Source organism: Saccharopolyspora sp. 6V, from assembly GCF_020176785.1.
GTDB classification, from domain to species: domain Bacteria; phylum Actinomycetota; class Actinomycetes; order Mycobacteriales; family Pseudonocardiaceae; genus Saccharopolyspora_C; species Saccharopolyspora_C gregorii.
Genome location: NZ_JAIUKB010000056.1, coordinates 1 through 56260, shown reverse-complemented (window position 1 = coordinate 56260; position 56260 = coordinate 1). Strand labels below are relative to the sequence as shown.

Genomic DNA, 56260 nt, shown 5'->3' with positions numbered 1-56260 from the left:
GGCCATCGACCTGTACCAGCCGTTCCGCGACTTCGAAGCGGTCCCGCGCGACGTGCTGCGCGCCAACCTGCGCCGCGCCGAGCACAAGTTCGACCTGATGGCGCGCCTCGGCGCCGACCTGGCGCTGGTGTGCTCCTCGGTGTCCCCGGAGGCCGTGGACGACGACGACCTGGCCGCCGAGCAGCTGCACGACCTCGCCGAGCTCGCCGCCGGGCGCGGCATCCGGATCTGCTACGAAGCGCTCGCCTGGGGCCGGTTCGTGGACACCTACGAGCGGGCCTGGCGCATCGTGCGCCGCGCCGACCACCCCGCGCTCGGCGTGTGCCTGGACAGCTTCCACATCCTGTCCCGCGGCGGCGACCCCACCACGATCCGCACCATCCCCGCCGAGAAGCTGTTCTTCCTGCAGCTGGCCGACGCCCCGCGGATGAACATGGACCTGCTGCAGTGGAGCAGGCACCACCGGCTGTTCCCCGGCCAGGGCGAGTTCGACCTGGCGGGCTTCCTCGGCGCGGTGCTCGCCGCCGGCTACGCGGGGCCGCTGTCCCTGGAGGTCTTCAACGACGTGTTCCGGCAGGCCGATCCGGGCCCGGCCGCGGTGGACGCGATGCGCTCGCTGCTGGCGCTGGAGGAGGCCGCGGTACCGGCGGGGCCCGTCGTCGGCGGCCGGAGCCTGCCCGAACCGCCCGAGCTGGCCGGACCGGCGTTCGTGGAGCTCGGTGCCGACGCCGGCGCGGGCGAGCGGCTGGGCTCGACGCTGGCCGCGCTCGGCTTCCGGCCGGCCGGGCGGCACCGCTCCAAACCGGTGCGCCTCTGGGAGCAGGGGGACGCGCGGATCCTGGTGAACACCGGGCCGGACCGGCCCGAGCACCGCGGCGGCGGGGCGCTCGCCGCGATCGGCGTGCACAGCGCCGACCCGCGCGCCGCCACCCGCCGCGCCGAAGGGCTGCTCGCGCCGGTGCTGCCGCGCTCCGCCCGGCCCGACGAGGCGGACCTGTCCTCGGTGGCCGCACCGGACGGCACCGCCCTGTTCTTCTGCCGCACCGGCGCGGACCGGGACGCGAGCTGGCTCGGCGACTTCGACCCCGAGCCGGGCGGCACCGCGGGCGCGGGCGTCACCGGCATCGACCACGTCGCGATGACCCAGCCGTTCGACCACTTCGACGAGGCGATCCTGTTCTACCGCTCGGTGCTGGGCCTCGACCCGGAGCCGCCGGTGGAGTTCGCCGCCCCGTTCGGGCTGGTGCGCAGCAGGCTGGTGCTGGACCCGGGCGGGACGGTGCGGCTGGCGCTGGACTCGGCGGTGCTGCGCCGCGGCTCGTGGGCGCCCGCCGTGCCGAACCCGCAGCACGTGGCGCTGAGCACCGACGACGTGTTCGCCACCGCGCGCGCGGTGCGGGAGCTGGGCGCGCCGGTGGTGGCGATCCCGGACAACTACTACGACGACCTGGACGCCCGGCTGGAGCTGGACCCGGGGCTCGCGGCGCGGCTGCGGGAGTGCTCGGTGCTCTACGACCGGGACGCGCGCGGCGAGTACCTGCACTTCTCGGTGGCGGTGCCGGGCTCGCGGGTGTTCTTCGAGGTGGTGCAGCGGGTCGGCGGCTACCGCGGCCGCGGTGAGCACAACGCCCCGGTCCGGATGGCCGCCCACCGCAGGCGCAGGCTGGCCACCGGGAGCTGATCCCGGGTCAGCCCGCCTGCGGGATCCCGGCCGGCCGGTCCGCGCCGCCGCTGCGGGAGATCCGGTGCAGCACCTCCTGGACGTCCCGCTCGCCCACGTCCCGGTGCGTCACGAACCGCACGTTCCCGTCCATCGGCACCGCGAGCACCCCGATCTCCCGCAGCCGGTCCAGGGTGAGCCGCACGTCCGGCACCGCGGCCAGCACGATGTTGGTCTGCGGGGCGGTGACGTCCCAGCCGAGCTCGGTGAGCCCGTCGGCGAGCAGCGCCGCGTGCCGGTGGTCCGCCGCCAGGTCCGCGATCCGGTCCAGCGCGACCAGCCCGGCCGCCGCGAGCACCCCGCCCTGCCGGACGCCGCCGCCGAGCATCTTGCGCACCCGCCGCGCCTCGGCGACGAAGTCGCTGGTCCCGGCCACCACCGATCCGACGGGGGCGCCGAGCCCCTTGCTCAGGCAGGCCTGCACCGTGTCGACCCCGACGGTCAGCGCGGCGGGCGGCAACCCGAGCGCGGTGGCGGCGTTCCAGATCCGCGCGCCGTCCAGGTGCACGTGCAGCCCGCGGTCGCGGGCGGCCGCGGCGAGCTGGGCGTGCTCGTGCGGCGGGATGACCGCGCCACCCGCCGCGTTGTGCGTGTTCTCCAGGCACAGCAGCGTGGTGTGCAGCGCGTCGTAGCGCCGGTCGCCGCTCGCGTGCGCACGCACCGAGTCGGCGGTGGGCCGTCCCGGACCGGCGTCCCACTCCAGCGGTTCCGGCATGCCCCCGGCGAGCCACGCGGCGGAGCCCAGCTCGTGGTGCAGCACGTGCGCGCCGCGCGGCGCGAGGAACCGGTCCCCGCGGCGCAGGTGCACCGACAGCGCGATCAGGTTGCCCATCGTGCCGCTGGGCACCCACAGCGCGGCGGCGGTGCCGAGCAGCTGGGCGGCCCGCTCCTCCAGCGCGCGCATGGTCGGGTCGTGGTCGAGCACGTCGTCGCCGACTTCGGCGTCGGCCATCGCCGCGGCCATCCGCTCGTCGGGGCGCGTGACCGTGTCGGAACGCAGGTCGATGGGGGCCGTTCGGGTCACGAACCGATCACACCACATCAGCGGGGGGTCGAGGCAACTGGTCGGAGGATTCCGCTCGGCCCGCTCGGGGCCGTGGCACCGCGCATCCGGGTGATCGCAGCGGGTGCCCGCGCGGCTGACCTGCGCGGCCCGGAACTCCACCGGTGGCGGCTCGGCCGGGCGGTCCGCCTTCACTAAGGTTCTGCACGCGCACCGTTCGTTTTTGCGGCGGCGTGCAACCACAGGTGCCGGGCGCACCGTCCCAGCAGTGCAAGCACGGACGAGCGGAGAGTTCCGCGTGGACCAGCGCGAGGAGCAGGAGTTCGCGGAGTATTTCGCGGCTCGGCGGGAGGCGGTTCGTCGGATGGCGTACATGATGTGCGGTGACTGGCACCGCGCGGACGACCTGGCCCAGACCGCGTTCATCTCCTTGCACCGGCATTGGCGCAAGGTGCGGGACAAGGGCGCGTTGGACGCGTACGTCCGCCGCACGCTCAGCCGAGCCGTGATCGACGAGTCCCGGCGGCCGTGGCGCCGCGAGAAGTTCACCGACGTGCTCCCGGACCGGCCCACCGGCGGCTCGGTCGAAGACGGCATCGCGACCCGGCAGACGCTGGTCGCCGGGCTGCGCCAGGTGCCGCCGAAGCAGCGGGCCGTGCTGGTGCTCCGATTCCTGGAGGGGCTCGACGTCGCCGGGGTCGCCGAGGTGATGAAGTGCAGCGAAGGCACCGTGAAGAGCCAGTCGGCCCGTGGGCTGGAGGCGCTGCGCGAGGCCTTGGGCGGCCAGCTCGACGATCTTCGATCGACGTCGTGAGGAGGTGCGGCAAGTGAACGAGACCGAGCTGGAACAGCTCTTCCACAACGCGGCCCGCGACGCGCCCGAGGCGTCGTTCGACGAGCAGGACGTGCTGCGCGGGTCCCGCCGGGTGACGGCGCGCCGCCGCACGGCGTTCGCCGGTGGCTCGCTGGTCGCGGCGGCCGTGCTGGTCGGCGGGGTCGGCGTGGGCACCGGGTTCTTCGGCCAGTCCGGGGAACCGGTGGCGCAGGCCCCGGCCGAGCCGACGCAGGCGCCGATGGCGCTGCCGCAGGAGCCCGCGACGCCGCGCTCCGGCCCGATCACCTTGGGCGACCCGAAGGCGGGCGCCGAGTGCGGCGCACCGGATTCGGCGTTGGCCGCGGCGTTGGCCGAGCAGCTGCCGGAGGCGGGGAGCACCCGGCCGACGGGTGCCGACGGCTCCTGCCCGATCGGGTCGCGGACCGCCGCGGTCCCGGTCCGGGAGGGCGCGGTGTCGGGGAAGGTGGCGCTGCTGCTGAGCCCGTCCGGCGCGAAACCCGCGGCCGCGGAGGGTCGGGCGCCGCACACCGAGGTGGTGGAGGTGCCGACGCGCAGCGGCCGGACGTTGACGGTGCTCAGCGAGCCGATGGGCGCGCCGACGGCGCCGTTCGCCGACCGCCTCGGTGGCATCGCGGCGGACCTGGCGCCCCGCTTCTGACCGGTCAGCCGAGCCTGCGGCGGAGGGTCCGGCGGGCCGCGCGGCGCGGCTCGGGGTCGCTCTCGATGAGCGCGTTCACCACGGTCCCGTCGACGAGCGCGATGAGCTCGTCCAGCTGCTCGCGGTCGACGGGCCTGCCGCTGCGGGCGAGGATCTCGCCGAGCAGGTCCTTCAGCTCCCCGGTGAGCTCCCGCATCAGCGGCGCCAGGTACGGCCGCCGCGGCGAGCCGACGAGCCGTTCGTAGCGCAGCAGCACCGGCTCGGTGCCGCCGATCCGGGATCCGGTGCCCAGCAGCAGGTCCAGCACCAGTTCCACGACGTCCTCGGTGGTGCGGAGCTCGTCGGCGAGCCCGTCGAGCCGGGCGCGGCCCGCGGCGCGCTCCGCGCGGCCCTCGTGCGCGACGGCGGCGGCGACGAGGTCGTCGAGCGAGGTGAAGTAGTAGGTGGTGGACGCGAGCGGCAGCCCGGCGCGTTCCGCCACGGCGCGGTGCCGCACCGCTTCGAGCCCGCCTTCGGCGAGCAGTTCCGCCGCCGCCGCGACGAGTGCGTGGCGGCGGCGTTCGCCCTTGGGGGTGGCCGCTGTCATGACGCCCGATCCTAGGAGTCAGTGCGATCCGGCGAGGTTCAGCCCGATCACCCCGGCGACGATGAGCACCAGCGACACGATCTTGAGCGCGGACACGGCGTCGCCGAGCCACACCATGCCGATCACGGCGGTGAGCGCGGCGCCGATGCCGGTCCACACCGCGTAGGCGGGGCCGGCGGGCAGCGTGCGCATGGCCCAGGCGAGGCCGCTGAAGCTGATCGCGGCCAGCACCAGGAACGACACGCTGGGCCACAGCTTGCTGAAGCCGTCGGAGAGCTTCAGCGAGATCGCCCAGCCCGCCTCGAACACGCCGGAGATCATCAGCACGATCCAAGCCATCACTACCTCCAGTTCCGGGACGACCGTACCAGAAATCCGGGACTCCGAGGTCAGGCGCTTCTCCCCGAGCCCGAGATGCGCGCCACCGTCCGCGCACCCCACTCCGGATCGTGCTCGTGTCCACGCGGCGAAGCCGCCGACCACCCGCGGGTGCTCGCGAGGACGGTGCCGTCGCCTGCGGCGGAGCCACCGGCGACAGCGGTCCCGGCGGCGACGGGCCGCCGGGGACCACCGCCCCACGGCGGGAATCAGTCCTCGCCCGCGGCGGCGCGGTGCAGGGCGGCGTAGGAGCCGTCCGCCGCCAGCAGCTCGCGGTGCGCGCCGAGCTCCACGATCCGTCCGCCGTCCACCACCGCCACCCGGTCCGCGGTGCGCGCGGTGTGCAGCCGGTGCGCGATGGCGATGACGGTGCGCCCGGCCAGCAGCCGGGACAGCGAGCGCTCCAGCTCCCGCGAGCCGTCCCCGTCCAGCAGCGAGGTCGCCTCGTCGAGCACCAACGTGTGCGGGTCGGCGAGCACCACCCGGGCCAGCGCGAGCTGCTGTGCGACCGCGGCGGGCACCGCCGCGCCGCCGGAGCCGACCACCGCGTCCAGCCCGCCCGGCAGCCGCGCGGCCCACTCGGCGGCGCCGACCACCGCCAGCGCCTCGTGCAGTTCGCGGTCGGTCCACTCCCGCGCTTCGGGCAGCGACAGGTTGTCCCGCAGGCTCGCGGTGAACACGTGCTGCTCCTGGGTGAGCAGCAGGACCTCCCGGCGGACGCGGGCGGGCGGCAACGCGGTGATCTCCACGTCGCCGAAGGCGACCGAACCGGAGTCGGGTGCGCTGACGCCCGCGATGAGCCGTCCCAGCGTGGACTTGCCCGCCCCGGACGGACCGACCACGACGAGCCGCTCCCCGGCGGGAACCCGCAGGTCGACGCCGTGCAGGACCTCGCGGCCCGCGCGGTAGGAGAACCGGACGTCGCGCAGCACCAGGTCGTGCGCGCCGGAACCGGCTCGCTCGGACGTGCCGCGGCCGGCCGCGGGACGGTGCTCGGTGCGCTCGGGTCCGGCGTCGCGGGGTGCGGTGTCCCCGAGCGCGGCGTCCCTGATCGCGGCGCGATCGGATTCGGCGTGTTCGGGCTCGGCGCGTTCGCGCTCCGGGTGATCGGGCGCAGCGTGATCGAGTTCTGGGCGTTCGGGCGCAGCGCGGTGGGGCTCCGGGCGATGGGGCGCGGAACGCTCGTGCTCGGGACGACGCTCATGCTCAGCGCGTTCGGGCTTCCCCGCCCCGCTCCCCGGCACCCCGAGGATCCGCCGCAGCGCCGCGTGCCCCAGCTGCAGCTCCTCCAGCCAGGAGAACAGCTCGGCCAGCGGTTCGGACAGCGCCGCCGCGTACAGCACCACCGTCGTCACCGTGCCCAGCTCCGCCAGCCCCGCGTGGTAGCTCCAGCCGCCGATGAGCAGGATCGCCGCGAGCGGCAGCACGTAGGACAGCTCCAGCGCGGGCAGGAAGATCGACAGCAGCCCGCGGTGCCTCTGCTCGTCGGCGACGGCCTGCGCGAGCACCCGGTCGTTGTGCTCGCGGCGCCGCGCGGCGAGCCGCAGCGAGTCGATGGTGCGGGCGCCCCGCACGGTCTCGTGGATGCCGGACTGCACCCCGGCCCAGTCCGCGAGCAGCCTGGTCAGCGTCCGCCGGGCGCGCGGGAAGTACCAGCGGCTCACCGCCACCAGCAGCGGGACCGCCACCAGCAGGCCGCAGGCGAGCAGCGGTGCGGTGGCGACCATCGCGGCCGCGGTGAACACGAGCGCCAGCGCCGCCCCGGTCAGCTCGGGTGCCGCGTCGCGGACGGTGGAGTCGAGCCGGTCCACGTCGGAGGTGGCGCGGCTGAGCAGGTCCCCGGTGCCTGCTTCCTCCACGGTGCTCAGCGGCAGCCGCAGCGCGCGGCCCACCACCCGCTCCCGGGCCTCGGCGAGCACGGCTTCGCCGAACACGGCGGCGCGCAGCCGGGCCGCGCGGGCCAGCAGCGCGTGCACCACCAGCACCGCCAGGAACCCGGCCGCCAGCAGGTCGACCTGCCGCACCGGTGCTCCGGCGACCACCGCGTCCACCAGGCGGCCGAGCAGCTGCGGGCCGATCAGGCCGACCGCGGTGGACAGCGCGAACAGCAGCACGAGCAGCGCGAACCGCTTCCGGTGGGCGGCGGCGGTGCGCCGCAGCCACCGCAGCACCTCGGTCCGCTCGGCCAGGGGCAGCGTCATGCGTGGTCCTCCGTCACGTGCACCACCCGGTCGGCGACCGCGTGCCACAGCGGGCTCTGCGTGAGCACGATCGTGGTGCGTCCTTTCCGCAGGTCGCGGACGCGGCGCACGATGCGCGCCTCGGTGTGCGCGTCCACCGCGGAGGTGGGTTCGTCCAGCACCAGCACGTCGGCGTCGCTGCACAGCGCCCGCGCCAGCAGCAGCCGCTGGCGCTGGCCGCCGGAGAGCGCGCGGCCCTGCTCGGTGAGCTCGCCGTCCGCGGGCAGCGCGGCGAGCACGTCCGCGGCGTCGGCGGCGTGCAGCGCGGCCTCCACCGGCACCGGCGAGCCCAGGTCGATCCCGGCGCGGACCGGACCGGCGAACAGCAGGTCCTGGTTGTGCGCGAGCACGATCCGCTCCCGCAGCTCGGCGATGGCGACCTCCGCGAGCGGCACGCCGCCGGCCAGCACCGGCCCGTCGTCGACGTGCCGGGCGAGGCGTTCGGCCAGCGCTTCGCCGTGCCCGGCGGCGTCGACGGCAGTGAGCTCGCCCGCGTCGGCGCGGGCCCCGGTGCGCTCGTCTGCGAGCGCGAGCGGTCCGGCGGGCAGCGTCCGCGGCACGTCCGGGTCGGCGGGTTCCGGTCGCAGCCGCAGCAGCGCGCAGGCGCGGTCCGCGGCCACGACGGCCGAGGCGAAGGTGCTCGCGGCCTCGGTGGCGGTGCGCACCGGGATGACCAGGAAGCTGGACACCCCGTAGAACGCGACGAGCTCACCGGCGCTGATCGTCCCGGCCAGCGCCATCCGCGCGCCCAGCCAGGTGACCAGCACCGTCACCAGACCGGGCAGCAGCACTTCCGCCCCGGCCAGCCACGCGGTGATCCGCCCGGCGGCGACCCCGGAGTCCTGGACGCGGCGGTTGGCCGCGACGAACCGGTCGTGGAACCGGGACTCGCCGCCGATGCCGCGCAGCACGCGCAGCCCGGACACGATGTCCGCGGCGAGCGTGTTCAGCCCGGTCAGGTTCTCCCGCTGCGCCTCCTCGCGGCGCCGCAGCGGGCCCAGCAGCGGCCCGATGCCCAGCGTCGCCAGCGGCACCCCGACCAGCGCCACCACCGCCATCAGCGGCGAGATCGTCAGCAGCGCGCCCGCGGCGGCGAGGAACGCGACGACCGCTCCGCTGAGCCGGGCGGACACCTCGAACGCCTGCCCCACCTGGTATATGTCGGCGGAGCCTGCGGACACCACCTCACCGGTGCGGACGCGCCTGGTCAGCGCGCCGCCGAGGCCCGCCACGTGGTGCAGCACCACCTTCTCGGCGGAGCTCGCGCCGTGCAGCCACAGGGTGTGCGAGGTCCAGCTCAGCGCCGCCGCGCCCAACGCCTGCACGATCCCGAGCACCAGCACCACCAGCACCCACCGCAGCAGCGCCGACCCGTCCCGGCCGGCCACGCCCGCGTCCAGCGCGCGCCCGATGACCAGCGGCAGCACCGCGGTCGGCAGCAGCCACAGCGAACCGGTGACGGGTGCCGCGGCCAGCAGCGCGGGACGGTCGCGCAGCAGCGACCACAGCAGGCGCAGCGGGCCGCGCGGATCAGGAGTCATGACGAGCCGAACCTAGCTCGCGACGGCCCGCCGCCTCGACCGATTTTCCGCGCCCGCCCACTGCCCGGTCCTGGGGTCCGCGGCCGGGAAGTATCCTGGTCAGCCGTGACGGTCAAGCCCCACCTCCCGAACGTGCTCGCCCACCGCTACGCCTCGCCGGAGCTGGTCGAGCTGTGGTCCCCGCAGCACAAGATCGTGCTGGAACGGCAGCTGTGGCTGGCCGTGCTGCGCGCCCAGGCCGACCTCGGCGTCGACGTGCCCGCGGGCGCGGTCGCCGACTACGAGCGGGTCGTCGACCAGGTCGACCTGGAATCCATCGCCGAGCGCGAGCGCCAGACCCGGCACGACGTGAAGGCCCGCATCGAGGAGTTCAACGCCCTCGCCGGGCACGAGCACGTGCACAAGGGCATGACCTCCCGCGACCTCACCGAGAACGTGGAGCAGCTGCAGGTCCGCCGCAGCCTGGAGCACGTGCGCGACCGCGTGGTCGCCGTGCTGGCCCGGCTGGCGCGGCTGGCCGCCGAGCACGGCGAGCTGGTCGTGGCGGGCCGGTCGCACAACGTGGCGGCGCAGGCCACCACGCTCGGCAAGCGGTTCGCGACGGCCGCCGACGAGCTGCTCGTCGCGTTCGGCCGGGTCGAGGACCTGCTGGCCCGCTACCCGCTGCGCGGCATCAAGGGCCCGGTCGGCACCTCGCAGGACATGCTGGACCTGCTCGGCGACGCCGGGAAGCTCGCCGACCTCGAAGGCCGCATCGCCGAGCACCTCGGGTTCGGGAAGGTGCTCACCAGCGTCGGCCAGGTGTACCCGCGCTCGCTGGACTTCGAGGTGCTCACCGCGCTGTCCCAGCTGGCCGCGGCGCCGTCCTCGGTGGCGAAGACGATCCGGCTGATGGCGGGCCACGAGCTCGTCACCGAGGGCTTCCAGCCCGGCCAGGTCGGCTCCAGCGCCATGCCGCACAAGATGAACACCCGCTCCTGCGAACGCGTCAACGGCCTGTCCGTGCTGCTGCGCGGTTACGCGTCGATGGGCGGCGAGCTGGCCGGGGACCAGTGGAACGAGGGCGACGTGTCCTGCTCGGTGGTGCGCCGCATCGCGCTGCCGGACGCGTTCTTCGCGTTCGACGGGCTGCTGGAGACGTTCCTGACGGTGCTCGACGAGTTCGGCGCCTACCCGGCCGTGGTGGCCCGCGAGCTGGACCGCTACCTGCCGTTCCTGGCCACGACGAAGGTGCTGATGGCGGCGGTGCGCGCCGGCGTCGGCCGGGAGACGGCGCACGAGGCGATCAAGGAGAACGCGGTCGCCGTGGCGCTGGCCATGCGGGAGCAGGGGATCGAGCGCAACGACCTGCTGGACCGGCTCGCCGCGGACGAGCGGCTGCCGCTGGACAAGGCGGCGCTGGAGGAGCTGCTCGCCGACCGGCTGTCCTTCACCGGCGCGGCCTCCGCCCAGGTCGCGGCCGTCGTCGCCGCGGTGGACGAGGTCGTCGCCCGCTACCCCGAGGCGGCCCGGTACACCCCGTCCCCCATCCTCTGATCCCGCAGGTGGACGGCCCGTTCGCCCAGCCGACCCGGGCGAACGGGCCGTGCACCGGAGCCTCCGGAGGGCCGCTCGGCCGGGCGGCGGTCGGCGTGGGGGAGAATCGCCGCGTGGTCGCACTCTCGGCATACCCGCTGATCGCCGCGGGCAAGGTTCGCCAGCTGCACGCCGTGGACGACGAGCACCTGCTGATGGTCGCGTCGGACCGCATCTCGGCCTACGACCACGTGCTCGACACCCCCATCCCGGACAAGGGCCGGGTGCTGACGGCGATGAGCGTGTTCTGGTTCGACCTGCTCGCCGAGCTGGTGCCGAACCACGTCGTCGCGCACGACGACCCGCGCATCCCCGCCGAGGTGCGCGGCCGCGCGCTGCTGGTGCGCAGGCTGGAGATGCTGCCGGTGGAGTGCGTGGCCCGCGGTTACCTCACCGGCTCCGGCCTCGTCGACTACCGGGCGACCGGCGCGGTGTGCGGCGTCGAACTGCCGGACGGGCTGACCGAGGCGTCCCGGCTGCCCGAGCCGATCTTCACCCCGGCCACGAAGGCGGAGCTCGGCTCGCACGACGAGAACGTCAGCTTCGACGCCGTGGCCGCCGAGGTGGGCCGGGAGCGCGCCGAGCAGCTGCGGGAGCTGACGCTGCGGGTGTACGCGCGGGCCGCCGAGCACGCGGAGAGCCGCGGCGTGGTCCTCGCCGACACCAAGTTCGAGTTCGGCCTCGACGCCGACGGCATCGTGCTGGGCGACGAGGTGCTCACCCCCGACTCCTCCCGGTTCTGGCCGGCCGACGGCTACGAGCCGGGCCGGGTGCAGCCGTCGTTCGACAAGCAGTACGTGCGGAACTGGCTGACCTCGCCGGAGTCCGGTTGGGACCGGGCCTCCGACGTGCCGCCGCCGTCGCTGCCGGACGAGGTGGTGGCCGCCACCCGCGACCGCTACGTCGAGGCCTACGAGCGCATCACCGGCCGCGACCTCGCCGACTGGCCTTCGCCCGCCTGATCCGGGGCCCGCTTGCCGCCGGTTTCGCGCCGATCGGCCGACGACCCGTTGATCACCCGGTTCGCCGACCGCCGGTTCGCCGACCCCTGGTCTGCTGATGCCCGGCTCGACGACCTCCGGTCCGCGGACGCCTGATCTGCGGGCGCCCGGTCTGCGGACAGCCTGGCTCGGGACCGCCGGTTCGGCGACCTCCGGTCTGGGGGACACCTGGCTTGCGGACGCCCGGCCTGCGGGCCTCCGGTCCGCGGACGCCGACTCGCGGACGTCCGGCCTGCTTGATCGCCCGGGCGACGTTCGCCCGATCTGCGCCGTTCGGTCACCCGGCGGTCAGGGCCGGGACACCCGGGTGCGGCCCAATGGTGAGCCGTGGGCTTTCCGCTGGTCGTCTCCCTGTCGGGGCTCGGAGACCGGGCGCTGGAGCACTGCGCCGGGTTCGCCGCCGAGCTGGATCTGCGCCGCGTCCCGCTGACGCTGCTGGTGGCGCCGCGCCCGAACGGCACCGCGCCACCGGGGCCGGACCGGCCCGCGGTGAGCTGGGTGCGGGAGCGGCGCCGCCTCGGGGACGCGGTGGCGCTGCACGGCTTCGACCACGCCCCGCACGCGCAGCGGCTGCTGCCGAGGGTGGCGTCGTCCGGTCCGACGGCCGCGGTCCGCGGTGCCGAGTTCGCCGCGCTCCCCGCGCACGAGGCCGGGCTGCGGCTGCACGCCGCGGCCGCCGCCCTGGACCGGCTGGGGCTGCGCGCCGAACTGTTCGTGCCGCCGCGCTGGCTGTCCTCGCCGGGCACGGTGACGGCGCTGCGCAGGCGGGACTTCGCGGTGTGCGCCGACGCGCTGGGCGTGCACGAGCTGCGCACCGGACGGGTGCACCGCGCCCGGGTGCACGCACTCGGGCCGGGCGCCCGGGTGGAGCACTGGTGGTGCCGGGCGCTGGTGCTGGGCGTGAGCCGGGCGGCCCGGCGCGGTCGGCCGGTGCGGCTGGCGGTGGACGCCGCCGACCTGGCGCGGTCCGGTTCGCGGCAGGCCGTGCTGGACGCGGTCGACCTCGCGCTGCACCACGGCGCGGAGCCCGCGACCTACGCCGCGTTCGCCGCCACCGCCGTCCCCCGCCGGCTGATGCCGCTGCCCGCCGCGATCCGCAACCTCGACCCGCTCTCCAGCTGAGGCGGACCGTGCGCTGCCGAGCGGGTGAAGGGGCTTTCACCTCGGGCTCAGGGTGAGCTCATCCGCGGCCGCGAAGCTCGATCTCGTCCAGGAGGAAAGCGACCGGGAGGACGAGGACGGATGCGGATCAGGAAACCGAGCAGGGCGGTGCTGGCCACCGCGGCGATCGTGGGCGTGCTGGGGGTCGGTGGCGCGGGCGTCGCGCTCGCGGGCGCGGGTACCGGCGCGGTGCCGGCGAACCCGGCCGCCGGAGCACCCGCGAGGTGGGACGACGACGGGCCGTGGGACGACGACCGCTTCGACGACGGGCCGTGGGACGACGCGGACGACCGGGCGGAAGCCGAGGCCGAGGCGCGGCTGCGGGCGGGCGCTCCGGCACCGCTGCCGCCGGGCGCGGCCGAGCGGCACGACGACCGGGACGACCGGCTCGACGACGACCGGGACGACCGGCTCGACGATCGGGATGACGACCACGACGACGACCGCTTCGACGACGACCACGACGACCACCACGACGACTGATCCACCAGCGGCCGCGGCGGTGTCCTACACGGAGGTCGCCGCGGCCCGGTCCAGCACGGCCACGTCGGTGTCCTGCGGCGCGAGCTGCTCGAACATCCGGTGGTGCATCGCGGGCGAGGCCAGCACGGCCTCGTGGATGGGCACCGCGACCCGCGGCGCGACGGCGCGCAGGAAGTCCACGGCCTCGGAGAGCTTCAGCCACGGCGCCCCGGTGGGCAGTCCCAGCACGTCGATCCGCTGTTCGGGCACGTGGAAGGAGTCACCGGGGTGGTAGAAGGCGCCGTGGTCGACGACGAGCCCGACGTTGTCGATCACCGGGATGTCCGGGTGGATCACGGCGTGCTGGCCGCCGACGACGTTCACGGCGGCCCCGCCGAGTTCGAACGCGTCCCCGGGCCGGACCGCTTCGGCCTGGAAGCCCTGGCCGGTGACGATGTCCGCGGTGGCCGGGTCGGTGATGAGCCGCGCGCCGGGGTTGGCCCCGAGCAGCCCGGGCAGCCGGTCGGCGTCGAGGTGGTCGAAGTGCTGGTGGGTGATGAGCACCGCGTCGAGGTCCCGCAGCTCCTCGAACCCCTGGGAGAACGCGCCGGGGTCGATGAGCAGCCGCGCCTGCCCGGTGTCCACCAGCACGCACGCGTGTCCGAAGTGTGTGATCTTCATCGGCTCGCCCTCCCCGGACGCATCGGTGTCGCCCTCCAGCTTCCCAGAGCGGTGCGCGAGGTCGTTTCCGGTGCGGCAGGGCGTTCGGTCCGGTTCGCCGGGAGGTGGCCGGGAAACGGGTCGCGGAATTCGAGTTCTCCCATTCGGGTGAGACCAGGAACGCATCGCGGAACTGACATGTCCGGAGCTTCCCGTTGCGCCGCTGATCGGGGGGTGTGCAGCGCAACGGGAAGCGTTCCGGGGATTCCGCTGGGGGTGGCGGAATCCCCGCCGCCCCGCGTCGCGCGAACGGTTCTCCGCGCGCCTGCGGTGGCGGTTCCACCCGGCCTGTTCGGGCTCTGCGGCCGGGGAGCTGGGGTTTCGTCGGTGTCCGGGGTGTGCGGTGCGGTCCACGCGGTGCTCGTCGTGGCCCGCCTTCCGGTGTTGCCATGAGGAAGACGTGCGAAGTCCGGTGAACGTTCCGCGAATGCGGCGGAAAGTGCCGGAGGACACAGCGTGAAAATGCTTTTCTGCGCAATGCTGCTGAATTCGGCTGAGCAGCACTGCGCGGAAAGCGGGAGTGGATTCGCGTGACCTCCCCCGGCCGGATGAACGGTGACGATTTGGTCGCGGAGCGTGGCCGGATGTGGTCCACGGCGCTTCCGGTGCACCTGTCTGCGAGGGCGAACCCGCAGCTCAGTTACCCTTTGCAGGTACTGCTGGACATCCATCCCTGTCCTGCACGGGGCAGGAGGATCTGCACGAATCCGGGAGCATCGCCCGTGGCCCGAGTCGTCGTCGACGTCATGCCCAAGCAGGAGATTCTCGACCCGCAGGGTCAGGCGGTGGCCGCTGCGCTGCCCCGGCTCGGCTTCGAGGGCATCTCCGAAGTCCGCCAGGGGAAGCGGTTCGAGCTGGAGGTCGCCGACGACGTCGACGACGCCGCGCTCGCCCAGATCGCCGAAACGCTGCTGGCCAACCCCGTGATCGAGAACTTCGTCGTCCGCAGGGTGGAAGCATGAGCGATTTCGGGCCCACTCCAGTCCTGCGTGACCGCACCTCAGGGGAACGTGACGCAAGCCGGCCACGAGGAACCACGGAACGCGAGGTTCGGCCGGGCGCAACCACCACTGCGAATCGCGGAGAGGCGGTACCGGCATGAGCCCGAAGATCGGCGTCATCACCTTCCCCGGCACCCTCGACGACGTGGACGCGCAGCGCGCGGTCCGCAAGGCGGGTGCCGAGGCGGTGCCGCTGTGGCACGCCGACGCGGACCTGCGCGGCGTGGACGCGGTGGTCGTGCCGGGCGGGTTCTCCTACGGGGACTACCTGCGCTGCGGCGCGATCGCGAAGTTCGCCCCGGTGATGGGCGAGGTGGTGCGCGCCGCCGGGCAGGGGATGCCGGTGCTGGGCATCTGCAACGGCTTCCAGATCCTGTGCGAGGCCGGGCTGCTGCCGGGTGCGCTGACCCGCAACTCGGGCTTGCACTTCGTGTGCCGCGACCAGTGGCTGAAGGTCGAGAACAACTCCTCCGCGTGGACGTCCCGCTACGACGCGGGCGCCGAGCTGCTGATCCCGCTGAAGTCCGGTGAGGGCGCCTACATGGCGGACCAGGCCGTGCTGGACGAGCTGGAGGGCGAGGGCCGGGTGCTGTTCCGGTACCTGGAGGACGACCCGAACGGTTCCCTGCGCGGCATCGCGGGCATCACCGACGCGCGCGGCCGGGTCGCCGGCCTGATGCCGCACCCGGAGCACGCGATCGACCCGCTGACCGGGCCCACCGATGACGGCCTCGGCATGTTCCTGTCCGCTCTCGACGTACTGGTGGCAGCGTGAGCAACAACGAGCACGACGCGACGGCCGCCGCGGTGGCCGCGGTCGCCGACGGCCCGGAGGCGGATCCGGTGGAGTCCCGGCCGGAGCTGGACACGGTGGGCATCGCGAAGTCCTCGCCGGACCTGGCGCAGCCGTACCGCGAGCTGGGCCTGAAGGACGACGAGTACGAGCGGATCAAGGAGATCCTGGGCCGCCGCCCCACCGACGCCGAACTGGCGATGTACTCGGTGATGTGGAGCGAGCACTGCTCGTACAAGTCCTCGAAGGTGCACCTGAAGTACTTCGGCGAGACCACGACGCCGGAGATGCGGGAGAAGATGCTCGCCGGCATCGGCGAGAACGCGGGCGTGGTGGACATCGGCGACGGCTGGGCGGTCACGTTCAAGCTGGAGTCGCACAACCACCCGTCGTACGTGGAGCCGTACCAGGGCGCGGCCACGGGTGTCGGCGGCATCGTCCGCGACATCATGGCGATGGGCGCCCGCCCGGTCGCGGTGGCGGACCCGCTGCGCTTCGGCCCGGCGGACGCGCCGGACACCCGCCGGGTGCTGCCGGGCGTGGTGGCCGGGGTCGGCGGCTACGGGAACTGCCTGGGGCTGCCGAACATCGGCGGCGAGGTCGTGTTCGACGAGTCCTACGCGGGCAACCCGCTGGTGAACGCGATGTGCGTCGGCGTGATGAAGACCGAGGACCTGCACCTCGCGCACGCCTCCGGCACCGGCAACAAGATCATCCTGTTCGGTGCCCGCACGGGCCTGGACGGCATCGGCGGTGTCTCGGTGCTGGCGTCGGAGACCTTCGACGACGCCGAGGGCGGCACGGGCCGCAAGAAGCTCCCGAGCGTGCAGGTCGGCGACCCGTTCACCGAGAAGGTGCTGATCGAGTGCTGCCTGGACCTGTACCACTCGGGTCTGGTCGTGGGCATCCAGGACCTGGGCGGCGCCGGCCTGTCCTGCGCGACCTCGGAGCTGGCCTCGGCCGGTGACGGCGGGATGCGCGTGGACCTGGACCGGGTGCCGCTGCGCGCGTCGGGCATGAACCCGGCGGAGGTCCTCTCCAGCGAATCCCAGGAGCGCATGTGCGCCGTCGTCGAACCGTCCCGCGTGGACGAGTTCATGGCGGTGTGCGCGAAGTGGGACGTGCTCGCGACGGTGATCGGCGAGGTCACCGACGGCGAGAACCTGGAGATCTACTGGCACGACGAGCTGGTCGTGGACGTGCCGCCGCGCACCGTCGCCCACCAGGGCCCGGTGTACGAGCGGCCGGTGCAGCGCCCCGGTGAGCAGGACCTGATCGCCGCGGACAACGCGAACACCCTCGCCCGCCCGTCCACCCCGGACGAGCTGCGGGAGACGCTGCTGACGATGGCGGCGTCGCCGAACCTGTGCTCCCGCGAGTGGGTCACCAGCCAGTACGACCGCTACGTGCGGGGCAACACGGTGCTGGCCCAGCCCTCGGACGGCGGCGTGCTGCGCATCGACGAGGAGACGGGCCGCGGCATCGCCGTCGCCACCGACTGCAACGCCCGCTACACGCGGCTGGACCCGTACGCGGGTGCGCAGCTGGCGCTGGCCGAGGCGTACCGCAACGTGGCCACCACGGGGGCGACCCCGATGGCGGTGACGAACTGCCTGAACTTCGGTTCGCCGGAGGACCCGGGCGTGATGTGGCAGTTCCAGCAGGCGGTGCAGGGGCTGGCGGACGGCTGCGCGGAGCTGGGCATCCCGGTGACGGGCGGCAACGTCAGCTTCTACAACCAGACCGGCAGCCAGCCGATCCTGCCGACGCCGGTGGTCGGCGTGCTCGGCACGATCGACGACGTCACCCGCCGCATCCCCACCGGCATCGGTGGCGAGGAGGGCGAGACGCTGCTGCTGCTCGGGGACACCCGCGAGGAGTTCGGCGGTTCGGAGTGGGCGCGCGTCGCCCACGACCACCTCGGCGGCACCCCGCCGAAGGTGGACCTGGCCCGGGAGAAGCTGCTGGCCGACGTGCTGCTGGCCGGTTCCCGCGACGGCATGATCTCCGCCGCGCACGACCTGTCCGAGGGCGGGCTGGCGCAGGCGCTGGTCGAGACGGCGCTGGTCGGCGAGTGCGGTGCCCGCGTGGTGCTGCCGGAGGGCGTGGACCCGTTCGTCGCGCTGTTCTCCGAGTCGGCGGGCCGCGTGCTGGTGGCGGTGCCGCGCAGCGAGGAGCTGCGGTTCACCGAGATGTGCGCGGCGCGCGAGTTGCCGTGCGCGAAGGTCGGCGTCGCCGACGCGGGCACGTCGAGCCTGGACATCCAGGACATCGCCGAGATCCCGCTCGCGGAGCTCCGCGAGGCGTGGGAGGGCACCCTCCCGGCGCTCTTCGGCTGACGTTCCCACCCGGACGGGGCGCCACCCCGACCAGGGGCGGCGGGCCGTTCCGCGTCGTGGGCGCGGCTCGTTCGCTCGGTCGGGCCGGTCGAACGGGCCGTCGGACGATCAGCGGTCGTAGCGGCCGGAGCCGATCGCGGTGAGGAACGCCGCCCAGCGGGCGGAGTCGATGCGGAGGGTCCCGCCGTCGCGGTCCTTCGTGTCCCGCACGCCCGCGATCCCCGGCGCCCCGCCGACTTCCACGCAGGTCTGCGTCGCGGAGGTCCGCGTGCTGGTGCGCCATCCGCTGATCTCGCTGGAGGTCACGATCTCTCCTCGTCCCACTTGCGTTCGTAGCTGCTCAAGACCTCGACGGATTCGTCGACGTCGAGCGCGCAGGTGAGAACGGTATCCCGCAGCGTGCGGTAAGCGGAAACATCTTCAGGTTCGTCCAGGAAGGCGCTGGAGCGGTGATGTTCCACGTGGACGATGGAAGGAGCCTTGGCGTACTCGTAGAAGACGAACGTGCCGTCGATTCCGGGATGGACGCCTAGCGGCAAGACCTGGATGGTGACGTTCGGAAGGCTCGCCATCTCGACGAGGTGGCGGAGCTGCTCGGCCATCACGTCGTGCGGTCCGACCGGCCGGAGCAGGACGACTTCGTCGATCAGCGCGACCAATTCCGCCGGAACACGTCGGCGCGTGATGACGTCCTGCCGCCCGAGCCGGACGGCGACGCGGGTTTCGGCATCGGCTTCGGACACGCCACCACCCAGCATGAGCGCCCGCGTGTACGCGGCCGTCTGCAACAAGCCCGGGACGACGGTGATGTTCAGCTCGGTGATGCGGCGGGCGTCCCGCTCGAATCCGAGAACGGCGGTGAGCTGGCTCGACAGCCCCGAGGACGTGGTTTCCCACCAACCCGGTTGGTGCAGGTCGTGCGCCATCCCCAGCAGCCGGTCGCGCTCCGTCCCGGTCACCCCGATGATCGCGAGGATGGCGGCGAGGTCCGCTTCGGTGATAGCGCGGGCGCCGCTCTCCACGCGCGACATGGTGGCCTTCGACCAGCCGAGGCGCTGCGCCACCGCTTGGGCTTCCCAGCCGGACTTCTTGCGCGCGTCGCGGATTTCGGCCGCCAGAGCACGTTGTCGCGCACCACTCGCCATGCGCCGAGCCTAGATCGGCTCGGCGATCACGAACGATGTCCCCCTATCGGATCATGGACACCAGTTTCTGAAACTGGCATTGTTTGCGGAAACCAGGAGGTGGTCCGATGGCTGTTCCGATCTGGGCCGCGTCGTGCGGGCCGGTGGATTCGCGGTGGCACGGGGTGCGGCGGTCCGATGGTGGTGCGTTGCCGGCGTGGTGCGGGGTGTTCGTGTACGGGCCGGTGCACCTGCGGCGGGGTGCGTGTCCGGACGGTGTGTTCGATCGGGACGCCTGCCGGGAGTGCGTGGCGGTGGGTGATGGTTGAGCGGCATTTCTGGCGTCCTGGTGGGGATTCCGTGCGGCATGCGTTCCGGGGTCGTCGGTGGTGCGGTGAGTCGAGTGCGGTGTCGGTGTGCGGTGCCGGGGTGGAGTTGGCTTCCGATCCGTCCGAACAGGACTGGGTGGTGGCCCCGACCTGCACCGCCTGCAACGAGGTGCTGCGCGCCGAGCTCCCGAGGCCCGAGCCGGGTCTGTTCGGCTGAACCGCTGAGATCCGAGCCGAACCTGTTCGGCCGGACTCCCCGGGGCCTGACACCGAACCTGTTCGGTCGAATTCCCGGGGCCTGGCACCGAACCTGTTCTGTTGAAGACTCCCGGGTCGGACGGGACCCCTCTCCCCGTCCCGTTCCCGTCCCGGGCAGGCCTCCCGCCGGTCGCGGCGCCGGAAACCCCGACCCGGCCCGCGCCAGGGAGGCGGGAGCGGGGGCGCACCACTCAGGTGCGCCCCCGCTCACCCCTACCGCACGGCTCGTTCGGCCGCGGGGCCACGTAGAACCCGCCCGAGGTGGCTTCGTGGAACGACTCGTCGGCGAGCGCCCGCTTGATCACCCCGAGCAGCGTAGGGCCCGCTGCGGAGTGCGTAACGGCGCGATGGTCCCGGCACGGCACTCCCCCGACTCGACGTGGGCCGCCCCCGCGGGTGGGCCCCGGTGGAACCGCGAGGCTCCTCGCGAGTCCTGCCGGTCCGCTGTCACGACCCGGCGCGCGGTGGCTGCTCGGGGGAGGCCGTCAGGTCCCAGCCGTTGAGGTGGGAGACGGGGGCGACCCGGGACTCCTCGGCGCGCAGTTCGACGGGCGGGGCGGTGCCGCCGAGGTCCAGGCCGCCGATCAGCCGCGCCGACCGCAGGTCCACCGCCCCGTCGAAGCGGGCGTCGCGCACGTACCACCGCTGCTCGCCCGTGAGCCGCTTGCAGTCCACCGATCCGCGGAACACCGACCGGGCGAAGTCGCAGGGTGCGACGGTCCGAGCGCCGCGCAGCTCCACCGGCCCCGCGAACTCGACGTCGGTGGCCCGGATCCGCCCGAGGAACACCGAGTCCCGCAGGTGCACGCCGCCGCGGAACACCGCACCGCTGAAGACCGTGGTGTGCCGGAAGCGGCAGCGGTAGGCGGCGATGCGCCCGACGATGCGGTCTTCGAGGGAGAACCGCTCCAGCCAGGCGCGGGTCAGGTCCAGGTCGTGGATCGGTGCGTCCGGGGTGTCCCGGTGCGGCAGCAGTGCGACGACGAGCCGCTGCGCGGTCTGCCGCGCGTGCCGCTCCCGCTCCAGCTCCGGTGCGATCTCGGGGAGGTCGCCGCCCGGCAGCAGTTCCGGGAGAGTCCACTTCGGATGGTCGAACGGCCTGCGCAGGTAGGAGCACAGCACGTCCAGCACGGTCTGCGCGTACTGCGGCCTGGTGCGGGCGAGAGCGGCCAGCGAGTGCATCGCGCCGACCCGGACCTGGTCGGCGTCGTGCCCGAGCAGCTCCACGGCGCGGGCGAAGCGCTCGTCGTCGGCGCGGTCCCGGTCGTGGCCGGTGCGGCGGTCCTCCAGCTCCTGCCGCCTGCGCTCCAGGTCGTAGCGCTCCCGGTCGAGCTCCTGGCGCTGCTGGTCGAGTTCCTGGCGGCGTTCCTCGACGCGGCGTCGGCGGTCGTTGAGCCAGAGGGCGTAGAGGGCGACGACGGATCCGGCGGCGAGTCCGCCGGTGCGGAGGGCGTCGGCGCCGGTGCTGCGGGGGTCGAACACCAGCAGCGCGGTGCTGACCCCGCACAGCACGAACACCGCCACGACGATCGTCCCGGCCAGTCCCGCCCGGCGCAGCCGCCGCGTCCCCCACTCGTCCACGGGGCGATCTTCGCAGCCGGCGGCTCCCGGCGGGGCCGGATCAGCCGCGAGCGATGGCTTCGAGCTGGGAGTAGGCGCCGTTGAACGCGTTCTGGTCGATCGGCGTCGAGCTGTACTGCCAGAACGTGTGGAAGCCCCAGCCGTACGGCAGCGCTCCCACGCTGCCCGCGTAGCGCGCGACCCACAGCGGGCTCGTCGAGCTGAAGTCGCCGCGCGCGCACTGGTTCCACCAGTTCGTGCTGGTGTAGATCACCGGGTACCGGCCGGTGCGGTGGAAGTACGTGTCGGAGAAGTCCTTGATCCACGCGGTCATCGAGCCCTGCGAGTGCCCGTAGCAGGTGTCGCCGTACGGGTTGTACTCCACGTCCAGCGCGCCGGGCAGCGTCTTGCCGTCGGGCGACCAGCCGCCGCCGTGGTCGACGAAGAAGTTCGCCTGCGCCGCGCCGCTGGAGACGTCCGGCAGCGCGAAGTGGTAGGCGCCGCGGATCATGCCGACGTCGTAGGACCCGTTGTACTGCTGGGCGAAGTACGGGTTCCGGTAAGTGGTGCCCTCGGTGGCCTTCACGAACGCGAACCGCTTGCCCTGGCCCCAGTACGCGGGCCAGTCCACGTTCTGCTGGTGCCCGCTGACGTCGATGCCCTCGACGGTGGCGAGCGGGGACTTGTCTGGCGCGCCGCGGGTCTCGTCGCCGCCTTCGTGCTTGCGGATCTGGGAGCCCATCGCGTGGTCGGTCGCCGGCTTGTCGGCCTGGGTGCTCATCGCTTCCTCCGATCGGAGAGGGGATGTGCCGGCGTGCGCGGGGATCGCGAGCAGCGCGCACGCCCAGGTGATCGAGAGTAGGGAGATCAGGCCGCGCCGGCGAGCGCGTCCACTCGAATGCGTCATCGAAGGTGGCCCTCTCGAAGAGTCGAAGCCGGTGTCGGGGTCGGGCGTCCGCCTAGCCCGAAAGTGTGGCGAATGTTTTTCAGCTTTCGCAGCGCGAACGTGGGTGAATGACCGGAATGGCGCAATCCGGACGCCGCGGTCACGTCGAGCGACATCTCAGCCGGAGTGAGGGGAATCCGCATGTTTTGACCGCTCCCGACCCGACCGTCGGGTGAACGGCACCTCGGCCCGGCCCGTCGCCGGGCCTGCTGGCCTGCCGGATCGACACGGATGGCTACCCTGGGTGGGCGGGAATGCGGGTTCGACCGCTCAGCGCCACCGGTCGTATGCTCCGGGGACCCGCTTCACCAGGCACAACCGGGCCACCGAAGGACGAACCGGGCACCGGGCGCAATCGGGGCACCTGACCGGCGGGCCACGGCCGAGGGGGCGAACCGACGACGCACGAGTGGAGGGGCGCCACGGGAATGACGGGGTGGACCACGCCGGTCCCGAACACCCGGGAAACGGAGCCGGCGGTGAGCAGAACGGACCGCAGGCGGTTCGCGGCGGTCTGGGCGCAGACCTTGATGGGCACCAGCTACGTGCCCATGACCAGCGCCGAAGTCGAAGGCCGCCTGCTCGGCTACACCGAGCGCCTGGTCGAATCGCTGCTCTCCGACCCGTTCGACCCGGCCGCCGCGCAGGACGTCGGCGACGACCTGGTGGCCGTGCACTTCACCAGCGCCGACTCGCTCGCCCGCACCATCGACCTGATCGGCGACCAGTTCCTCGACGTGCTGCATCTCGACGACGGGCCCGGCTGGCGGCGGCGCATCGCCGCGCTGCAGGGCTCGCTGTGCACCGGGTTCGTCCAGGCCGCCCGCAAGCGCACCCTCGACGAGCAGGAAGCCATCCGGCAGGCCGTGCTCGACGCGCGCGACGCCGTCGAACAGGCCCTGCGCACCAGCGAGGCCCGGTTCCGGGCGATCTTCGCCGAAGCCGCCATCGGCATCTGCATCGCGGACATGGCCGGGCAGGTCCTGGAGGTCAACTCCTCGCTGCGGCGCATCCTCGGGCGCCCCACCGAGGAGCTGAAGCGGATGACCACGCACGACCTGCTGCACCCCGCCGACTCCGAGGGCTTCTGGCGGCTCTACGAGGAGCTCGTCCGCGGCGAGCGCGACCAGTACCGGGTGGAGAAGCAGTTCACCCGCCCCGACGGCGGCCGCGCCTGGACCGACGTGATCGTCTCGCTGGTGCGCGGTGAGGACGGCATGCCGCTGTACCAGGTCGCGATGATCGAGGACGTCACCGACCGCAAGCTCCTCCAGGACCGGCTGCGCCACCAGGCGATGCACGACCCGCTGACCGGGCTGCCGAACCGGGCGCTGTTCATGGAGCGGCTGACCTCCGCGATGCGCACCAGGCAGGACGGCGAGCGGGTCGCGCTCTGCTACATGGACCTGGACGGGTTCAAGGTCATCAACGACAGCCTCGGCCACCACGTCGGCGACGACCTGCTCGTCGCGGTGTCCGAGCGGCTCGCGATGTCCGTGCACGGCGAGGACCGCCTGGTCGCTCGGATGGGCGGCGACGAGTTCGTCATCCTCATCGAGGACTCCGCGAGCACCGAGCAGGCCATCGAGATCGCCGACGAGATCCTCGACGCCCTCGTCGAGCCCATCCGCATCGGTGGCCACGAGCTGTCCGTCTCCGCCAGCATCGGCATCGTCGAACGCCCCGTGCACGGCCAGAGCGCCGCCGAGCTCATGCGCGACGCCGACGTCACGCTGTACTGGGCCAAGGCCGAGGGCAAAGGCCAGTGGGCGTTGTTCGACCCGGACCGCAACGCCACCGAAGTCGCCCAGTACCGGCTGTCGGCGACCATGCCCGCCGCGCTGGAGCGCGAGGAGTTCTACGTCGAGTACCAGCCGCTGGTGGGGCTGCGCGAGTACGGCGTCGTCGGCGTCGAAGCCCTCGCCCGCTGGTGGCACCCCGACCTCGGCAGGCTCGGCCCGGACCGGTTCATCGCGCTCGCCGAGGAGACCGGGCTGATCGTGCCGCTGGGCCGCTGGGTGCTGCGGCAGGCGTGCAAGCAGGCGAAGGAGTGGCAGGACGAGTTCGGCGACGCGGCCCCGTTCGTCAGCGTCAACCTCGCCGTGCGGCAGTCCCGCGACCCCAACCTCGCCTCCGACGTGGAGACGATCCTGCGCGAGACCGACCTCGACCCGTCCCGGCTGCAGCTGGAGCTCACCGAGAGCGCGGTGATGGGCACCGCCGACGAACCCATCGAAACGCTGTGGGCGCTGACGAAGATGGGCGTGCGGATCGCCATCGACGACTTCGGCACCGGTTACTCGAACCTCGCCTACCTGCGGCACCTGCCGGTGCACGAGCTGAAGATCGCCGGTTCGTTCATGTCCGGGCTGCGCGACCCGGAGAAGGCCGATCCGGTGGACGCCCGCATCGTCGGCACCCTCGTGGACCTCGCGCACACCCTCGGGCTCACCGTCACCGCCGAAGGCGTCGAGACGCACGCCCAGGCGCGGCGGATGGCGGAGATCGGCTGCGAGACCGGGCAGGGCTACTTCTTCGCCCGCCCGTGCTCCCCGGAGCGCATCCGAGCGTTCATCGCCGACCACGTGTGACGGTTCCGCACCGTCCTCTTCGGCCGGTCCGGGCCGCTCACCTGCGCGAACCGAGAAGTTCGCCGGGTGATTCGAATTTTTTCGATCGGATGCGCAACTCGCCGAGCGGGTGGACGTCTTACGAGTAGAGAAGCGCGGGGGGACACCGGCGCACACCCGAGGGGAAGGTTCGAACTGATGTTGAAGCGGACTCGTACGGCTACCACGGCGGCGGCACTGGTCGGCGGTGCGCTGCTGCTCGCCGGTTGCGGCGGCCCGGCGGCGTCGAACTCCGCGGTGGGCCAGGAAGGCATGGGGTCCGACCTCGCGCCTTCGGCCGGGCAGGAGGGCATGGGCTCCGACCTCGCCCCCACCGACGACCACGCCAGCGGCACGCACGACGACATCTCCGCCTCCAACTGCTCGGCGGACGACTTCACGTTCACCATGCAGGCGCAGCCCTCCGACGCGGGCAGCACCAAGATGTTCCTGCTCCAGATGGAGAACACCTCCGACAAGTCCTGCGAGCTCGGCGGCTGGGCCGACGTCACGCCGACCAACATGGCCGGCGAGAAGATCGAAGCGCCCTCCGAGAACGTCAACGAGCCCGGCCCGGACCAGAACCTCACCCTGGAGCCCGGCAAGAGCGCCTTCTCCGGCGTGAAGATCGTGAGCGCCGAGAAGTCCGACCCGGACGCCCAGGTCGCCTCCGGCTTCACCGCCGAGCCCACCGACATGCAGGGCGAGGCGAACGTCGACGTGAAGGACCTCAACGGCGAGAGCGGCACCCTGGAGATGGCGGTCAAGAGCATGCAGATCGGCACCCTCCAGTCGTCGCCGCAGGGCGTCGTCGCGTTCTGATCCGCACCGCGAACACCGCGAGCCCGCGCCGGAGGTCGGCGCGGGCTCGTCGCGTTCCCGGGGTCAGACCTGCAGGTCGACCACCGGTTTCACGTCGTCCGGCTTCCGGTCCAGGGCCTGCGGCCAGTCGTCCAGCGGAACCCGGCGGGTGATCAGGTCGGCCAGCCAGTCCTGGTCCGCGTCGGACAGCGACCGCACCGCCTGCTGGTAGTGCCGCAGGTTCGCGTTCACGCTGCCCACCACCACGTCGTTGTCCAGCACCAGCTCGTCGTTGATCGCGCCGGCCGGGACCGGCAGCGTCCGGTCGTGCCCGGCGATGCCGGTGAGCACCGTGATCGCGTTCCGCGCGGTGCGGCGCAGCACCTCGAACACCACCTCGCCGGCGCCGGTCGCCTCGATCACCACGTCCGGTTCGCAGCCCAGGTCGTCCATCGAGGTGTGGTACGTCGCGCCCAGCCGCCGCACCAGCTCCGGCTTCGGCCCGTCGGTCACCTGGTCCAGCACGTGCACGTCCAGCCCGCGCTGCACGCCCAGCAGCGCCCCCAGCAGCCCGATCGCCCCCGCGCCGGTGACCAGCGCGTGCCGCGGCGCGTAGTAGGCGCGGCGGCCGATCAGCTCGGCCTGCTCCCACGCCTTCGCCACCACCGATGCCGGTTCGGTCAGCACCCCGCGGTCGCCCAACCGGGCGGGCACCTTGATCGCGAAGCGGGGTTCGATGGTCCAGCGCTGCGCGCCGAACCCGTCCAGCTCCTTGATGCCGCACTCGGTGAACTCGCCGTTCAGGCAGAAGTCCCACTGGCCCGCCGCGCACGCCGGGCACGGGTGCGGGTCGGGGCGGCGCACCACGCCCACCACCAGGTCGCCCTCGCTGAACCCGCTGATCGCGGGCGCGTACCGCACCCGGCCCAGCGATTCGTGGAACAGCACCATCCGGTCCCGGCCGGGCGGCAGCGCCCCGTGCGACGCGTGCGCCACGTCGTGGTCCGTCGCGCACGACCCGACCAGCAGGCCGTCCACCAGCAGTTCGCCCGGGCCCGGCGTGGGCTCCGGGAGTTCGGAGACCGCAACCGAATCCGGTTCTCCCGGTACCACCGTCGCCGCCTTCACCGCGAATCCTTCCCGTTGCGCCTGCTCGACTCGCCCCGAGTGTGCCCGCCGTGGAGGACCGCGGCCGAATTGACCAGCGCCAAGTGGCTGAACGCCTGCGGGAAGTTCCCGGTGAACCGTCCGGAGTGGACGTCGAACTCCTCGGCGTACAGCCCCACGTCGTTGGCGAGCGCCACGAGCTCGTCGAACATGGCCACCGCCTCGTCCCGCCGCCCGCTCAACGCCAGCGCGTCCACCAGCCAGAACGAGCACGCCAGGAACGAGCCCTCGCGGCCGCTGAGCCCGTCGACCTCGTTGGTGTCCTCGCCCGTCGTGTACCGGTCCACCAGCACGCCGCGGCGCAGCTCCCGCTCCACCACCCGGATCGTGCTGCGCACCCGTTCGTCGTCGCCGGGCAGGAAGCCCACCGAGGGGATGAGCAGCGTCGCCGCGTCCACCGTGGTCCCGCCGTAGTACTGGGTGAACGCGCCCAGCTCCGGGTTCCAGCCCTTGGCCAGCACCTCCGCGTGCACCTCGTCGCGCAGCTCCCGCCAGTGCTCCACCGGGCCCGGCAGCCCGTCCTCCTCGGCGGCCCGCACGGCGCGGTCGAACGCCACCCACACCATCACCCGGGAATGGGTGAAGTGCCGGTCCGGTCCGCGCACCTCCCACAGGCCCTTGTCCGGCTGCTGCCAGATCGTCGCCAGGTGCCGGAGCATCCCGCGCTGCAACGCCCAGGTGTCGGCGTTCTCCGCGACCCCGCGCTCCCGGGCCAGGTGCAGCGCGTCCATCACCTCGCCGTACACGTCGAGCTGCTGCTGGCGGAACGCGCCGTTGCCGACGCGCACCGGCTGCGCGCCCTGGTAGCCGGCGAGCCAGTCCACCTCCCACTCCAGCAGGTGCCGCTCTCCGTCCACGCCGTACATGATCTGCACGCCCGCCGGATCGCCCGCCACGGCGCGCACCAGCCAGCGCCGCCACGCCGCCGCCTCCGCGGAGCAGCCGAAGTTGTCCAGCGCCAGCAGCACCAGCGTCGCGTCCCGCAGCCAGCAGTAGCGGTAGTCCCAGTTCCGGTTGCCGCCGAACGCCTCCGGCAGCGAGGTGGTGGGGGCGGCGATGATGCCGCCGGTGGGGGCGTAGGTGAGCGCCTTGAGCGTGGCCAGCGACCGGTACACGGCCGCCGCGTGCGGGCCGGAGTAGTCGATCTTCTCGGTCCACTCGTGCCAGAAGTCCGCGCTGTCCTGCGTCTCCTGCACCGGGTCCATCGGCGGCGGGACCGTCTCGTGGTCGCTGGACCACTGCATCACCCACGAGCGGCGCTGCCCCTCGCTCACGGTGAACACCAGCTCGTGGGCGCGCTCGTGCGGAACCCGCTGCGGCAGCAGGTCACCGCGCAGCACCGCGGTGTGCGGGCCGGCGATCGCCAGGATGTACTCGTCGGGTTCCGGCTCGGCCTGCCGCACGTGCCGCACCCACGGCACCGAGTCGCCGTAGGCGAAGCGCACGATCCAGCGCAGCCGCACGTCGACCTCGCCGGAGACGCCCTCCACCATCCGCACCAGACACGGCGGGTCGTGCTGGTTCTTCTCGTGCGGCGGCATGCTGTCGACCAGCCGGAGCACGCCGCCGTCGGTGTGGAACTCGGTCTCCAGCACCAGCGAGTTGTCCCGGTAGCGGCGCCGCACCTCGCGCACCGGTTCGTCCGGGACGATCTGCCAGTGCCCGTCGCGGCCGTCGCCGAGCAGGCGGCTGAAGCAGGACGGCGAGTCGAAGCGCGGCAGGCACAGCCAGTCCACCGAACCGTCGACGCCCACGAGCGCCGCGGTGCGCAGATCGGACAGCAGGGCGTAGTGCTCGATGGGGCCGGGCGGGCCGACGGGTTGATCGCTCACCTGGCCGAGGCTAGGCATCGACGCCCCGGACGACCACCTCCGCTGCGGCGGTCGTCCCGGGGCGGGTGGTCAGTTGGGGGCCGCCGTGTCCACGAGGACGTGGTGCGGGATGACGGCGCGCACCGCGTCGTCCAGGTTCAGCCCCAGGTCCAGGCCGTCCAGCAGCGCGGGCAGGTCGCCCCCGGCCACGCGGCGGGAACCGGGCCAGCTCTCCGGCACCCGCTCCGCCGAGGTGCAGGCGGGGACCAGCTGGCTGCCGTCGTCCAGCTCGGCGACGTAGACGGCCGGTTCGCCCGCGCCGTCCTCCGGGTCGTAGAGCAGCACGTCGGCGGCGAGCACCGCGGGCGCCAGCTCGGTGTCGGGGGCCTCGCCGGTGGCGATGCGGTGCAGCACCCGCTCCAGCTCGTTCACCGGTTCGGGCAGCGCGAAGGTGAGATCCGAGGGCTCGTACTCGTCGTTGTACTGGAACTCCGGGTCGATCTCGCCGTCCGCGTCGATGTGGAAGGCGCCCACGACGCCTTCCGGCGGCACGTCGTCCCCGGACTCCTGGTAGCCGGGGTCGACGATGTAGAGCCAGCTGTTCGGAGTCTGCCTGGCCTGCTCCCGCATCTCGTCGGTGATCGGCGGCGGTCCGGGGCGGTCGGGTTGCTCTGACATGGCGCTGGCGTCCTTCGTCGGCTGGGTGGTGGAGCTCGACCGGACGCGGCCGGCGCGATCGTCGCCGATCCCGCGGGTTCCTCGCCCGTGCGAGGTGTACCCATCGAGCCTCCCAGTTCTACCGGCCGGTGCCGGGTGGATCACCTGGCGGGTCCGTCCATCCCGGCAGGACGGTGCCGGGTCGCGCGGTGGCCGATCACGGATTCGCCGCCGCGGCAAGGGGTTCCGGCGATGTTCCGGGACCGGTGACGCTGGTCGCGGATCCATCTTTCCGAGGTGCCGGTCCGGTCGCGGGCGGGGCAGACTGGGCGGGCGGCGAGTTCGGGGAGGCGGTCGGCATGATCGGTCAGCGGGAAGCACTGCACCTGTTCGGGTGCGAGGTCTTCGACCCGGCGGGGCACCGCATCGGCATCGTCGGGCAGCTGTTCCTCGACGAGACCACCGAACAACCCGCGTGGATCACCGTGCAGACCGGCCTGTTCGGCACCAACGAGAGCTTCGTCCCGCTGGAGGGCGCCGCGTTCGACGGGGACACGCTCACCGTCTCGGTGCTCAAGGACACGGTGCGCCACGCGCCGCACGTGCGGCTCGACGACGGCGACCTGCTGCTGGAGCAGGAGCACGCGCTGTACCTGTACTACGGCCTGGAGTACGGGGTGGCCCCCGCCGAACCGGCCGCGCCGGACGCGGACCAGGTCGTCGCGGAGGGCGAGCTGCCGCAGGAGTACGTGGAGGCGGTGCGGCTCAAGCTCCGCCGCTGGGTCGCCGCGACCTGATCCCCGGGCGCGATCCCGGTGCGGAATCCGATGCGGATCCGGTACGGATACGGGCGCGTTCCCGGCGCCATCCCGGCGCGATCCGAGGTGTGACGCGTCCACCCGCTGGGAAATGCACTCCGTTCCCGGGACCGCGCAGCGCATTCTTCCGAGGCCTCCCCGAATGGCGCAACGAGCGGGGGAATCTCCTTTTCGAGACCGCCGCCGGGGGCCGATTCGTGCCGCCATCGGGGTGAACGGGCCGCTCCCCGCCGCTCATTCTGCGCGCTGCGTGCTCGCCGGCTCATCCGCTCGCCGGTGCGCCGCCAGTCTTGCGAACCAATTCGGGGGAAATGGCGAATGCGGTGCGCTGAGCGTCGAACGGGCATTGAAGTCGCAGGTGGGAAGGGTGTTGACGATTTTCCGGCCTGCGCCGTTGAATGGTGCTCCCACGTCCGCGCAAGGGTTTGACCACTAATCGCCAAGTGCGCAAATCCGCTTGTCCCCGTGGCTTACGTTCCGTTTTGCACCATCAGATCGCCGTTCGGCCTCACCCGGGCGGCGCTGAAGGAAGAGGGACCATGACGAAAATGCTCTCCCGAAGCAGGTTGGCCGGAGCGGGAATCACCGCGGCCGCGCTCGTGTTCGCCGGTGCCCCGGCGTTCGCGGCGCCGACGCTCGCCCCGCTGACCTTGCACCCCGAAGCGGCGGTGCTGTCCGCGGACGGCGCCGCCGACTCCTACGTCGTCGATCTCCAGGACGGGCAGGACCCGGCCGCGGTCGCCGCCGAGCTCGGCGTGCGCACCGACCACCTCTACACGCACAGCCTGACCGGGTTCTCCGCGGAGCTGACCCCCGAGCAGCTGCGGGCGGTGCGCGCGAGCCACGACGTGGAAGGCGTGTCGCAGAACTTCCGCATCCAGGTCGAGCAGCCGCAGCGGCCCGCCGAGGTCGGTTCGTGGGGCCTGGACCGGTTGGACCAGCCGAACCTGCCGCTCGACGGGAACTACGCGCCGAACGGCACCGGTGCGGGCGTGACGGCCTACATCGTCGACACCGGCATCGACCCGACCCACCCGGACTTCGAGGGCCGCGCGTCGATCGGCTTCGACGCGACCGGCGGCGACGGTGCCGACGGGCACGGCCACGGCACCCACGTGGCGGGCACCATCGGGTCCGCGACCTACGGCGTGGCCAAGGGCGCCGACCTGGTCGGGGTGAAGGTCCTCGACGACAACGGCAGCGGCACCACCGCGGACATCATCGCCGGGCTGGACTGGGTCGCCCAGGACGCCGACGGTCCCGCGGTGGCGAACCTGTCGCTGGGCGGCAGCAAGGATCCGGCGCTCAACGAGGCCGCCACGGGCCTGGTCGACGAGGGCGTGTTCCTGGCGGTCGCGGCGGGCAACGAGGCGCAGGACGCCGAGAACGTCTCCCCGGCCAGCGCGGAGGGCGTGTTCACCACGGCGGCCTCCGACGAGACCGACGCCTCCGCCGAGTTCACCAACTTCGGCGCCACCGTCGAGGGCTACGCCCCCGGCGTGGACATCGTGTCGCTCGCGCCCGGTGGCGGGACCGCGACGTTCAGCGGCACCTCGATGGCCAGCCCGCACGTGGCCGGGGTCGCGGCGCTGCACCTGGCGGCGAACGCGGGCGCCGCGCCCGCGGACGTGATCAGCGGGTTGCAGGGTTCCGCGTCGGCGGACGTCATCGGCGGCGCCCCGTCCGGCACGATCGCCGACCTGCTGCAGACCGGCGAGCTGTGAGTTGATCGGACCGGTCCCCGCCTCCGCGCCGGAGGCGGGGACCGGTGCGCGCCGCGGGTTGGCACGTTCAGCGGAGGGGCCGCGACCGCCGAATGGTGTTCGACAAAGGTTGAGCGGTGCCCTACGGCAAAAGTGGGTTCCCGGGACGATCTCAAGCTGGTTACGGTATCGATCGAGGGGGCCGCTCGCTGCCTCTCGCGGAACTGGTCCAGACCAAGATCGACTGGGCCCCGCCCGCGAAGGCACGTCACGAAGGGGTGTGCCGTGTTATCCGGATACACCGAGGCGCCTGAGCGCGCACAACCGACCACGTCGGAGCTGCCCGGCCGGACCAGGCCCGCGGCGACCGACGCGGAACGCGCGGTGCGCTCCCAGGTCGAAGCGCGCGAAGCCGTCGTTTCCGTCGCCCGCCCGGCCAAGGCCCAGGCGGGCGGCTCGGGCGGAGTGCTCCAGGTCGTGCACGGGGCCCGCCGCGTCGGCTGGGCCGCCTACGAACTCCAGCGCAGCGCCACCGAACTCGTGCAGGGCGTCGCGAAACCGCCCTACGCCGCCACCGGATCGCTGGACTCGCTGGAATCCCGCAAGCTCGCCGAGGGCGTCGCCTACCAGGTGCTCTACGACCGCTCGGCGCTCGCCCGCTCCCCGCAGCTGGAGCTGACCTCGCGGCTGGTGGCGCTCGGCGAGCAGGCCCGCGTGGTGCACGTGGCGCCGACGAAGATGATCGTGGTGGACAACGAGGTGGCGCTGCTGCCGCTGACCACCACGGAGCACACGGTCGAGAGCGCGGTGGTGATCCGCAGCTCCGCCATGCTCGTCGCGGTGATGCGCATCTTCGAGGACATGTGGCGGTTCGCCGCCCCGTTCACCTCCGAGCAGGAACGGCTCGTCGGCGACGACCAGCCCTCCGAGGAGGAGCGCTGGATCCTGTCGCTGCTGGCCTCCGGCGCCACCGACGACACGATCGGCAGGCTGATGGGCTTCAGCGCCCGCACCGCCCACCGGCGGGTGCGCGAACTGATCGCCCGACTCGGCGTCGAAACCCGGTTCCAGGCGGGGATGCAGGCCGTCAAGCTCGGCTGGCTCTGACCGGACGGCCCGCCCGCCGCGTCCGGCGAACGGGCCGCGGCGGATCAGCCGCACAACGCCGAACCGGTCACCTCCGCCAGCAGCGGCGAGTCGATCTGCGCGTTGGTCAGCACCGAGGCGTTCCCGCCGTCCTCGGTCACCTCGGTGAGCGAGAGGTAGCCCTCGCCGGAACCGCTGTGCCCCCAGGCCGCCCCGCCGCAGGCCAGCGGCCTGCTGATCAGCCCGAGGCCGGCCGCGTTGCCGCCGCCCTCCGGGATCGGCACCGTCCGCTTCATCTCGGCGAGCGCGGCGGGCGAGGTGAGCTCGCCGTCGAGCAGCGCCCGGTAGAACCGCACCAGGTCCCGCTGCGTGGAGATGATCGCGCCGGAGGTCGCGGACCGGGACGGCTCCGAGTTCGTCGTGACGTCGAACCACAGGTCGAACGGCGGCACCCGCCCGCCGCGGTACCCGTTGACCCGCGGTTCCGGCACGGACCGGTCGCCCGCCGCGGGGTACGTGGTGTCCGCCAGCCCCAGCGGCCGGATGATCCGCTCGGTGAGGGCGGTGCCCACCGGCTCGCCGGTGATCCGCTCGATGAGCATGCCGAGCACCAGGTAGTTCGTGTTGGCGTACACGAACTCCCCGCCGGGCTCGTGCACCGGCGGACTGCTCAGCCCCGCGCGCACCAGGGATTCCAACGAGTAGGTCCCGTCCGGCCCCGGTCGCGGATCGGGTAGTCCGGCCGGGACCCCGCTGGTGTGCTGCAGCAGGTGCCGGACCGTGATGGCGCCGCCGTCGTAGCCGACGCCCGCGACCACGCCGGGCAGGTAGCGCTCGATCGGCGCGTCGAGCTCGACCGAGCCCTCGTCGACCAGCTGGAGGACGGTGGTGGCGGTGAATGTCTTGGTCTGGCTGTAGGCGCGGAAGTGGTCGGTGGAGCGCAGCGGCCGGGCGGTGCCCACCTGGGCGGTGCCCGCGCTCAGCTCCCAGCTCCCGGCCGGGTCCCCGCCGTGCACGCCGGCGCCCGGGCCGGTCTGCGCCTGGTAGGCGTTGAGCACGTCCTGGACGTCCGGCGGCGCGGCCTGCGCGGCGGTGCTGCCCACCAGGGCGGTGACGACCACGGCGGTGAGCGCCGCTCGGCGTGCGGTGCGAATGCTGCTCATTCCGGTTCCCCTCAGCGGATGGTGCCGTCCCCAGCAGGGGCCGCGCCCGTCCGGTGCGCCCCCTCCGACAGCAGAGCCGGAGCCTAGGGACGGCGCGGTGCGCCTCCGGTGCGTTCGGCCGGAACCGGCCGGGGTTTCGCCCGGTCGGCCCAGCGGTGCGGGCTCGGGAAGAGCTCCGGGCGAGTCCTAAGCTGGCCGCATGCCTCCACGTCGGCGGGTCGACCCGCACGAACTGCGCGCGGCGATCGACGCGGTCGCCCCGTGGCTGGCCGACGAGGCGCGGCGCCCGGCGCGCGCGGAGACCGCGGCCGCGGTCCGGTCGAGCCTGCGCACCTTGGAGGAGATCGCGCCCGGCCGCACCGTCGAGGTGCGGGTGCCGCCGTACGCCGCCGTGCAGTGCGTCGCAGGCCCCGAGCACACCCGCGGCACCCCGCCGAACGTGATCGAGACCGATCCGCGCACCTGGCTGCTGCTGGCCACCGGTGAGCTGGACTTCGCCACCGCGGTCGAGGACGGCCGGGTCAGCGCCTCCGGGTCCCGGGCCGACCTCACCGCGTGGCTCCCCCTGGTCCGCGCGTCTTGACCGAATTCTTTCCGGCTCTTGTTGTGGAGCACTGGGGTGGCGGAACCTCGCCGCCTGCCTGTGAGCCTGCCGACGGGTCCTCGGTCGTTCCCCTGTCAGCGGCGAAGCCGCTGAGCGGCGACCACCAGAGCAAGAGGAGAACCCGCCACCCCGGTGCTCCGCAGCACCAGTGAGTCCTCGGTCAGTGCGCCGACTTCAGCAGCACGACCAGCAGGCCCAGCCCGATGAGAACCAGGACGAGCACCGCGCGCTTCCACCACGGCAACCGCGTGCGCCGCACCGCGAGCACCGCGAACACGCCCATCGTGGCGACCAGGAACCAGATGCTCGTCCACGTCGCCACCGCGAACGGCACCCGGCCCAGCGCCGAGCCGACCAGCAGCAGCACCGGCAGCACCGCGGCCTGCAGGATCTGCCCGGAGGTGCGCAGCATCCGCGCCGGGTGCAGCGGTTCCGCCACCACTTCCCGCACGGCGAGGTGCGCGACGTACTCGGAGAGCAGGCTCGCCGCCCACAGCCCGCCCGTGGCCACCACCACGTCCAGCACCGCCGTCCACGGCTCCACGTGCTCGCCGGGATGCCGCACGAGCACCAGCAGCGTGCTCAGGCAGGCGATGGAGCCGTAGATCCGTTCGCGCAGCACCGAGGCGATGTGCTCGGCCCGGGCGCTGTCGCTGCGTGAGGTCATGGCGACGTTTCTAGCCGCAGGCCCGGGGAACTCGGCCCGCGGGCCGAACGGCCGGGGGCGCTGCTCCGATCGGCGGCCGCCCGAGGACCGGTCGGCGCAACGCCCGCTGCGAGTGCTGCCCGCGCGGCCACCTCGGGTGAGCGGGCGGGTGCGGACGGGGGTGGCCACCGCGATGACCGGGTTCACACCGGTGGCACGCCCTCGTCGAAAGTCCTGCTCAACGGGGGTGCTCGTCGTGGTTCGCGGAGGCGGCCGGTCATCCGGCCTTCGACGCCCGTTTACACTGAGGCGTAACTCCGACTCCGTCCTCCAGGGAGTTCTCGGTGGTCTTCGACCGGCCAGACGGCAGTGTTCCCGCTACCTCCAGCGCTCCCGGTTCGGGCGGCGCCCCCGAACCGCCCGCCGATCCGTTCGAACAGGACGTGCCGCACGAGGAGTGCGGGGTCTTCGGTGTGTGGGCTCCTGGCGAGGAGGTCGCGAAGCTGACCTTCTACGGGCTGTTCGCCCTCCAGCACCGCGGCCAGGAAGCCGCGGGCATCGCCGTCGGCGACGGCTCGCAGGTGCTGGTCTACAAGGACTTGGGCCTGGTCAGCCAGGTGTTCGACGAGCAGGTGCTCGCCTCGCTGCGCGGCCACGTCGCCGTCGGGCACAACCGCTACTCCACGACGGGCGGCGCGAGCTGGGAGAACGCCCAGCCGACCTTCCGCACCACCGCCTCCGGCAGTGGTCTCGCGCTGGGCCACAACGGCAACCTGGTGAACACCGCGGAGCTGCGCGAGCGGGTCGTCGCCGAGGGCGTCGACACCGTGTCCGCGAACAGCTCCTCCCCGGCCTCCGCGTGCGACCGCGCCACCACCGACTCCGACCTGGTGTGCGGGCTGCTCGCCGCGCACGCCGCGGACAAGGGCATCGAGCAGGCCGCGATGGACCTGTTCCCCACCGTGTCCGGCGCGTTCTCCATGGTCTTCTCCGACGAGTCGACGCTGTACGCCGCCCGCGACCCGCAGGGCGTGCGCCCGCTGGTGCTGGGCAGGCTGGAGCGCGGCTGGGTCGTGGCCAGCGAGACCGCGGCGCTGGACATCGTCGGTGCGTCCTTCGTCCGCGAGGTCGAGCCGGGCGAGCTGCTCGCCATCGACGCCGACGGCCTCCGCTCGCAGCACTTCGCGCACCCCAAGCCGAAGGGCTGCATCTTCGAGTACGTCTACCTGGCCCGTCCGGACACCACGATCTCCGGCCGCTCGGTGAACAGCACCCGGGTGGAGATCGGCCGCAAGCTGGCCCGCGAGCACCCCGTCGAGGCCGACCTGGTCATCCCGGTGCCGGAGTCCGGCACGCCCGCGGCGATCGGTTACGCGCAGGCCTCCGGCATCGACTACGGCAACGGGCTGGTGAAGAACTCCTACGTGGGGCGCACCTTCATCCAGCCGTCGCAGACCATCCGGCAGCTCGGGATCCGGTTGAAGCTGAACCCGCTGCGCGAGGTCATCCGCGGCAAGCGCCTGGTGGTCGTGGACGACTCGATCGTGCGCGGCAACACCCAGCGCGCCCTGGTGCGGATGCTGCGCGAGGCCGGGGCGATCGAGGTGCACGTCCGGATCGCCTCGCCGCCGGTGAAGTGGCCGTGCTTCTACGGCATCGACTTCGCCTCCCGCGCGGAGCTCATCGCCAGCGGCACCGACACCGACGGCATCCGCCGCTCCATCGGTGCCGACTCGCTCGGCTACGTGTCGCTGGACGGGCTGGTCACCGCCACGGAGCAGCCGCGCACCCGGTTGTGCGCGGCCTGCTTCGACGGGAACTACCCGATCCCGCTGCCGGAAGAGGCGCAGCTCGGCAAGTACCTGCTCGAAGGCGTGGCGGGCAGTTCCGAGAAGGGCGTCGCCGGACCGGCCGAACCGGTCCTGTCCAGCGGTTACGGCGGAGCCGACGCGCTGCGCAGGCCCTGACCGGCCGCGGCGGCACCGGGCGCGCCGCGTAGCGTGGTGCCGCCCTCCGGCCGGGCTGGTCCGTCCGTGGCCCGCAGCCGGGTGGAAGCGGAAATCCGCGCGACGGAACGGGTACCGGCGGGTACGCCTGTGGTAGGCAAGGGGCAGGGCCGTTGTGGGATGGCCCACAGCGCTCGCGCCGCCGACCGCGAGCCCACCAACGTTGAACGCACACCAGATGTGGAGTCAGTCGTGTCCGAAGACCTGCTCGCAGGCTCATCCGCCGAAGCTGAGAAGGCCACCTACGCGAACGCGGGGGTGAGCATCGAGGCAGGCGACGAAGCCGTGCAGCAGATGCTGCCCTGGGCGAAGCGGGCGAGCAGGCCGGAAGTGCTGGGCTCGCTCGGGGGCTTCGCCGGCCTCTTCCAGCTGAAGCTGGACCGGTGGACCGAACCGGTGCTGGCCTCCTCCACCGACGGCGTCGGCACCAAGCTCGCCGTGGCGCAGGCGATGGACAAGCACGACACGGTCGGCCTCGACCTGGTCGCGATGGTCGTCGACGACCTCGTGGTGTGCGGCGCGGAACCGTTGTTCCTGCAGGACTACATCGCCGTCGGCAAGGTCGTGCCGGAGCGGATCGCCGACCTGGTGAAGGGCGTCTCCGAAGGCTGCCTGCAGGCCGGTTGCGCCCTGCTCGGCGGGGAGACCGCGGAGCACCCGGGCATGATGGCGCCCGGCGAGTACGACATCTCCGCCACCGGCGTCGGCGTCGTCGAGGCGAGCGGGATGCTCGGCCCGGACAAGGTCCGGCCCGGCGACGTGGTGATCGGCATGGGCTCGTCCGGGCTGCACTCGAACGGCTACTCGCTGGCCCGCCACGTGCTGCTGGAGCTGGCCCGGATGCCGCTGACCGGCCACGTGGAGGAGTTCGGCCGCACCCTCGGCGAGGAGCTGCTGGAGCCGACCCGCATCTACGCGAAGGACTGCCTGGCGCTGGCCGCCGAGACCGAGGTGCGCACCTTCGCGCACGTCACCGGTGGTGGCCTGGCCGCGAACCTGGCGCGGGTGGTGCCCGCGGGCCTCACCGCGGTGCTGGACCGCGGCAGCTGGACCCCGGACCCGGTGTTCGGCCTCATCGCGCAGCGCGGCCGGGTCGAGACCGAGGAGATGGAGCGGACCTTCAACATGGGCGTCGGCATGGTCGCCGTCGTCACCGCCGAGGACGTGGACCGGGCGCTGGCGGTGCTGACCGCGCGCCACGTGCCCGCCTGGGTGCTCGGCGAGGTCGCCAAGCAGCCCGCGGTGGAGGACGCCGCCGAGGACCAGCGCGTCGTCGTCCGGGGCAACCACCCCCGCTTCTGAGGACTTGACCCGCGGGGCGCGACCGAGCACCACGGTCGCCCCCCGCGGTGCGTCCGGGGCCCGCTCTGGCCCGGCCCGGCATCGCCCGGAAAAGTTCGCGGAGCCGGGAATTCCGCAGTGGACCCGCCCGTTGTACGGGGTGGCCGGTGTGCGCGTGCCCCCGGGCTCCATCACGAGCCTGCAGGGAATACCGTTCGGCTGGAGCCTTGCAGCGCCATCCGCCGAGAGGCGGCCCGCACACCGGCCCCTACTCGTCCGGCCCGCCGGAGTCCGATCGGGAACGAAAAAAGTGCGCCGGCGGACCGGCGCACTCATCTCGTGTTCTCGTGGCGTGTTCGGCGATCACGCGCTCACCAGGCCGTCGGCACCGCTCGCCGACATCCGCACGACCTGTTCCGCCCGGACGGAGCGCATCCAGCGGATGCGCGCCGACCGGGCGATTTCGACAGGACCACACAGCTGGTGCCTCTCGCCCACGGAACGACTGCGGGAACGCAACGACGCTACCTGCGACACAGAACACCGAGTGGACGAAGCTGAAGCCGTCCACCCGGTGTGCACGTGCCGTCAACGCCGGTAGTCGTCGTACCCGTCGTCGTATGTGTCGTCGCGGTCCTCCTCGGACCATTCGCCAGGCGGTTCCGTGGACAGCTCCCGCTGCAATGCCTCGACGTCCATGGTGGGGGAGCTGTACTTCAGCTCGCGGGCCACCTTCGTCTGCTTGGCCTTAGCCCGGCCGCGCCCCATGGCTCGACCCCCTCGCGCAGGGTGTGCGGGGTGGCCAGGGGAACGGCGACCCCGCATGATCTCGACAACTTTTCCTGTAACTACCGTACCGTGCCGATGCGGTTCTACGCGACGTGGTGCCCTGGAGAGTCTCCGTGTCGCGCGTGACCTTCCCCCCAGATCGCGGATCGGCGGTCCGCGATCGTCGAGGCCCCCGGCTCGCCGTCCAACGCGGGCAGCCGAAGGCACCATCGGGGCGCATGGCACGATACTCGCGTGCCTGAACCGTTCGTCGCCTACCTGAGGGTGTACGAACCCTTGTCGTCGATCGATTCCCCGTTGCGCGAGCAGCTGGCCGCGACCCTGGAGCGGGGAGCGCTGGAACCGACCGTCGCGGCGACCAGGGAACAGGACCAGTGGCTGCGCACCCAGGTGTCGGCTCCGCCGAAGCTGCTGCCCGACGAGGGCACCGGCGCGCATTCCGGTGATGTCCTCACCCTCGACCCCGAGTCCGTGCCCAGCGGTCCTGCCGCGACCGTCGGCCCCGGCCCGCTGGTGTGCCCGCTGGACCTGCGCGGCAGGTCCGCTGCGGCGCTGGTCGGCTTCCTCGGCGCGGCCGAGCTGCCGCTGCGCTCCGCGGTGCTGTCCCTGCCGGTGGAGAAGGCGAAGAGCCAGGCCAGCGCGGTGGTCAGCGAGCTCGCCGAGAACGCGGTGCACGTGCTCTCGTCCACCTGGACCGTCCCGCTGCCGTGGTTCGTGCTGGTGGACCCGGTGGAGCGGGAGGCCGGGAACTCGGACGGCACCCGCCGGGTGTGCTGGCGGGTCGCGATGGCCGACGCGCGGCGCCGGGTGGCGCGGGCGCACTCCGTCGCGCGGGACTCCATCGGCGACGGCGGGCCCACCAAGATCCTGCGCGAGACCGGTCGCTGGCTGGAGCGGTTCCACCCGCACTCCGCGGTGGAGCTGGACTACGGCGGCCTGGTGCAGATGATGAGCGACAGCGACCTGGACGCCGACACCTCGGCGGAGGACGTGCACGCGATCATCGACGCGATGGAGTCCGGCGACACGGTGGAGGTCGGCGAGCGCTACGAGGCGCTGCGCGACTTCTGGTCCGAGTTCGCCGCCCGCGAGCGCTACAACTGACCGCTGCCGCTCTCCCGCCGCGAGGGATCCTCAGCGGTGGCAGCGGATCTCGCCGTTGAGGACGGCGAACCAGGCCGCGTCGGCGTCGATCCACTCGCGCCAGCCCGCGCTCAGCCGCTCCAGTTCGGCGCCGGTGGCCAGCCCGCGCTCGACGGCCTGGGTGGCGAAGGACGAGTTCCGCACCCGGTCCGCCCACAGGCCGCCCCACCAGGTGCGTTCCTCGGCGGTGGCGAAGCACCAGGCGGAGGCGGTGGCGTCGACCTCGCCGAACCCGGCTTCCCGCGCCCACCCGAGCAGCCGCCGCCCGGCGTCCGGTTCGGCGTCGTTGCCGCGCGCCACGCGGTGGTACAGGTCGAGCCAGTCGGTGAGCGCGGGCAGCTGCGGATACCAGGTCATCGCCGCGTAGTCGGCGTCCCTGGCGGCGACGATCCCGCCGGGCCGGCAGACCCGCCGCATCTCGCGCAGCGCCGCGACCGGGTCGGTGAGGTGTTGCAGCACCTGGTGCGCGTGCACCACGTCGAAGGAGCCGTCGGCGAACGGCAGCGCGTACACGTCGGCCACCTGGAACTCGGTGTTGGCGGGCGCGCCCGCGCTCGCCTGCTCGACGATCTCGGCGGCGTTGTCCACGCCGGTGACGTGGCCGGGGGCGACGCGCTCGGCGAAGTCGTGGGTGATCGTGCCTGGTCCGCAGCCGACGTCGAGCACCGCGGCGCCGGGGGTCAGGTCGGCGAGCAGGTAGGCGGCGGAGTTCTCCGCGGTCCGCCAGCGGTGCGAGCGCAGCACGCTCTCGTGGTGCCCGTGCGTGTAGACGTCAGCCATCACTGCTCCCAAGAAGTGGGAAAATGAGTCCAGAATATGAGTCTACGGTGCGGATCGCGCGCACGACGAGCACGCCCGGCACCTCCGAGGTACCGGGCGGACCCGCACTCCTGCTCAGTCCACGGCGCCCGCGATGACCCGCAGCACGCCGACCTGCTCGCCGCCGCCCAGCACCGGCTGCTCGGCGATGCGGTCCAGCTCGTCCCCGGCCACCCGCACGCCGAAGGCGCGCAGCACCGCCACCGCCACCGGGCCGCGGGCCCGCGAGGCGCCATCGCTGATCTTCACCGCGGCCGCGCGCCCGTCCGGCAGCGCCAACGCGAGCACGCCCTCCGCGCCGATCTTCGACAGCAGCCCCGGCACCGCGGTCATCAGCGCCGTGTCGTCCCGGTCCGTGCCCGCCACCAGCCACGGGTGCGCGCGCATCGCGTCCGCCACCCGGCCGGCGTCACCACCCGCGGTCACCACGCCGCGGAACACCCTGGCCAGCCCGAGCAACGAGATCGCGAACAGCGGCGCTCCGCAACCGTCCACGGTGGTCAGGTCGATCGGATCGCCGGACAGCTCGGAGATCACCTCCCGCACGCCCCGCTGCAGCGGATGCGCCGGATCCAGGTAGCTCTCCACCGGCCAACCCCGCTGCACGCAGGTCGCCAGCATCGCCGCGTGCTTGCCGGAGCAGTTCATCGCGAGCCTGCTCGGGCCGATGCCGTCGGCCAGCCGGTGCTCGCGGGTCGGTCCGTGGCCCGGCAGGTCCGGCGGGCAGCGCAGCGCGTCCTCGTCCAGGCCGTGCCGGCGCAGCAGCGCCAGCGCCCGCTCCACGTGCCCGGGCTCCCCGTCGTGCGAGGAGGCGCCCAGCGCCAAATCCGCGTCGTCCGGCAGGTCCAGCCCGGCGCGCAGCATCGCCAGCGCCTGCGCGGGCTTCACCGTGGAGCGCGGGAACATCGGCGACCGCACGTCACCGGCGGAGCGCAGCACCGAGCCGTCGGCGTCCAGCAGGACCACCGATCCGAAGTGGACCCCCTCGCGCAGCCCGCCGCGCACCAGCTCGACGAGCGGGGCGGGAGCGGTCACGGGCGGTCCCGCTCCGCGGCCAGCAGGTCGTCCACCGAGGCGGCGCCCTCGCGGTAGCGGCGGGCGATCTCGCCGTTGAACCGGTCCACCACGGCCTGCACCTCGCGGCGCCGCTGCGAGACCGAGTCCTCCTCGCCGGTGTAGGCCGCCAGCGCGGTGTCCAGCTTGGCGTCCGTCAACGAGGTCACGTTCGACAGGTCCACGTCCGACACCAGCGCTTCCACGTGCCTGCGGTGCGCTTCGGCCCGCGACGGCTCGGTGGTCTGGTAGCGGCCGGAACCGGTGGCCGGGCCGACCGCGTTGTCGGAGAGGATGTTCACCAGCTGCTCCACGACCGAAGCGGAGCCGTCCTCGGTGCGCCTGCGTTGCTCGGCCCGCACGATGTCGATCCGCGCGTGCAGCATCCGCCGCAGGTACGACAGATCGGTCTCCTCCTGGGCGGCCTCGTCGCGCAGTTCGCGGACCTCGCCCAGTTCGCGCTGTTCGATCCCGTCGGCGTAGGCCGGGTCCAGGACCCGGTCGATCCGGCGGCGCCCACCGGGGCGGACTTCGATCACGTGCCCATCCTCCGTCGATCGTGCCCACCGGCACCCGATGCCCTGGCGGCATCGCGACGGCCGGTGCGGCTGGTGCGTCCAGTGTGCATGTCCTGCGAGTACTCCCGCATCACGTCTTGATCCCGAGCAGTTCGGCGGCGCGCTCCGGCGCCAGCGGCGGCCGCTGCGCGATCTTCGCGACGCCCGCGGCCCTGGCGACCAGTTGCGCGTCGTCCCGGGCCGGCGTCCCCGGCGCGTAGTCCGGGGTGTCGCCGCGTCCGATGCGGACGTGCGCACCACCGGCCAGCGCGGTCAGCAGCACGGGCAACCCGGCGGGTCCGACGCCCGCGGCGGTGCGGCCGGTTCCCGCGGGGACCTGATCCATTGCGGATGCGAACGCGGCGACCGCATCGGGCCCGTCACCGGTGAAGACCACCACGACGTGCGCGGGCTCCGGGACGTCCCGCAGCAGCGCCAGCTCCGCCGCTCCGCGGGCCAGGAGGTGCAGCGCCGCACCGCGCTCCGCCACGCCCGCCCGCAACTCGCGGAGGAACTCGGCCGGCGCGTCCAGCGGCGCGCACAGCGCGTCCGCACCGCACGACAGCAGTTCGGCCGGCGTGGCATCGGGAGTCGCGGCGACGCGGGCCAGCAACCCGGCCCGGTGCACGGCCCGGACCGGCTCGGCCAGCGGAACTCCCGGCACCGGCGCCAGGTCCAGCACGGCGGCGCCGACGCGGGCGCAGTCCGCCGCGGTGCGCGCGAACCGGGCGACGACGTCGGAACCGGACTCGTCGCGGCCCGGCCGCGCCGGGGCGACGGCGAGGACCGCGCCCGTCGGATCCGGCGACCGTGTCATGGGGTGATCTTGGCACACCGGCGGCGCCGCGCAGTTGTTCCGATCCGTCAAATATCCCCTGTCAGGGTGACGGAATCCATCAGCATCACCCGGTGTGGTCGCCGGTCGGGGGCACCGGGTCAGCGGCCGCGAAGACCCTGCGCCGCGATCCGCCCCGGCGGCTCACCGGTGTCCGGCGGCACCGAGTCCGGATCGACCGCGGCGGCCACCGCCCGGCCCTCCGCGGCATCGCCCGCCACCAGCTCCACGTCCACCGGCGCGGTCCGCTTCAGCATCGCCAGCGCCACCGGGCCCAGCTCGTGGTGCAGCACCACCGAACCGACCCGGCCCACCTTGCGCTCGCCGTGCCACACCGGATCATCGGTCTCCGGGCGGATCTCCACCGAGCCGTCCAGGTGCAGCAGCACCATGCGCCGCGGCGGCTTGCCCACGTTGTGCACCTTCGCCACCGTCTCCTGGCCCCGGTAGCAGCCCTTCGCGACGTGCGCGGCCGTGTGGATCCAGCCCAGCTCGTGCGGGATCGCCCGCTCGTCGGTGTCCACGCCGACCCGCGGCCGCAGCGCCTCCACGCGCAGCGACTCGTAGGCCATCGTGCCCGCCGGGCGCACCCCCGCATCGGTCACCCGGGTCCACCAGTCCACCAGCGACTCGCGCGGCACCACCAGGTCCACCGTGTACAGCCCGCGGAACGGCACCGCCCGCGCGAACCCGCCACCGGGGAGCCCGGCCACCTCGTACGGCTTCGTCGGCACGTCGGTGACGCCCGCCTTGCCGAGCAGGTCCACCGCGTCCGGCCCCAGCACGCTCAGCAGCGCGAACTCGTCGGAGGCGTCGCGCGGTTCGACCTTCGACCAGAACCGCATGGCCTCCAGGTACTCCAGCAGCGGCTGCCTGCCGTCCACGCCCATCGACGGCAGCGCGCTGGACGCCTGCGCGTCCGCCTCGGTGTCCAGGTAGACGACGCCGTCGTGGTGCGCGAGCAGCAGGTGGCAGTCGACCCGCCCCTGGCTGTCCAGCACCAGCGCCTCGGTCCCCCGGCCCTCCGGCAGCTCGGTGAGGTGCTGCGAGAGCACCAGGTGCAGCCAGCTCAACCGCTCCTCGCCGGGCACCGCGATGATCCGGCGGTGCGAGCGGTCCACCACCACCGCCGAACGCGTCGCCGACCGCTGCTCGGCGAACGGGTCGCCGAAGTGCCACGCGACCCCCACGTCGAGCGAGGTGTCCAGCGAGGCCTCCTCGGGAGCCGCCACGGCTCCGGGCAGCTCCAGCAGGGGTGAGTTCATCGTGTCTCCTCGACCGCGCGCTCCGGATGGTCGGCGCCCTCGGGGCCGCGGCACGCGCGGCACGTCCCCGACAGCGCCAGGTGCGTGGCGTCCAGCTCGAACCCGCGCCGCCGCCGCAGCAGCTCCGCGAGGTCGTCGAGCAGGTCGCACGGCACCTCGTCGATCTCCCCGCACCGGTGGCACACCAGGTGCACGTGCTCGTGCTCGTCCGCCGAGTACGTGGGAGCGCCGTGCCCGAGGTGGGTGTGGCGCACCAACCCGATCTCCTCCAGCACGTCCAGGGCACGGTAGATCGTCGTGATGTTCACCGCGTGCGCGGTGTCCCGCACCTGGCGGCACACCTGCTCGGGGGTCGCGTGCCCCAGTTCGCGCACGGCATCGAGCACCAGCTGGCGCTGCGGGGTGACCCGCAGGCCGTGCCGGTGCAGTGTGGTGCGCAGCGATCCCTTCTCACCCACTGCTGGCTCCTGTGCTCGAAGGCGGCGGCTCGCCTCCGATCGTATGCCCCGCACCCCCGGCATCCGTCCGCGAACTCCCCTCGCGCGGACGGCGGGTGCCGCCGCTGATCGCGGGACCGGGCCCGCCCGCCGGGGCCCACCCCTGCGCGGCACCGGCCCGCGGCAGGGCGCCTAGGCTGCGGGTATGCGTGTACTGGCACTGCTGGACGGGACCTTGGCCGATCCGGAGGCGCCGCTGATGCGCGCCGACGACCTGTCGGTCACCCGCGGCGACGGAATCTTCGAAACGATCTTGGTGGTGGCGCGGGAACCGCGGGAGCTGGGCCCGCACCTGGACCGCCTGGAGCGCTCGGCCGCGCTGCTGGACCTGCCCGCCCCGCCGCGCGAGGTGTGGGAGCGCGCCACCCGAGCGGTGATCGACGCGTGGCCTTGGGAAGCCGAGCGCGAGATGGCCCTCAAGCTCGTGTGCAGCCGCGGCGTCGACGGCGGCGACGGCACCCCCACCGGCTTCGCCACCGGGTCCTCGGTCGGCGCCGACACGCTGCGCAAGCGCCAGGACGGCGTCTCGGCGGTCACCCTCGACCGCGGGATCGCGCCCGACCTCAAGGAACGGGCGCCGTGGCTGCTGCTGTCGGCGAAGACGCTGTCGTACGCGACGAACATGGCCGCGCTGCGCGAAGCGGAACGCCGCGGCGCCGACGAGGTCATCTTCACCGCCACCGACGGCTCGGTGCTCGAAGGCCCCACGTCGGCGGTCGTCATCGCCCGCGGCCGGACGCTGCGCACCCCGCCGCCGAGCACCGGGATCCTGCCCGGCACCACGCAGGGCGCGCTGTTCCGCGCCGCCGAGAAGGCCGGTTGGGAGACGCGGGTCGAACCGTTCGACCAGGCGGAGCTGCGCACCGCGGACGGCGTGTGGATGACCTCCAGCGTCCGGCTCATCACCCCGGTGAACGCGCTCGACGGGGTCCCGCTGGCGGTCGATCCGGAGCTGACCCGGGAGCTCACCGGCCGCTACGAATCGCTGTACTGAAGCGCGACGTGCCCCGCGGTGCGGCACCGCGGGGCACGTGCGAGATCGAGGGGACGTCAGCCGACGATGCGCTCCAGCTTCGCCGACAGCCGCGGCTGCAGCTCGTGCTCCGAGGTCGCGCGCTCCTCCACGTAGGCCAGCGACCCGTCGACGACGCCGTAGAGCCGGCTCGCCGCCGTCGCGTCCTCGCCGGTGGGGGTGCGGATCACCGCGTCCGTGGACAGCTCCCAGGTCGTCTTGCCCCGCGGTTGCCCGAAGAACATCTCCGAGACGCCGGAGCTGTGCACCAGCAGCAGTTCGATCGTGTCGTCCGGCTGCGGCCGCCAGAAGCCGACCTCGCGGAACGCGGGCTCCACCACGGAACCGCCCTCGCCGTCGAGCCGCCACGCCCTGCTCTCGTAGTAGAGGAACGGGCGCCCGTCGTGGGCGAAGGTGACCTGCTGCAGGAACCGGTAGCTCTCGTCCAGCGACGGGTGCGACGCCTCGCCCTCGCCGCGCCACACCCCGACCAGCGGCAGCAGCATCAAGCACGCGCTGTTCAGGTCGGGACCCTCGCGCAGGTTCGCGGTGTCACCGACGCCGGGCAGGTCGTCGAAGGTCGGAACGTTGCGGGACCGGGTCTTCTCGGCGCGCTCCGCGGCGGCCTGCACGGCCGCGTCGCCGCTGCCGGGCTCCGGCTGGTTGGACGTCGTGCTCATCGTTCGGAGATTACCCGCGGCACCCGCGCGCGAACCGCCGCGGGTCAGTCGTTGTACAGCCGGTACAGCACGTACCCGGCGAACCACAGGACCATCACCGTGGCGATGCCGAGCAGCGTGACGAGGCCGTAGTGCAGGAAAGGTATGAGTTCCACGCGCAAAGGATAACCACCGCGCGCACCACGTGGGGTGTGGCGTCGGGCATGATTCGCAGGCAGCAGACCGCCAGAACTGGGGGGAACCGGGCCGACATGACCGATTTCGACACGCTGCGCGAACGCGCGCTGGCCTTCCGCGAGGAGCTGCTCGCGCGCAAGGAGAAGATCGCTCCCGCCGAGTTCGACTGGTACCCGTACGACACGATGGCGAACATCTTCCACCTGGACCGGCTGCTCACCGGCCCGCAGCGGCAGGTGTTCGACCGGATCGCGGGCAGCCGGATCGCCGACATCGGTGCCGCCGACGGCGACTTCGGGTTCTTCCTGGAGCACGAGCTGGGCTGCTCGGTGGACGTGGTGGACAACCCGCCGACGAACTTCAACGGACTGCGCGGGGCGCGGCGGCTCGTCGAGGAGCTGTCCTCCGAGGTGCGGGTGCACGAGATCGACCTCGACTCGCAGTTCGCGCTGCCCGCGCAGCACTACGGGGCGGTGTTCTTCCTGGGGCTGCTCTACCACCTGAAGAACCCGTTCTACGTGCTGGAGGCGCTGGCCCAGCGGGCCGAGCTGTGCTTCCTGTCCACCCGGGTCGCGCGGCAGGCACCGGACGGCACGCCGCTGCGGGAGCAGCCGGTGGCGTACCTGCTGGACCCGGCGGAGGCGAACGACGACGCCACCAACTTCTGGATCTTCTCCGAGACCGGGCTGAAGCGGCTGTTCGCGCGCACCGGCTGGGAGATCGTCGAGTTCACCACCGTCGGCTGCGCGGACGGCTCCGAGCCGGCCCCCCCCGACCGGGACGAGCGCGCCTTCGCGCTGCTGCGCTCCACGAAGGTCTGACCCCCGCGAACGCCGGAGGGCCGGTACCCGCGCGGGGTACCGGCCCTCCGGGAGCGGTCGGGATCAGGCGACCGCGATGTCCACCGGGTGCACGCCGGGACCGGACGCGGACACGTCCGACTGGCCCTTGCCGTCGCGGTGCAGCGCGCGCACCGTCCACGACCCGGGAGCCGCGTAGAACCGGAAGTCGCCCTCCGCCGAGGACACGACCTCGGCGGTGAACTCCCCGGTCGCGTCCAGCAGTCGCACGAACGCCCCGCCGACCGGAGCCGCGCCGGAGCGCACCTTGCCGGTCACCACGACCTGATCGGTGTCCTCGGCGACGGCCGTCGCCCCCTGCTGCGGCGCACCGCATCCGTCCAGGCTCATGTCACGCCTCCTGTTGGCTCGGGTTCGCGACCGGCACGCCCACCAGCGAGCCGTACTCGGTCCAGGAACCGTCGTAGTTCTTCACGTTCGCGTGCCCCAGCAGCTCGCGGAGCACGAACCAGCTGTGCGAGGAGCGCTCGCCGATGCGGCAGTAGGCGATGGTGTCCTTCGAGTCGTCCAGCCCGGCCTCGGCGTAGATCTTCTTGAGGTCGTCGTCGGACTTGAAGGTGCCGTCCTCGTTGGCGGTCTTGCTCCACGGGACGTTCACCGCCTGCGGGATGTGCCCGGCGCGCTGCGCCGACTCCTGCGGCAGGTGCGCGGGGGCGACCAGCTTGCCCGCGAACTCGTCGGGGGAGCGCACGTCCACCAGGTTCTTGGTGCCGATCGCGTCGACGACCTCGTCGCGGAACGCGCGGATCGAGGTGTCGGGGTCCTGCGCCTGGTAGCTGGTGGCGCCGCGGTTCGGCTCGTCCTTGACCAGCTGGCGGCCGTCGAGCTCCCACTTCTTGCGCCCGCCGTCGAGCAGCTTCACGTCCGAGTGGCCGTAGAGCTTGAAGTACCAGTAGGCGTAGGCGGCGAACCAGTTGTTGTTGCCGCCGTAGAGGATCACGGTGTCGTCGTTCGAGATGCCCTTGGCGGAGAGCAGCTTCTCGAAGCCCTCCCGGCTGACGAAGTCGCGGCGCACGTGATCCTGCAGGTCGTTGCGCCAGTCCAGCTTGATGGCGCCCGGGATGTGGCCGCCGTCGTAGGCGGTCGTGTCCTCGTCCACCTCGGCGAACACGACCTTGTCGGTGTTCAGGTTCTGTTCGGCCCAATCGGTGGAGACCAGGACCTCTGCACGGCTCATCGAGCGACTCCTTCTCGTTCTCGTTCCTTGCACGTGTGTTGCGGGCCCATCAGCGGGCCTCCTGCTTCACCGGCCCGAACCGGCGCAGCACCAGGTACAGCTGGCAGCCCAGGCAGTAGCCGAACGCCGCGTTCAACAGCGCCGCGACCAAGGCCAGCGCGTTGGCGACCATGCCGAGCGTCGTCCACTCCAAGGCGTATCCGGCGGTGGCGACCACCGCGAACGCGAACCCGACCCCCTGCGAGAAGCGCACCGGCGCCGGCGACTCCCGCTCCGACTCCGGGATGGCGCGCAGCCGCGGCGCCACCGCCGAGCGGTACACCGCGCCCCACGGGTTCAGGCCCATGCCGACGAAGGCGCACAGCGCGAACAGGACCGTCTGCACCGCGAGCACCCGCCAGCTCCCGGTGACCAGGCCGATGGCCAGGATCACGCTGGTGATGGCGGCGGTGAAGCGGATTCCGCGCGGGTCGAGGGTGGCGGGCATGGGCATCCTCCGTTGGCTGGACCGACAGGGTGGACCGGAGCTCGGGAACCGGCTGATCGCCCGGCCCGGCCGGCGGTGCGGGATGCGGGCTGCTGCGCGGGGAAGGTTCCACCGCGAGCGCCGCGCGCATCGTTCACCGCCCGGTCAGCGCTCCGGACACAGGCTGCTGCCCACGCGGCAGAAGTCCACCGCGCGCCGTCGGGTCAGCAGTACGCGCACGGCTCGGAGGCTACCCGTCCCGACCGATCGGCGGGAAGAACGTTCACTGGGTGAGACGCACCGCTCGGTCTGCCGCATCGACGCGCGGCCGAGAACCCGCAGCTCAACGTCGGTGCGGGGCACGTGTCGGGTGGTGTGGCGGAGATCGCCGGACGCGGCGCCCACCGGGTTTCCCAGCATCCGGGCGATCATGGCAGGTGCGGGCGCAGCGCGGCGGTGAGCTCGTCGCGGCGGGGCACGCCGCCGACCCGGAACAGCTCCCGCCCGGCGGCGTCCAGCGCCAGCGTCGTCGGCGTGCGGTGCACCCGCAGCGGCGTCGACCACTCGGGGTGGTCGGTGAGGTCCACTTCGACGTGCCGCATCCCCTCGGTGCGCTGCGCCAGGTCGGCCAGCAGGATCCGGGTGTGCCTGCACGGCGCGCAGAACGTGGTGGACAGCTGCAGCAGCGTCACCCCGGCTCCGCCGAGGTCGCCGAGCCGGGTGCGCAGGCCTTCGGGCAGGTGGTCGGACACGTCGGGTGCAACGCCCGCGGGCTCGCCGGTCTTCCCGGAGCCGCGATCGTCCTCGGTGGCGGTCGCGCCGCGGTCCGCGCCCGCCGCCCCGAGCCGCCCGCTCGCCGGCCGCACCCGGCCTTCGCGGGAACGCCACCAGACGCCGAACGCGAGCGTCGCGGCGACCACGACCAGTAGCACGATCCAGCCGGTCATCCCGTGGTCACCCCGCCGGCGCCGATCGTCACGTCCTCCGCGGTGCCCTCCATGACCAGCGCGCCGCGCTCCACCCGCACCGCGGTGGGCCGCACCTCGAACGGCAGCACGCCCGGGTCGATGGTGGTGGTGAACTGCTGCAGGATCGACTTCTCGAAGACGTCGCCGAGCGGGATGTCCGACAGCGCCTGGTCGGCGATGTCCAGCTTCTTCGGTTCGATGGTGAGCTGGCCGTTGAGCAGCGACAGCACCGCGATCACCTTCACCCGCACGTCGTTGCCCGCGATGTCCAGCGACCCGTCCAGCGCCACCTTCGCGCGGCTCCGATCGCTCGTCCCCGTCCCGGCGGTGCCGCTGGAACCCTCGTTGGCGTCGTCCGCCGGTTCGTCGAGGGCGTCCTTCGGCGCCGGGTTGATCGTCAGGTCGGTGATGCCGATGAAGCGCCCCACGTCGGAGGCCTTCAGCTTCACCCGGCCGACCAGCTCGTCCACCTGGATCTCGTTCGCGGTGCCCCCGACGACGTCGCTCAGCGGGACGCGCGCGTGGTGCAGGTTCGCCTCGACGCCGAGCTCGCTGAGCCGGCCGACGCGGACGGCCTTCGCCGCGAGCTCCACGTCCCGGTAGTCCCCGGCGACGGCCTGGGTGAGGAACGGGAAGCCGTGCACCCGCACCGACGGGTCCTCGTCGAGCTCCAGCTGCTCGCGGACCTGCTGCGACACCTGGTACTCGGCGATCGACGCCGCGCCGTAGTCGGCGACGACCAGCAGGCCGAGGACGAGGAGCAGCGTGACGACGAGCTTCTTCACCGCGGGCGGTCCGTTTCTCTCGTGAGCGGATGGCGTGGTCGGGGTGATCCGGTGCGGTTCACCTTCGCACCTGAGCACCGGACGCCGACAGGTGTCCTGGACAACATCCCCCGGAACGCCCGCTCAACCGCGCTCGGCGCACCGCTCGACGGCGGTGCGGGCCCAGCGCGCCATCCGGTCCACCAGCTCCGGGGTGGTCGCGCTCTCCGCGTGCCGCATGCCCCGCTCCAGCCACAGCTCGCCACCGGCCGCCGCGTGCAGGGCCTCCGCGTCGGACACCGGGAAGTAGTGGTCGTCGGTGCCGTGCACCAGCAGCGCCGGGGTCGGCGCGAGCAGCGGTGCCAGTTCGATCGGCGAGGCCGGGACCTCGGCCCACTCCTCGCCGAGGCGCACGCCCAGCAGCCGTGCCGCCCACCGGCCGTGCGGCTGCTCCAGCAGCCAGTGCACCCGCCGCATCGCCGGGGTGTCCCGCACCCACCAGCGCGCGGGCCCGCTCACCGAGATCATCGCGTCCGGCCGCTCCGCCGGTCCGGCCAGCGCGGCCTGGCGCAGCGCGACCGCGCCGCCGAGCGAGAACCCGACGCTCACCACCCGCCGGTGCCCGAGCTCGCGGAGCCGTTCCAGCGCCGCCGACATGTCCGCGACCTCGGCGGGGCCGACCGAGCTTGCTCCGCCGGAGCGCCCGTGCCCGCGGAAGTCCACGGCGAGCACCGCCCCGTGCTCGGCGAGCCGCCGCAGCACCGCCCGCACCGCCGGTTTCCGGACGTGGTTGGTGAAGCCGTGCCCGACCGCGAACGCCACTCCGGCGCTGCCCGGGCCGCTCAGGTACTGCCCGCGCAGCCGCACCCCGTCCGAGGTCGAGAGCGTGATCGGCGTCGGCCGAAACATCGGCGCAACACGGGTTCGCGTTGCCTTCACAAATGTGATGCCGTCCGGTTCACCTGGGGTTTTCGTGCTCATGAGGGGTATTGTGCTCGGCATCCACAGGCAACGAAGCCGGGTCGTCCGGTCTGTCGCGCCGTCCGGTCGGCCTCCGCGAGCCGCCGCTTCGGTGATGGCCCTGGGACGGGAGGCACCCCCACATGAGTTCCGAACTGCTGCTGCTGACCAGCGATCTGAACGGTGAAGCCGCACTGCCCGCACTGGCACTGCTGCCGCACCGGGTGCGCGTCCTGCCCCCCGACCCCGGAGCGATCCTCTCCGCCGGGACGCACGACGTGGTGCTCGTCGACGCCCGCACCGACCTGGCCGGAGCCAGGGACCTGTGCCGCGTCCTCGCCGCCGGGGACGCCCCGGTGATCGCGATCGTCAACGAGGGCGGGCTCGTCACCATCAGCGCCGAGTGGGGTGTGGACGACATCCTGCTGCCGACCAGCGGCCCCGCCGAGGTGGACGCCCGGATGCGGCTGCTCACCACCCGCCGGGCCGGGGAGAGCGCCACCGCCGACGGTTCGCTGTCGGTCGGCGACCTCGTGATCGAGGAGGCCACCTACACGGCACGGCTGAAGGGGCGGGCGCTGGAGCTCACCTACAAGGAGTTCGAGCTGCTCAAGTACCTGGCGCAGCACGCGGGACGGGTGTTCACCCGCGCGCAGCTGCTGCAGGAGGTGTGGGGCTACGACTTCTTCGGCGGCACCCGCACGGTCGACGTGCACGTGCGGCGGCTGCGGGCGAAGCTCGGCGCCGAGTACGACTCGATGATCGGCACGGTGCGCAACGTGGGCTACAAGTTCGTCCGCCCCGCCCGCTCCGCCCAGCCGCAGCAGCCCGCCACCTCCGGCGCCGTCGAAGCGGCCGAAGCCATCATCGCCGCCCACTCCTGAGCCGACACCGCCGCACCGCCCCCGCCGCGCCGAGCTGCGGGGGCGGTGTCGGCCGGTCTAGGTCCGCCCTCCTCCCGGGCTCAGGGGCGGAGGGCTCGGCCGACGGGGGGCGACGGTCCGAGCCCGCGCACGAGGACAGCCGGTGGGGTGGTTCTGCGGCCTGGTGATCGTGCCACCGGGCGGCGGGATGTTCCGGCGGACGAGATCCGGGCGGGCGCGGGATTCGGCCCCGCCGGGGTGTCGTGCCGAGTTCGTCACGTGTGCCGGGCGGGGTTCGGTGGGTAACGTCGGGCCCGTGCAGCTGACGTGGCGGAACGGACTGGACCAGGCCGAGGTGGCCGAGGTGGTGGCGCTGCTCGACGCGGCCGCGGAGGCCGACGGGGTGGCGCCCGCGGGCGAGCACGTGCTCATGCGGTTGCGCGCGCACCGCGACGTGGCGCAGCAGATCGAGCCGGTGCAGGCGGACGTCCGCTCCGAGCACTTCGTGGTGCGGAACGCGGCGGACGAGCTGCTCGGCTACGCGCACCTGGACACCGCGGACGAGGCGGCCGGCCTGCTGGTCGCCGAGCTCGCCGTGCACCCGGCGCAGCGCCGCGGCGGCGTCGGCACCCGGCTGGTGCGGGCGCTGCTGGAGCGCGCCGACCTGCCGGTGGAGGGCGCGGGCGAGGACACCGGCCGGTTGCGGATCTGGTCGCACGGCGAGCACCCGGGTGCGCTGCGGCTGGCGGAGCGGTTCGGCTTCGCCCGCCCGCGCGAGCTGTGGCGGATGGGGCTGCGGCTCGCCGACGCCGAACTGCCGGAGGCCCCGGCGCCCGGCGGCGTGTCGATCCGCGCGTTCCGGCCCGGCTCCGACGAGGCCGCCGTCGTCGAGGTCAATCACCGAGCGTTCCGATGGCACCCGGAACAGGGCGCGATGAGCGAGGCGGATCTGCGCGAGAAGGAAGCGGAGGACTGGTTCGACGCGGCCGGCTTCTTCCTCGCAGTGGACCCGCAGGACCGCCTGCTGGGTTTCCACTGGACGAAGGTCCACCCGGACGGGCGCGGCGAGGTGTACGTCGTCGGCGTGGATCCGGACACGCAGGGTAGTGGCCTGGGGAAGGTGCTGACCGCGGCCGGGCTGCGCCACCTGCGTGCGGCCGGCTGCGCGGAGGTCCTGCTCTACGTCGAGGGCGACAACGCTCCCGCGATCAAGGTCTACCAGCGCCTGGGCTTCGAGCGCACCGATCTGGACGTGCAGTTCGGGCGGTGATCCGCCCCCTCCGTCTGGATCACTGATTGCGAACGCCTGGATCACGAGATGGTGGACGGTCACCCGTTGGAACGTGGCGCTGCTTACTTAGCGTGCCTTGTTCACTTCGCGTTCACCCGTTGCATGGCGCGAATCCACTCCCACTGCTTAGCGTTCGGAGACGAGCGGCAGCGCGCCGCGCCCACGGTGTTTCCCTGATCTGGAGGAACGAAGTGAAGATCAAGCGGCACAGTGCTGCGCTCGGATTCTTCGCGGCCGGCACGCTCGTGCTGTCCGCCTGCGGCACCGACCAGAACGTTCCCCAGGGCGGCGGCAACCCGGCGCTGGCCGGGCTGAACGTCGACTGCGGCACCAAGCCGGTCTCCGCCGAAGGTTCCTCCGCGCAGAAGAACGCCATGGACGTGTTCGCCCGCGACTACGGCATCGCCTGCGAAGGCCAGCAACTCAACTACACCAAGTCCGGCTCCGGCAAGGGCGTCGCCGCCTTCACCGCCGGGCAGATCGACTTCGGCGGCTCCGACTCGCCGCTGGACGAGGCCGACGGCGAGGTCGCCAAGGCCGCCGAGCGCTGCCAGGGCAACCCGGCGTGGAACATCCCGATGGTCTTCGGCCCCATCGCGGTGTCCTACAACGTCGAAGGCGTTGACGACCTGGTGCTCAACGCCGACGTGATCGCGAAGATCTACCAGGGCCAGATCAAGAACTGGAACGACCCGGCGGTCGCCGCGCTGAACCCCGGCAAGCAGCTGCCGGACCTCGCCGTCGTCCCGTTCTTCCGCTCCGACGAGTCCGGCACCTCGGACAACTTCCAGAAGTACCTCAGCACCGCGACCGGCGGCGCCTGGAAGGGCGAGGGCAAGCAGTTCCAGTCGGGGCCGGGCATCGGCCAGGGTCGCGAGGGGAGCGACCAGGTCGCCCAGTCCGTCAAGGCCACCCCGGGTGCCATCACCTACGTCGAGTGGTCCTTCCCGAAGAACCTCGGCCTCGGCATCGCCAAGATCGACGGCGGTGCCGGCCCGGTCGACCTGACCACCGAGAACGTCGGCAAGGCCATCGACGGGGCCAAGGTCGAGGGCGAGGGCCACGACCTGCGGGTCGACCTCGACTCGATCTACGGCAACAAGCAGCCGGGCGTCTACCCGATCGTGCTCAACACCTACGAGATCGTCTGCTCGAAGGGCTACGACCCGGAGACCGCCAAGGCCGTGAAGGCCGTGCTGACCGTCGCCGCCAACGCGGACGCCGCGCAGCTGGAGGAGGCCGGCTACGTCTCGCTGCCCGAGGCGTTCAAGCAGAAGGTGCTGGGCGCCGTCGACGCGATCGCGTGACGGACCTGACCCTCCACCAGTGAGAGGCTGCACGTAGCAGTGAACGACTCGACAAGAGCCGACCAGCGCCCGGGGGGGGGCCGCCCCCCCCCGGGCCCCCCCCGGGGGGGGGGGGGGCCCCCCCGGGGCGCGGGGGGGGGGGCGGCCCCCCCCCCCCCCCCCCGCGCCCCCCCGACAGGGGGGGGGCGCAGGGCA

54 protein-coding genes (1 of these 54 cut by a window edge) are annotated in these 56260 nt (G+C 73.0%); 25 read left to right on the top strand and 29 right to left on the bottom strand.

The features are described from left to right. Positions 1 to 1681, top strand: partial view of a bifunctional sugar phosphate isomerase/epimerase/4-hydroxyphenylpyruvate dioxygenase family protein gene (locus tag LCD35_RS12515; protein ID WP_224978324.1) — the 3' portion only. Its footprint begins 185 nt before the window's first position; 1681 of the gene's 1866 nt are visible here — the last part of the coding sequence; its start codon lies beyond the left edge, outside the window; the stop codon is at positions 1679 to 1681. A 7-nt stretch (positions 1682 to 1688) separates the two neighbouring features. Here LCD35_RS12515 and LCD35_RS12510 read toward each other — a convergent pair whose 3' ends face one another. Then, the gene (locus LCD35_RS12510) at positions 1689 to 2744 is read right to left on the bottom strand and encodes a low specificity L-threonine aldolase (protein WP_224968028.1); all 1056 of its coding nucleotides are present in this window, start codon (positions 2742 to 2744) and stop codon (positions 1689 to 1691) included. Positions 2745 to 3021: 277 nt separating this feature from the next. Between LCD35_RS12510 and LCD35_RS12505 the strand changes: the two genes are divergently transcribed. Both LCD35_RS12505 and LCD35_RS12500 read left to right on the top strand, forming a co-directional pair. Continuing rightward, a complete protein-coding gene (locus tag LCD35_RS12505) occupies positions 3022 to 3537 on the top strand; it encodes a SigE family RNA polymerase sigma factor (RefSeq protein WP_224958051.1) in 516 nt (171 codons plus the stop codon). Positions 3538 to 3550: 13 nt separating this feature from the next. Further along, positions 3551 to 4216, top strand: coding sequence for a hypothetical protein (locus tag LCD35_RS12500; RefSeq protein WP_224958050.1), 666 nt, complete (start codon positions 3551 to 3553; stop codon positions 4214 to 4216). A gap of 4 nt (positions 4217 to 4220) precedes the next feature. On the opposite strand, the gene LCD35_RS12495 is transcribed toward LCD35_RS12500, so the two are convergent. The 4 genes from LCD35_RS12495 to LCD35_RS12480 all read right to left on the bottom strand — a co-directional run bounded on the left by LCD35_RS12495 (position 4221) and on the right by LCD35_RS12480 (position 8961). Further along, positions 4221 to 4802: a TetR/AcrR family transcriptional regulator gene (locus LCD35_RS12495; RefSeq protein WP_225044230.1), complete on the bottom strand. Its 582-nt coding sequence runs from the start codon at positions 4800 to 4802 to the stop codon at positions 4221 to 4223. Positions 4803 to 4820: 18 nt separating this feature from the next. Continuing rightward, a complete protein-coding gene (locus LCD35_RS12490) occupies positions 4821 to 5141 on the bottom strand; it encodes a multidrug efflux SMR transporter (RefSeq protein ID WP_224958046.1) in 321 nt (106 codons plus the stop codon). A 248-nt stretch (positions 5142 to 5389) separates the two neighbouring features. Further along, complete coding sequence (locus tag LCD35_RS12485; RefSeq protein ID WP_225044229.1) at positions 5390 to 7381, bottom strand: ABC transporter ATP-binding protein; 1992 nt, start codon at positions 7379 to 7381, stop codon at positions 5390 to 5392. Next, positions 7378 to 8961, bottom strand: a complete 1584-nt coding sequence (locus LCD35_RS12480) for an ABC transporter ATP-binding protein (RefSeq protein WP_224958042.1) — start codon at positions 8959 to 8961, stop codon at positions 7378 to 7380. Before LCD35_RS12480 ends, LCD35_RS12485 begins: the two co-directional genes overlap by 4 nt. Before the next feature lie 105 nt (positions 8962 to 9066). Between LCD35_RS12480 and purB the strand changes: the two genes are divergently transcribed. The 4 genes from purB to LCD35_RS12460 all read left to right on the top strand — a co-directional run bounded on the left by purB (position 9067) and on the right by LCD35_RS12460 (position 13181). Further along, the gene (gene purB, locus LCD35_RS12475) at positions 9067 to 10497 is read left to right on the top strand and encodes an adenylosuccinate lyase (protein ID WP_224958041.1); all 1431 of its coding nucleotides are present in this window, start codon (positions 9067 to 9069) and stop codon (positions 10495 to 10497) included. A gap of 113 nt (positions 10498 to 10610) precedes the next feature. After that, positions 10611 to 11498, top strand: a complete 888-nt coding sequence (locus LCD35_RS12470; RefSeq protein WP_224958040.1) for a phosphoribosylaminoimidazolesuccinocarboxamide synthase — start codon at positions 10611 to 10613, stop codon at positions 11496 to 11498. Positions 11499 to 11864: 366 nt separating this feature from the next. Next, positions 11865 to 12659 carry a DUF2334 domain-containing protein gene (locus tag LCD35_RS12465; RefSeq protein WP_224958039.1) on the top strand — a complete coding sequence of 265 codons (795 nt, stop codon included), beginning with the start codon at positions 11865 to 11867 and terminating at the stop codon, positions 12657 to 12659. Positions 12660 to 12779: 120 nt separating this feature from the next. Next, complete coding sequence (locus LCD35_RS12460) at positions 12780 to 13181, top strand: ATPase (protein WP_225044228.1); 402 nt, start codon at positions 12780 to 12782, stop codon at positions 13179 to 13181. 24 nt (positions 13182 to 13205) lie between these two features. On the opposite strand, the gene LCD35_RS12455 is transcribed toward LCD35_RS12460, so the two are convergent. Continuing rightward, positions 13206 to 13841, bottom strand: coding sequence for an MBL fold metallo-hydrolase (locus tag LCD35_RS12455; protein WP_224958037.1), 636 nt, complete (start codon positions 13839 to 13841; stop codon positions 13206 to 13208). A 761-nt stretch (positions 13842 to 14602) separates the two neighbouring features. Between LCD35_RS12455 and purS the strand changes: the two genes are divergently transcribed. The 3 genes from purS (at position 14603) to purL (ending at position 18013) form a co-directional block, all read left to right on the top strand. Next, complete coding sequence (purS, locus tag LCD35_RS12450) at positions 14603 to 14842, top strand: phosphoribosylformylglycinamidine synthase subunit PurS (RefSeq protein WP_224958036.1); 240 nt, start codon at positions 14603 to 14605, stop codon at positions 14840 to 14842. A gap of 136 nt (positions 14843 to 14978) precedes the next feature. Continuing rightward, positions 14979 to 15656: a phosphoribosylformylglycinamidine synthase subunit PurQ gene (purQ, locus tag LCD35_RS12445; protein WP_224968034.1), complete on the top strand. Its 678-nt coding sequence runs from the start codon at positions 14979 to 14981 to the stop codon at positions 15654 to 15656. Between the two features lie 68 nt (positions 15657 to 15724). Continuing rightward, positions 15725 to 18013, top strand: a complete 2289-nt coding sequence (gene purL, locus LCD35_RS12440; protein ID WP_224958062.1) for a phosphoribosylformylglycinamidine synthase subunit PurL — start codon at positions 15725 to 15727, stop codon at positions 18011 to 18013. A 108-nt stretch (positions 18014 to 18121) separates the two neighbouring features. Here the strand turns inward: purL and LCD35_RS12435 are convergent, their stop codons facing one another. Continuing rightward, a complete protein-coding gene (locus LCD35_RS12435) occupies positions 18122 to 18319 on the bottom strand; it encodes a DUF397 domain-containing protein (RefSeq protein ID WP_225044227.1) in 198 nt (65 codons plus the stop codon). Beyond that, positions 18316 to 19158, bottom strand: a complete 843-nt coding sequence (locus LCD35_RS12430; RefSeq protein ID WP_225044226.1) for a helix-turn-helix transcriptional regulator — start codon at positions 19156 to 19158, stop codon at positions 18316 to 18318. Before LCD35_RS12430 ends, LCD35_RS12435 begins: the two co-directional genes overlap by 4 nt. A 107-nt stretch (positions 19159 to 19265) precedes the next feature. On the opposite strand from LCD35_RS12430, the gene LCD35_RS12425 reads away from it, so the two are divergent. Continuing rightward, positions 19266 to 19466, top strand: a complete 201-nt coding sequence (locus LCD35_RS12425) for a hypothetical protein (protein ID WP_224958030.1) — start codon at positions 19266 to 19268, stop codon at positions 19464 to 19466. 705 nt (positions 19467 to 20171) lie between these two features. On the opposite strand, the gene LCD35_RS12420 is transcribed toward LCD35_RS12425, so the two are convergent. Together LCD35_RS12420 and LCD35_RS12415 are read right to left on the bottom strand one after the other, a co-directional pair. Continuing rightward, complete coding sequence (locus LCD35_RS12420) at positions 20172 to 21305, bottom strand: pentapeptide repeat-containing protein (protein WP_225044225.1); 1134 nt, start codon at positions 21303 to 21305, stop codon at positions 20172 to 20174. Between the two features lie 40 nt (positions 21306 to 21345). After that, the gene (locus LCD35_RS12415) at positions 21346 to 22065 is read right to left on the bottom strand and encodes a lysozyme (RefSeq protein ID WP_224967705.1); all 720 of its coding nucleotides are present in this window, start codon (positions 22063 to 22065) and stop codon (positions 21346 to 21348) included. Between the two features lie 644 nt (positions 22066 to 22709). Here LCD35_RS12415 and LCD35_RS12410 point away from each other — a divergent pair. Next, on the top strand, positions 22710 to 24821 hold the full coding sequence (locus LCD35_RS12410; RefSeq protein ID WP_224958027.1) for an EAL domain-containing protein: 2112 nt from the start codon (positions 22710 to 22712) through the stop codon (positions 24819 to 24821). A 177-nt stretch (positions 24822 to 24998) separates the two neighbouring features. Beyond that, on the top strand, positions 24999 to 25661 hold the full coding sequence (locus LCD35_RS12405) for a DUF4232 domain-containing protein (protein WP_224967707.1): 663 nt from the start codon (positions 24999 to 25001) through the stop codon (positions 25659 to 25661). 63 nt (positions 25662 to 25724) lie between these two features. Here LCD35_RS12405 and LCD35_RS12400 read toward each other — a convergent pair whose 3' ends face one another. From LCD35_RS12400 to LCD35_RS12390, 3 genes are all read right to left on the bottom strand, one after another. Beyond that, positions 25725 to 26768 carry a glucose 1-dehydrogenase gene (locus tag LCD35_RS12400; RefSeq protein WP_224958025.1) on the bottom strand — a complete coding sequence of 348 codons (1044 nt, stop codon included), beginning with the start codon at positions 26766 to 26768 and terminating at the stop codon, positions 25725 to 25727. Beyond that, a complete protein-coding gene (locus LCD35_RS12395; RefSeq protein ID WP_224958023.1) occupies positions 26765 to 28639 on the bottom strand; it encodes a glycoside hydrolase family 15 protein in 1875 nt (624 codons plus the stop codon). Before LCD35_RS12395 ends, LCD35_RS12400 begins: the two co-directional genes overlap by 4 nt. 69 nt (positions 28640 to 28708) lie before the next feature. Next, positions 28709 to 29296 (bottom strand): type VII secretion system-associated protein, encoded by a 588-nt coding sequence (locus LCD35_RS12390; protein ID WP_224958021.1) that lies wholly within the window; start codon positions 29294 to 29296, stop codon positions 28709 to 28711. A 338-nt stretch (positions 29297 to 29634) separates the two neighbouring features. Here LCD35_RS12390 and LCD35_RS12385 point away from each other — a divergent pair, with 338 nt between their 5' ends. The 3 genes from LCD35_RS12385 (at position 29635) to LCD35_RS12375 (ending at position 32903) form a co-directional block, all read left to right on the top strand. After that, on the top strand, positions 29635 to 30072 hold the full coding sequence (locus LCD35_RS12385) for a PRC-barrel domain-containing protein (RefSeq protein WP_224958019.1): 438 nt from the start codon (positions 29635 to 29637) through the stop codon (positions 30070 to 30072). 560 nt (positions 30073 to 30632) lie between these two features. Continuing rightward, positions 30633 to 31817 carry a S8 family peptidase gene (locus LCD35_RS12380; RefSeq protein ID WP_225044224.1) on the top strand — a complete coding sequence of 395 codons (1185 nt, stop codon included), beginning with the start codon at positions 30633 to 30635 and terminating at the stop codon, positions 31815 to 31817. Positions 31818 to 32081: 264 nt separating this feature from the next. Then, positions 32082 to 32903 (top strand): DNA-binding response regulator, encoded by an 822-nt coding sequence (locus tag LCD35_RS12375; protein WP_225044223.1) that lies wholly within the window; start codon positions 32082 to 32084, stop codon positions 32901 to 32903. Between the two features lie 44 nt (positions 32904 to 32947). On the opposite strand, the gene LCD35_RS12370 is transcribed toward LCD35_RS12375, so the two are convergent. Continuing rightward, the gene (locus tag LCD35_RS12370) at positions 32948 to 34045 is read right to left on the bottom strand and encodes a serine hydrolase (protein WP_224967709.1); all 1098 of its coding nucleotides are present in this window, start codon (positions 34043 to 34045) and stop codon (positions 32948 to 32950) included. A gap of 199 nt (positions 34046 to 34244) precedes the next feature. Here LCD35_RS12370 and LCD35_RS12365 point away from each other — a divergent pair, with 199 nt between their 5' ends. Continuing rightward, a complete protein-coding gene (locus LCD35_RS12365) occupies positions 34245 to 34628 on the top strand; it encodes a sterol carrier family protein (protein WP_224958013.1) in 384 nt (127 codons plus the stop codon). A gap of 181 nt (positions 34629 to 34809) precedes the next feature. Here LCD35_RS12365 and LCD35_RS12360 read toward each other — a convergent pair whose 3' ends face one another. After that, positions 34810 to 35316, bottom strand: coding sequence for a hypothetical protein (locus tag LCD35_RS12360; protein WP_224958012.1), 507 nt, complete (start codon positions 35314 to 35316; stop codon positions 34810 to 34812). Between the two features lie 422 nt (positions 35317 to 35738). Between LCD35_RS12360 and purF the strand changes: the two genes are divergently transcribed. Both purF and purM read left to right on the top strand, forming a co-directional pair. Beyond that, positions 35739 to 37262, top strand: coding sequence for an amidophosphoribosyltransferase (purF, locus tag LCD35_RS12355; protein ID WP_224958060.1), 1524 nt, complete (start codon positions 35739 to 35741; stop codon positions 37260 to 37262). 231 nt (positions 37263 to 37493) lie between these two features. After that, a complete protein-coding gene (gene purM / locus LCD35_RS12350) occupies positions 37494 to 38603 on the top strand; it encodes a phosphoribosylformylglycinamidine cyclo-ligase (protein ID WP_224958011.1) in 1110 nt (369 codons plus the stop codon). 567 nt (positions 38604 to 39170) lie between these two features. Here purM and LCD35_RS12345 read toward each other — a convergent pair. Then, positions 39171 to 39350, bottom strand: a complete 180-nt coding sequence (locus LCD35_RS12345; protein ID WP_224958010.1) for a DUF3073 domain-containing protein — start codon at positions 39348 to 39350, stop codon at positions 39171 to 39173. Positions 39351 to 39605: 255 nt separating this feature from the next. Between LCD35_RS12345 and LCD35_RS12340 the strand changes: the two genes are divergently transcribed. Next, positions 39606 to 40475 carry a hypothetical protein gene (locus LCD35_RS12340; RefSeq protein WP_224958009.1) on the top strand — a complete coding sequence of 290 codons (870 nt, stop codon included), beginning with the start codon at positions 39606 to 39608 and terminating at the stop codon, positions 40473 to 40475. Positions 40476 to 40505: 30 nt separating this feature from the next. Here the strand turns inward: LCD35_RS12340 and LCD35_RS12335 are convergent, their stop codons facing one another. The 6 genes from LCD35_RS12335 to LCD35_RS12310 all read right to left on the bottom strand — a co-directional run bounded on the left by LCD35_RS12335 (position 40506) and on the right by LCD35_RS12310 (position 45501). Further along, positions 40506 to 41294 carry a methyltransferase domain-containing protein gene (locus LCD35_RS12335; protein ID WP_225044222.1) on the bottom strand — a complete coding sequence of 263 codons (789 nt, stop codon included), beginning with the start codon at positions 41292 to 41294 and terminating at the stop codon, positions 40506 to 40508. Between the two features lie 114 nt (positions 41295 to 41408). Continuing rightward, positions 41409 to 42368, bottom strand: a complete 960-nt coding sequence (locus LCD35_RS12330) for an asparaginase (RefSeq protein ID WP_224958005.1) — start codon at positions 42366 to 42368, stop codon at positions 41409 to 41411. Then, on the bottom strand, positions 42365 to 42925 hold the full coding sequence (locus LCD35_RS12325) for an aerial mycelium formation protein (protein ID WP_224958004.1): 561 nt from the start codon (positions 42923 to 42925) through the stop codon (positions 42365 to 42367). Before LCD35_RS12325 ends, LCD35_RS12330 begins: the two co-directional genes overlap by 4 nt. Before the next feature lie 109 nt (positions 42926 to 43034). After that, positions 43035 to 43760, bottom strand: coding sequence for a 3-keto-5-aminohexanoate cleavage protein (locus LCD35_RS12320; RefSeq protein ID WP_225044221.1), 726 nt, complete (start codon positions 43758 to 43760; stop codon positions 43035 to 43037). Positions 43761 to 43879: 119 nt separating this feature from the next. Beyond that, complete coding sequence (locus LCD35_RS12315) at positions 43880 to 45043, bottom strand: folate-binding protein YgfZ (RefSeq protein ID WP_225044220.1); 1164 nt, start codon at positions 45041 to 45043, stop codon at positions 43880 to 43882. After that, a complete protein-coding gene (locus tag LCD35_RS12310; RefSeq protein ID WP_224958001.1) occupies positions 45040 to 45501 on the bottom strand; it encodes a Fur family transcriptional regulator in 462 nt (153 codons plus the stop codon). The genes LCD35_RS12315 and LCD35_RS12310 overlap by 4 nt, the downstream gene beginning before the upstream one ends. A gap of 184 nt (positions 45502 to 45685) precedes the next feature. Here LCD35_RS12310 and LCD35_RS12305 point away from each other — a divergent pair, with 184 nt between their 5' ends. Then, positions 45686 to 46534, top strand: coding sequence for an aminodeoxychorismate lyase (locus tag LCD35_RS12305; protein WP_225044219.1), 849 nt, complete (start codon positions 45686 to 45688; stop codon positions 46532 to 46534). A gap of 56 nt (positions 46535 to 46590) precedes the next feature. On the opposite strand, the gene LCD35_RS12300 is transcribed toward LCD35_RS12305, so the two are convergent. Continuing rightward, a complete protein-coding gene (locus LCD35_RS12300) occupies positions 46591 to 47232 on the bottom strand; it encodes an FABP family protein (RefSeq protein ID WP_224957999.1) in 642 nt (213 codons plus the stop codon). A 251-nt stretch (positions 47233 to 47483) separates the two neighbouring features. On the opposite strand from LCD35_RS12300, the gene LCD35_RS12295 reads away from it, so the two are divergent. Beyond that, the gene (locus LCD35_RS12295; protein ID WP_224957998.1) at positions 47484 to 48230 is read left to right on the top strand and encodes a methyltransferase domain-containing protein; all 747 of its coding nucleotides are present in this window, start codon (positions 47484 to 47486) and stop codon (positions 48228 to 48230) included. A 63-nt stretch (positions 48231 to 48293) separates the two neighbouring features. Here the strand turns inward: LCD35_RS12295 and LCD35_RS12290 are convergent, their stop codons facing one another. The 6 genes from LCD35_RS12290 to LCD35_RS12265 form a co-directional block, all read right to left on the bottom strand. After that, entirely contained in the window at positions 48294 to 48599 is a 306-nt protein-coding gene (locus LCD35_RS12290) for a DUF1416 domain-containing protein (protein WP_224957997.1), read from the bottom strand. A gap of 1 nt (position 48600) precedes the next feature. Then, entirely contained in the window at positions 48601 to 49446 is an 846-nt protein-coding gene (locus tag LCD35_RS12285) for a sulfurtransferase (protein ID WP_224957996.1), read from the bottom strand. 49 nt (positions 49447 to 49495) lie between these two features. Beyond that, positions 49496 to 49939 carry a DUF4395 domain-containing protein gene (locus LCD35_RS12280; protein ID WP_374108071.1) on the bottom strand — a complete coding sequence of 148 codons (444 nt, stop codon included), beginning with the start codon at positions 49937 to 49939 and terminating at the stop codon, positions 49496 to 49498. 401 nt (positions 49940 to 50340) lie between these two features. Continuing rightward, the gene (locus tag LCD35_RS12275) at positions 50341 to 50859 is read right to left on the bottom strand and encodes a thioredoxin family protein (RefSeq protein ID WP_224967711.1); all 519 of its coding nucleotides are present in this window, start codon (positions 50857 to 50859) and stop codon (positions 50341 to 50343) included. Next, positions 50856 to 51665: an LmeA family phospholipid-binding protein gene (locus LCD35_RS12270; protein WP_224967713.1), complete on the bottom strand. Its 810-nt coding sequence runs from the start codon at positions 51663 to 51665 to the stop codon at positions 50856 to 50858. The genes LCD35_RS12275 and LCD35_RS12270 overlap by 4 nt, the downstream gene beginning before the upstream one ends. A 123-nt stretch (positions 51666 to 51788) precedes the next feature. Further along, a complete protein-coding gene (locus LCD35_RS12265; protein WP_224978141.1) occupies positions 51789 to 52553 on the bottom strand; it encodes an alpha/beta hydrolase in 765 nt (254 codons plus the stop codon). A gap of 194 nt (positions 52554 to 52747) precedes the next feature. Here LCD35_RS12265 and LCD35_RS12260 point away from each other — a divergent pair, with 194 nt between their 5' ends. From LCD35_RS12260 to pstS, 3 genes are all read left to right on the top strand, one after another. Next, entirely contained in the window at positions 52748 to 53488 is a 741-nt protein-coding gene (locus LCD35_RS12260) for a response regulator transcription factor (protein WP_224957990.1), read from the top strand. Positions 53489 to 53783: 295 nt separating this feature from the next. Continuing rightward, positions 53784 to 54737 (top strand): mycothiol synthase, encoded by a 954-nt coding sequence (gene mshD / locus LCD35_RS12255; RefSeq protein ID WP_308011321.1) that lies wholly within the window; start codon positions 53784 to 53786, stop codon positions 54735 to 54737. Between the two features lie 212 nt (positions 54738 to 54949). Continuing rightward, the gene (pstS, locus tag LCD35_RS12250; protein WP_224957989.1) at positions 54950 to 56065 is read left to right on the top strand and encodes a phosphate ABC transporter substrate-binding protein PstS; all 1116 of its coding nucleotides are present in this window, start codon (positions 54950 to 54952) and stop codon (positions 56063 to 56065) included. The last annotated feature ends 195 nt before the right edge of the window (positions 56066 to 56260 follow it).

Bases quoted from the DNA above. Each gene is read 5' to 3' on its own strand.
- LCD35_RS12345 (WP_224958010.1), bottom strand. From the start codon at position 39,350: ATGGGGCGCGGCCGGGCTAAGGCCAAGCAGACGAAGGTGGCCCGCGAG.
- LCD35_RS12495 (WP_225044230.1), bottom strand. From the start codon at position 4,802: ATGACAGCGGCCACCCCCAAGGGCGAACGCCGCCGCCACGCACTCGTC.
- LCD35_RS12385 (WP_224958019.1), top strand. From the start codon at position 29,635: ATGATCGGTCAGCGGGAAGCACTGCACCTGTTCGGGTGCGAGGTCTTC.
- LCD35_RS12480 (WP_224958042.1), bottom strand. From the start codon at position 8,961: ATGACTCCTGATCCGCGCGGCCCGCTGCGCCTGCTGTGGTCGCTGCTG.
- LCD35_RS12455 (WP_224958037.1), bottom strand. From the start codon at position 13,841: ATGAAGATCACACACTTCGGACACGCGTGCGTGCTGGTGGACACCGGG.
- LCD35_RS12490 (WP_224958046.1), bottom strand. From the start codon at position 5,141: ATGGCTTGGATCGTGCTGATGATCTCCGGCGTGTTCGAGGCGGGCTGG.
- LCD35_RS12280 (WP_374108071.1), bottom strand. From the start codon at position 49,939: ATGCCCATGCCCGCCACCCTCGACCCGCGCGGAATCCGCTTCACCGCC.
- LCD35_RS12460 (WP_225044228.1), top strand. From the start codon at position 12,780: ATGCGGATCAGGAAACCGAGCAGGGCGGTGCTGGCCACCGCGGCGATC.
- purQ (WP_224968034.1), top strand. From the start codon at position 14,979: ATGAGCCCGAAGATCGGCGTCATCACCTTCCCCGGCACCCTCGACGAC.
- LCD35_RS12320 (WP_225044221.1), bottom strand. From the start codon at position 43,760: ATGACACGGTCGCCGGATCCGACGGGCGCGGTCCTCGCCGTCGCCCCG.
- LCD35_RS12360 (WP_224958012.1), bottom strand. From the start codon at position 35,316: ATGACCTCACGCAGCGACAGCGCCCGGGCCGAGCACATCGCCTCGGTG.
- LCD35_RS12370 (WP_224967709.1), bottom strand. From the start codon at position 34,045: ATGAGCAGCATTCGCACCGCACGCCGAGCGGCGCTCACCGCCGTGGTC.
- LCD35_RS12300 (WP_224957999.1), bottom strand. From the start codon at position 47,232: ATGAGCACGACGTCCAACCAGCCGGAGCCCGGCAGCGGCGACGCGGCC.
- LCD35_RS12305 (WP_225044219.1), top strand. From the start codon at position 45,686: ATGCGTGTACTGGCACTGCTGGACGGGACCTTGGCCGATCCGGAGGCG.
- LCD35_RS12285 (WP_224957996.1), bottom strand. From the start codon at position 49,446: ATGAGCCGTGCAGAGGTCCTGGTCTCCACCGATTGGGCCGAACAGAAC.
- LCD35_RS12390 (WP_224958021.1), bottom strand. From the start codon at position 29,296: ATGTCAGAGCAACCCGACCGCCCCGGACCGCCGCCGATCACCGACGAG.
- LCD35_RS12290 (WP_224957997.1), bottom strand. From the start codon at position 48,599: ATGAGCCTGGACGGATGCGGTGCGCCGCAGCAGGGGGCGACGGCCGTC.
- LCD35_RS12425 (WP_224958030.1), top strand. From the start codon at position 19,266: ATGGCTGTTCCGATCTGGGCCGCGTCGTGCGGGCCGGTGGATTCGCGG.
- LCD35_RS12335 (WP_225044222.1), bottom strand. From the start codon at position 41,294: ATGGCTGACGTCTACACGCACGGGCACCACGAGAGCGTGCTGCGCTCG.
- LCD35_RS12265 (WP_224978141.1), bottom strand. From the start codon at position 52,553: ATGTTTCGGCCGACGCCGATCACGCTCTCGACCTCGGACGGGGTGCGG.
- LCD35_RS12405 (WP_224967707.1), top strand. From the start codon at position 24,999: ATGTTGAAGCGGACTCGTACGGCTACCACGGCGGCGGCACTGGTCGGC.
- LCD35_RS12315 (WP_225044220.1), bottom strand. From the start codon at position 45,043: ATGAACTCACCCCTGCTGGAGCTGCCCGGAGCCGTGGCGGCTCCCGAG.
- LCD35_RS12415 (WP_224967705.1), bottom strand. From the start codon at position 22,065: ATGAGCACCCAGGCCGACAAGCCGGCGACCGACCACGCGATGGGCTCC.
- LCD35_RS12275 (WP_224967711.1), bottom strand. From the start codon at position 50,859: ATGACCGGCTGGATCGTGCTACTGGTCGTGGTCGCCGCGACGCTCGCG.
- LCD35_RS12430 (WP_225044226.1), bottom strand. From the start codon at position 19,158: ATGGCGAGTGGTGCGCGACAACGTGCTCTGGCGGCCGAAATCCGCGAC.
- LCD35_RS12380 (WP_225044224.1), top strand. From the start codon at position 30,633: ATGACGAAAATGCTCTCCCGAAGCAGGTTGGCCGGAGCGGGAATCACC.
- LCD35_RS12260 (WP_224957990.1), top strand. From the start codon at position 52,748: ATGAGTTCCGAACTGCTGCTGCTGACCAGCGATCTGAACGGTGAAGCC.
- LCD35_RS12295 (WP_224957998.1), top strand. From the start codon at position 47,484: ATGACCGATTTCGACACGCTGCGCGAACGCGCGCTGGCCTTCCGCGAG.
- LCD35_RS12485 (WP_225044229.1), bottom strand. From the start codon at position 7,381: ATGACGCTGCCCCTGGCCGAGCGGACCGAGGTGCTGCGGTGGCTGCGG.
- LCD35_RS12365 (WP_224958013.1), top strand. From the start codon at position 34,245: ATGCCTCCACGTCGGCGGGTCGACCCGCACGAACTGCGCGCGGCGATC.